This window comes from Paracoccus sp. (in: a-proteobacteria), from assembly GCF_030604785.1.
Lineage (GTDB): Bacteria > Pseudomonadota > Alphaproteobacteria > Rhodobacterales > Rhodobacteraceae > Paracoccus.
In genome coordinates this window covers 1-55,139 of sequence record NZ_JAUVVF010000015.1, presented here as the reverse complement: position 1 = coordinate 55,139, position 55,139 = coordinate 1, and the positions used below count along the sequence as shown (strand labels likewise).

At 68.8% G+C, this 55,139-nt stretch carries 53 protein-coding genes, 1 tRNA gene and 1 pseudogene (1 of these 55 running past the window's edge); 34 read left to right on the top strand and 21 right to left on the bottom strand.

The annotated features are described in order from the left end of the window. Positions 1-1,960, bottom strand: partial view of an ATP-dependent helicase HrpB gene (gene hrpB, locus QAR72_RS07015; protein ID WP_304616643.1) — the 5' portion only. 512 nt of this gene lie to the left of the window's left edge; the window shows 1,960 of its 2,472 coding nt (coding positions 1-1,960); it begins with the start codon at positions 1,958-1,960; its stop codon lies off the left edge, out of view. 198 nt (positions 1,961-2,158) lie between these two features. Between hrpB and QAR72_RS07010 the strand changes: the two genes are divergently transcribed. The 3 genes from QAR72_RS07010 (at position 2,159) to QAR72_RS07000 (ending at position 5,804) form a co-directional block, all read left to right on the top strand. After that, on the top strand, positions 2,159-3,307 hold the full coding sequence (locus tag QAR72_RS07010; protein WP_304616642.1) for a hypothetical protein: 1,149 nt from the start codon (positions 2,159-2,161) through the stop codon (positions 3,305-3,307). 95 nt (positions 3,308-3,402) lie between these two features. Then, complete coding sequence (locus QAR72_RS07005; RefSeq protein WP_304616641.1) at positions 3,403-4,770, top strand: YcjX family protein; 1,368 nt, start codon at positions 3,403-3,405, stop codon at positions 4,768-4,770. Then, positions 4,767-5,804: a YcjF family protein gene (locus tag QAR72_RS07000; protein ID WP_331497648.1), complete on the top strand. Its 1,038-nt coding sequence runs from the start codon at positions 4,767-4,769 to the stop codon at positions 5,802-5,804. The genes QAR72_RS07005 and QAR72_RS07000 overlap by 4 nt, the downstream gene beginning before the upstream one ends. Positions 5,805-5,933: 129 nt before the next feature. On the opposite strand, the gene QAR72_RS06995 is transcribed toward QAR72_RS07000, so the two are convergent. Continuing rightward, entirely contained in the window at positions 5,934-7,415 is a 1,482-nt protein-coding gene (locus QAR72_RS06995) for a 2-isopropylmalate synthase (protein WP_442953564.1), read from the bottom strand. A 136-nt stretch (positions 7,416-7,551) separates the two neighbouring features. On the opposite strand from QAR72_RS06995, the gene QAR72_RS06990 reads away from it, so the two are divergent. The 4 genes from QAR72_RS06990 (at position 7,552) to QAR72_RS06975 (ending at position 12,513) form a co-directional block, all read left to right on the top strand. Continuing rightward, the gene (locus QAR72_RS06990; RefSeq protein WP_304616640.1) at positions 7,552-9,210 is read left to right on the top strand and encodes an NAD+ synthase; all 1,659 of its coding nucleotides are present in this window, start codon (positions 7,552-7,554) and stop codon (positions 9,208-9,210) included. Positions 9,211-9,517: 307 nt separating this feature from the next. After that, positions 9,518-10,480 (top strand): L,D-transpeptidase, encoded by a 963-nt coding sequence (locus QAR72_RS06985; RefSeq protein WP_331497647.1) that lies wholly within the window; start codon positions 9,518-9,520, stop codon positions 10,478-10,480. Positions 10,481-10,628: 148 nt separating this feature from the next. Continuing rightward, positions 10,629-11,552, top strand: coding sequence for a hypothetical protein (locus QAR72_RS06980; RefSeq protein WP_304616639.1), 924 nt, complete (start codon positions 10,629-10,631; stop codon positions 11,550-11,552). A 13-nt stretch (positions 11,553-11,565) separates the two neighbouring features. Then, entirely contained in the window at positions 11,566-12,513 is a 948-nt protein-coding gene (locus QAR72_RS06975; protein WP_304616638.1) for a lytic transglycosylase domain-containing protein, read from the top strand. A gap of 6 nt (positions 12,514-12,519) precedes the next feature. Here the strand turns inward: QAR72_RS06975 and QAR72_RS06970 are convergent, their stop codons facing one another. Beyond that, on the bottom strand, positions 12,520-14,712 hold the full coding sequence (locus QAR72_RS06970; RefSeq protein WP_304616655.1) for a primosomal protein N': 2,193 nt from the start codon (positions 14,710-14,712) through the stop codon (positions 12,520-12,522). Positions 14,713-14,827: 115 nt separating this feature from the next. Between QAR72_RS06970 and fsa the strand changes: the two genes are divergently transcribed. The 5 genes from fsa to QAR72_RS06945 all read left to right on the top strand — a co-directional run bounded on the left by fsa (position 14,828) and on the right by QAR72_RS06945 (position 18,647). Further along, positions 14,828-15,481 carry a fructose-6-phosphate aldolase gene (gene fsa / locus QAR72_RS06965; RefSeq protein WP_304616637.1) on the top strand — a complete coding sequence of 218 codons (654 nt, stop codon included), beginning with the start codon at positions 14,828-14,830 and terminating at the stop codon, positions 15,479-15,481. 17 nt (positions 15,482-15,498) lie between these two features. Further along, positions 15,499-16,194 (top strand): DUF484 family protein, encoded by a 696-nt coding sequence (locus QAR72_RS06960; RefSeq protein WP_304616636.1) that lies wholly within the window; start codon positions 15,499-15,501, stop codon positions 16,192-16,194. Then, positions 16,191-17,129 (top strand): tyrosine recombinase XerC, encoded by a 939-nt coding sequence (locus tag QAR72_RS06955; RefSeq protein ID WP_304616635.1) that lies wholly within the window; start codon positions 16,191-16,193, stop codon positions 17,127-17,129. The genes QAR72_RS06960 and QAR72_RS06955 overlap by 4 nt, the downstream gene beginning before the upstream one ends. 73 nt (positions 17,130-17,202) lie before the next feature. Next, positions 17,203-17,778, top strand: a complete 576-nt coding sequence (gene msrA / locus QAR72_RS06950) for a peptide-methionine (S)-S-oxide reductase MsrA (RefSeq protein ID WP_304616634.1) — start codon at positions 17,203-17,205, stop codon at positions 17,776-17,778. Continuing rightward, entirely contained in the window at positions 17,778-18,647 is an 870-nt protein-coding gene (locus QAR72_RS06945; protein WP_304616633.1) for a 50S ribosomal protein L11 methyltransferase, read from the top strand. The genes msrA and QAR72_RS06945 overlap by 1 nt, the downstream gene beginning before the upstream one ends. Positions 18,648-18,719: 72 nt before the next feature. On the opposite strand, the gene QAR72_RS15625 is transcribed toward QAR72_RS06945, so the two are convergent. Together QAR72_RS15625 and QAR72_RS06935 are read right to left on the bottom strand one after the other, a co-directional pair. Next, positions 18,720-19,049: a DUF1127 domain-containing protein gene (locus QAR72_RS15625; RefSeq protein WP_331497646.1), complete on the bottom strand. Its 330-nt coding sequence runs from the start codon at positions 19,047-19,049 to the stop codon at positions 18,720-18,722. A gap of 40 nt (positions 19,050-19,089) precedes the next feature. After that, complete coding sequence (locus QAR72_RS06935) at positions 19,090-19,815, bottom strand: 16S rRNA (uracil(1498)-N(3))-methyltransferase (protein WP_304616632.1); 726 nt, start codon at positions 19,813-19,815, stop codon at positions 19,090-19,092. A gap of 14 nt (positions 19,816-19,829) precedes the next feature. On the opposite strand from QAR72_RS06935, the gene ubiA reads away from it, so the two are divergent. The 3 genes from ubiA to QAR72_RS06920 all read left to right on the top strand — a co-directional run bounded on the left by ubiA (position 19,830) and on the right by QAR72_RS06920 (position 23,301). Next, on the top strand, positions 19,830-20,768 hold the full coding sequence (gene ubiA, locus QAR72_RS06930) for a 4-hydroxybenzoate octaprenyltransferase (RefSeq protein ID WP_304616631.1): 939 nt from the start codon (positions 19,830-19,832) through the stop codon (positions 20,766-20,768). A 62-nt stretch (positions 20,769-20,830) separates the two neighbouring features. Beyond that, on the top strand, positions 20,831-22,975 hold the full coding sequence (locus tag QAR72_RS06925) for an OmpA family protein (protein ID WP_304616630.1): 2,145 nt from the start codon (positions 20,831-20,833) through the stop codon (positions 22,973-22,975). Then, entirely contained in the window at positions 22,972-23,301 is a 330-nt protein-coding gene (locus QAR72_RS06920; RefSeq protein ID WP_304616629.1) for a hypothetical protein, read from the top strand. Before QAR72_RS06925 ends, QAR72_RS06920 begins: the two co-directional genes overlap by 4 nt. A gap of 133 nt (positions 23,302-23,434) precedes the next feature. On the opposite strand, the gene QAR72_RS06915 is transcribed toward QAR72_RS06920, so the two are convergent. The 3 genes from QAR72_RS06915 to smpB form a co-directional block, all read right to left on the bottom strand. Beyond that, positions 23,435-24,616 carry an amino acid aminotransferase gene (locus QAR72_RS06915; RefSeq protein WP_304616628.1) on the bottom strand — a complete coding sequence of 394 codons (1,182 nt, stop codon included), beginning with the start codon at positions 24,614-24,616 and terminating at the stop codon, positions 23,435-23,437. Then, the gene (gene sseA / locus QAR72_RS06910; RefSeq protein WP_304616627.1) at positions 24,616-25,470 is read right to left on the bottom strand and encodes a 3-mercaptopyruvate sulfurtransferase; all 855 of its coding nucleotides are present in this window, start codon (positions 25,468-25,470) and stop codon (positions 24,616-24,618) included. The genes QAR72_RS06915 and sseA overlap by 1 nt, the downstream gene beginning before the upstream one ends. A 61-nt stretch (positions 25,471-25,531) precedes the next feature. Then, positions 25,532-26,005 (bottom strand): SsrA-binding protein SmpB, encoded by a 474-nt coding sequence (gene smpB / locus QAR72_RS06905; protein WP_219828831.1) that lies wholly within the window; start codon positions 26,003-26,005, stop codon positions 25,532-25,534. A gap of 102 nt (positions 26,006-26,107) precedes the next feature. On the opposite strand from smpB, the gene QAR72_RS06900 reads away from it, so the two are divergent. From QAR72_RS06900 to QAR72_RS06885, 4 genes are all read left to right on the top strand, one after another. Then, on the top strand, positions 26,108-27,754 hold the full coding sequence (locus tag QAR72_RS06900) for a thiamine pyrophosphate-binding protein (protein WP_304616626.1): 1,647 nt from the start codon (positions 26,108-26,110) through the stop codon (positions 27,752-27,754). Further along, positions 27,751-28,731, top strand: a complete 981-nt coding sequence (locus QAR72_RS06895) for a P1 family peptidase (RefSeq protein WP_304616625.1) — start codon at positions 27,751-27,753, stop codon at positions 28,729-28,731. The genes QAR72_RS06900 and QAR72_RS06895 overlap by 4 nt, the downstream gene beginning before the upstream one ends. A gap of 170 nt (positions 28,732-28,901) precedes the next feature. Then, entirely contained in the window at positions 28,902-30,374 is a 1,473-nt protein-coding gene (locus QAR72_RS06890) for an NAD-dependent succinate-semialdehyde dehydrogenase (protein ID WP_304616624.1), read from the top strand. A gap of 116 nt (positions 30,375-30,490) precedes the next feature. Next, positions 30,491-30,751: a GlsB/YeaQ/YmgE family stress response membrane protein gene (locus tag QAR72_RS06885; RefSeq protein ID WP_304616623.1), complete on the top strand. Its 261-nt coding sequence runs from the start codon at positions 30,491-30,493 to the stop codon at positions 30,749-30,751. A gap of 63 nt (positions 30,752-30,814) precedes the next feature. Here the strand turns inward: QAR72_RS06885 and QAR72_RS06880 are convergent, their stop codons facing one another. After that, positions 30,815-31,570, bottom strand: coding sequence for a DUF1013 domain-containing protein (locus QAR72_RS06880; RefSeq protein ID WP_304616622.1), 756 nt, complete (start codon positions 31,568-31,570; stop codon positions 30,815-30,817). Between the two features lie 187 nt (positions 31,571-31,757). On the opposite strand from QAR72_RS06880, the gene QAR72_RS06875 reads away from it, so the two are divergent. Continuing rightward, entirely contained in the window at positions 31,758-32,405 is a 648-nt protein-coding gene (locus QAR72_RS06875) for a ribonuclease T2 (protein ID WP_304616621.1), read from the top strand. A 114-nt stretch (positions 32,406-32,519) separates the two neighbouring features. Here the strand turns inward: QAR72_RS06875 and QAR72_RS06870 are convergent, their stop codons facing one another. Both QAR72_RS06870 and QAR72_RS06865 read right to left on the bottom strand, forming a co-directional pair. Then, positions 32,520-33,512 carry an NAD(P)H-quinone oxidoreductase gene (locus QAR72_RS06870; RefSeq protein ID WP_304616620.1) on the bottom strand — a complete coding sequence of 331 codons (993 nt, stop codon included), beginning with the start codon at positions 33,510-33,512 and terminating at the stop codon, positions 32,520-32,522. 9 nt (positions 33,513-33,521) lie between these two features. Then, a complete protein-coding gene (locus tag QAR72_RS06865) occupies positions 33,522-34,175 on the bottom strand; it encodes a COQ9 family protein (RefSeq protein ID WP_304616619.1) in 654 nt (217 codons plus the stop codon). 96 nt (positions 34,176-34,271) lie between these two features. Between QAR72_RS06865 and rpsU the strand changes: the two genes are divergently transcribed. Next, positions 34,272-34,478, top strand: a complete 207-nt coding sequence (gene rpsU, locus QAR72_RS06860; RefSeq protein ID WP_081994671.1) for a 30S ribosomal protein S21 — start codon at positions 34,272-34,274, stop codon at positions 34,476-34,478. Between the two features lie 85 nt (positions 34,479-34,563). On the opposite strand, the gene QAR72_RS06855 is transcribed toward rpsU, so the two are convergent. Then, entirely contained in the window at positions 34,564-35,025 is a 462-nt protein-coding gene (locus QAR72_RS06855; RefSeq protein WP_219828823.1) for an Lrp/AsnC family transcriptional regulator, read from the bottom strand. A 130-nt stretch (positions 35,026-35,155) separates the two neighbouring features. Here QAR72_RS06855 and ald point away from each other — a divergent pair, with 130 nt between their 5' ends. After that, positions 35,156-36,274 carry an alanine dehydrogenase gene (ald, locus tag QAR72_RS06850; RefSeq protein ID WP_304616618.1) on the top strand — a complete coding sequence of 373 codons (1,119 nt, stop codon included), beginning with the start codon at positions 35,156-35,158 and terminating at the stop codon, positions 36,272-36,274. 56 nt (positions 36,275-36,330) lie between these two features. Here ald and mscL read toward each other — a convergent pair whose 3' ends face one another. The 4 genes from mscL to QAR72_RS06830 all read right to left on the bottom strand — a co-directional run bounded on the left by mscL (position 36,331) and on the right by QAR72_RS06830 (position 39,165). Further along, the gene (mscL, locus tag QAR72_RS06845; protein WP_304616653.1) at positions 36,331-36,774 is read right to left on the bottom strand and encodes a large conductance mechanosensitive channel protein MscL; all 444 of its coding nucleotides are present in this window, start codon (positions 36,772-36,774) and stop codon (positions 36,331-36,333) included. 67 nt (positions 36,775-36,841) lie between these two features. Continuing rightward, on the bottom strand, positions 36,842-37,984 hold the full coding sequence (locus tag QAR72_RS06840) for a CaiB/BaiF CoA transferase family protein (protein ID WP_304616617.1): 1,143 nt from the start codon (positions 37,982-37,984) through the stop codon (positions 36,842-36,844). Continuing rightward, positions 37,981-38,619 (bottom strand): DsbA family protein, encoded by a 639-nt coding sequence (locus QAR72_RS06835; RefSeq protein WP_304616616.1) that lies wholly within the window; start codon positions 38,617-38,619, stop codon positions 37,981-37,983. The genes QAR72_RS06840 and QAR72_RS06835 overlap by 4 nt, the downstream gene beginning before the upstream one ends. A gap of 3 nt (positions 38,620-38,622) precedes the next feature. Beyond that, positions 38,623-39,165: a DUF721 domain-containing protein gene (locus QAR72_RS06830; protein ID WP_304616615.1), complete on the bottom strand. Its 543-nt coding sequence runs from the start codon at positions 39,163-39,165 to the stop codon at positions 38,623-38,625. Between the two features lie 85 nt (positions 39,166-39,250). On the opposite strand from QAR72_RS06830, the gene QAR72_RS06825 reads away from it, so the two are divergent. The 3 genes from QAR72_RS06825 to QAR72_RS06815 all read left to right on the top strand — a co-directional run bounded on the left by QAR72_RS06825 (position 39,251) and on the right by QAR72_RS06815 (position 42,435). Then, on the top strand, positions 39,251-40,276 hold the full coding sequence (locus QAR72_RS06825) for an A/G-specific adenine glycosylase (RefSeq protein ID WP_304616614.1): 1,026 nt from the start codon (positions 39,251-39,253) through the stop codon (positions 40,274-40,276). Between the two features lie 35 nt (positions 40,277-40,311). Then, positions 40,312-41,460: an alkane 1-monooxygenase gene (locus tag QAR72_RS06820; protein WP_304616613.1), complete on the top strand. Its 1,149-nt coding sequence runs from the start codon at positions 40,312-40,314 to the stop codon at positions 41,458-41,460. 180 nt (positions 41,461-41,640) lie between these two features. Further along, the gene (locus QAR72_RS06815; protein ID WP_304616612.1) at positions 41,641-42,435 is read left to right on the top strand and encodes a Crp/Fnr family transcriptional regulator; all 795 of its coding nucleotides are present in this window, start codon (positions 41,641-41,643) and stop codon (positions 42,433-42,435) included. 51 nt (positions 42,436-42,486) lie between these two features. Here the strand turns inward: QAR72_RS06815 and ilvC are convergent, their stop codons facing one another. Beyond that, positions 42,487-43,509 carry a ketol-acid reductoisomerase gene (gene ilvC / locus QAR72_RS06810; RefSeq protein WP_304616611.1) on the bottom strand — a complete coding sequence of 341 codons (1,023 nt, stop codon included), beginning with the start codon at positions 43,507-43,509 and terminating at the stop codon, positions 42,487-42,489. 128 nt (positions 43,510-43,637) lie between these two features. On the opposite strand from ilvC, the gene QAR72_RS06805 reads away from it, so the two are divergent. Continuing rightward, positions 43,638-44,093: an Lrp/AsnC family transcriptional regulator gene (locus tag QAR72_RS06805; protein ID WP_304616652.1), complete on the top strand. Its 456-nt coding sequence runs from the start codon at positions 43,638-43,640 to the stop codon at positions 44,091-44,093. Beyond that, complete coding sequence (locus QAR72_RS06800) at positions 44,090-44,548, top strand: Lrp/AsnC family transcriptional regulator (protein ID WP_304616610.1); 459 nt, start codon at positions 44,090-44,092, stop codon at positions 44,546-44,548. The genes QAR72_RS06805 and QAR72_RS06800 overlap by 4 nt, the downstream gene beginning before the upstream one ends. 12 nt (positions 44,549-44,560) lie before the next feature. On the opposite strand, the gene QAR72_RS06795 is transcribed toward QAR72_RS06800, so the two are convergent. The 3 genes from QAR72_RS06795 to mnmD form a co-directional block, all read right to left on the bottom strand. Further along, positions 44,561-44,752: a hypothetical protein gene (locus tag QAR72_RS06795; protein ID WP_304616609.1), complete on the bottom strand. Its 192-nt coding sequence runs from the start codon at positions 44,750-44,752 to the stop codon at positions 44,561-44,563. 70 nt (positions 44,753-44,822) lie between these two features. Further along, positions 44,823-45,128, bottom strand: coding sequence for an HNH endonuclease (locus QAR72_RS06790; protein ID WP_304616608.1), 306 nt, complete (start codon positions 45,126-45,128; stop codon positions 44,823-44,825). A gap of 129 nt (positions 45,129-45,257) precedes the next feature. Continuing rightward, positions 45,258-45,938 (bottom strand): tRNA (5-methylaminomethyl-2-thiouridine)(34)-methyltransferase MnmD, encoded by a 681-nt coding sequence (gene mnmD, locus QAR72_RS06785; protein WP_304616607.1) that lies wholly within the window; start codon positions 45,936-45,938, stop codon positions 45,258-45,260. 29 nt (positions 45,939-45,967) lie between these two features. On the opposite strand from mnmD, the gene QAR72_RS06780 reads away from it, so the two are divergent. The 3 genes from QAR72_RS06780 (at position 45,968) to katG (ending at position 50,652) form a co-directional block, all read left to right on the top strand. Then, positions 45,968-47,011: an NAD(P)/FAD-dependent oxidoreductase gene (locus QAR72_RS06780; RefSeq protein WP_304616606.1), complete on the top strand. Its 1,044-nt coding sequence runs from the start codon at positions 45,968-45,970 to the stop codon at positions 47,009-47,011. Between the two features lie 57 nt (positions 47,012-47,068). Then, entirely contained in the window at positions 47,069-48,343 is a 1,275-nt protein-coding gene (locus QAR72_RS15620; RefSeq protein ID WP_331497645.1) for a DUF4202 family protein, read from the top strand. Between the two features lie 137 nt (positions 48,344-48,480). Beyond that, positions 48,481-50,652: a catalase/peroxidase HPI gene (katG, locus tag QAR72_RS06765; protein WP_304616650.1), complete on the top strand. Its 2,172-nt coding sequence runs from the start codon at positions 48,481-48,483 to the stop codon at positions 50,650-50,652. 210 nt (positions 50,653-50,862) lie between these two features. On the opposite strand, the gene QAR72_RS06760 is transcribed toward katG, so the two are convergent. Next, positions 50,863-50,947: transfer RNA gene (locus tag QAR72_RS06760), tRNA-Leu, on the bottom strand. 205 nt (positions 50,948-51,152) lie between these two features. On the opposite strand from QAR72_RS06760, the gene QAR72_RS06755 reads away from it, so the two are divergent. The 4 genes and pseudogenes from QAR72_RS06755 to QAR72_RS06740 form a co-directional block, all read left to right on the top strand. Continuing rightward, complete coding sequence (locus QAR72_RS06755) at positions 51,153-52,142, top strand: complex I NDUFA9 subunit family protein (protein ID WP_304616605.1); 990 nt, start codon at positions 51,153-51,155, stop codon at positions 52,140-52,142. A gap of 3 nt (positions 52,143-52,145) precedes the next feature. Next, positions 52,146-52,949: an undecaprenyl-diphosphate phosphatase gene (locus QAR72_RS06750; RefSeq protein ID WP_304616604.1), complete on the top strand. Its 804-nt coding sequence runs from the start codon at positions 52,146-52,148 to the stop codon at positions 52,947-52,949. A gap of 151 nt (positions 52,950-53,100) precedes the next feature. Then, positions 53,101-54,585, top strand: coding sequence for an NAD(P)-dependent oxidoreductase (locus tag QAR72_RS06745; RefSeq protein WP_304616603.1), 1,485 nt, complete (start codon positions 53,101-53,103; stop codon positions 54,583-54,585). Positions 54,586-54,693: 108 nt separating this feature from the next. Then, a pseudogene (locus QAR72_RS06740) lies at positions 54,694-55,139 on the top strand (hypothetical protein); the annotation flags it as partial.

The window sequence follows — 55,139 nt, the reverse complement described above, 5'->3', positions numbered from 1 at the left end:
CGGCGGCGGGCGACCAGCGCAGCCCGTCCAGCCGCAATCCTTCCAGCGCGGCCTGCGCCACGGCAGCCTCGCCAGCCTCGGGCCACGGCCTGTCCGACAGGACCAGCGCGCCCAGCCGCTCCTGCCGCCGTGCCTCCACCCGCCCTTCCCGGCGTGACCATCGACAGAACTCAACCCGCGCGATCCGCTCGCCATGCAGCGCGCGCAACCCCTCCTCGTCCAGCCGTGCGGCCAGCCGCACCCGCGCCTCGCGCTGATCGCCGTCCAGATCCAGCGCCACGATGAACCGCGCCGATCCCATCTCGTCGGCCAAGGGCAGGACCGCGCCCTTGCCCCCCGACAGGACATGGCGCGGCTCGTCACCCGGCCGCCGCTGCCCGATCCGGTCGGGATAGGCCAACGAGGCCATCTCGCCCGCCCCCCAGCTGCCTTTGCCTTGGTCCAAATATCCCGGGGGGTCCGGGGGGCTGGCCCCCCGGCCGTTGCGGGACGCAACGAGCCGCCGCAGCCGCGTGGCCTCCTGCCGCAGCCGCGCGATCGCGCCGCGGTTCACCTCATGGGGATGGCGCGCGGCAAACCCGTCGGGATCGCGCATCGCCTCCAGCCGCAGCGCCAGATCGACCGGGGCGCCGCGCAGCGGATCGCGGTCCGACAGAAGCGCTGCGATGGGCGCGGCCTCCTCCCCCGCCACGACCAGCATATGCGCCAGCCGTGGATGCAGCGGCAGGCGCAACAGCGCCCGGCCATGCGGGGTGATCCGGCCCGTGCGGTCCAGCGCCCCCAGCCCTTCCAGCAGGCCCCGCGCCTCGGCCAGCGCCCCCTCGGGCGGCGGCGTCAGAAAGGCCAGATCGGCCGGCTCGGCTCCCCAGGCCGCCAGTTCCAGCGCCAGAGACGCCAGATCGGCGACCTGGATCTCGGGCGGGGCAAAGGCGGGAAAGCCCCCCTCCTCGGCCCGCGCCCAGAGCCTGTAGCAGATGCCCGGCGCGACCCGCCCCGCCCGGCCGCGACGCTGTTCGGCCTCGGCGCGACTGACGCGCTCGGTCACCAGACGCGACATGCCGCTGGCCGGATCGAACCGGGCCCGCCGCGCGCGCCCGGCATCGACCACGACACGCACCTGCGGGATCGTCAGCGATGTCTCTGCGATCGAGGTCGCCAGCACGATCCGCCGCACGGCACCCGGCGGGGCAAGCGCCGCCCGCTGCGCCTTGGCGTCCATCGCGCCGAACAGCGGCAGCACCTCGCAGCCCGAGGCGCCCAGCAGCCCCTGAACGCGGCGGATCTCGCCCTCGCCGGGCAGGAAGGCCAGGATCGTGCCGCCGGTATCGCGCGTCTCGGCCTCGGCGCGCAGGATCAGCCGTGTGGCCTCGTCCACCAGCCGCGCCCCTGCGGGCAGCGGGCGGTCCAGCCAGCGCGTCTCGACCGGAAAGGCCCGCCCTTCCGAGGTCACGACCGGCGCGTCATCCAGCAGCGCGGCCACCGGCCCGGCATCCAGCGTGGCCGACATGACCAGGATCGCCAGATCGTCGCGCAGCGCGCCCCGCGCCTCCCAGACCAGCGCAAGACCCAGATCGGCGTTCAGGCTGCGTTCGTGGAATTCGTCGAAGATGACGCAGCCGATCCCCTCCAGAGACGGGTCGGACTGGATCATCCGTGTCAGGATCCCCTCGGTCACGACCTCGATCCGCCTGCCCGGCACGGATTCGCCCCGGATGCGATAGCCCACCTGTCGGCCCAGAGGTTCGCCTAGGGTCTCGGCCATCCGCTCGGCGGCGGCGCGGGCGGCCAGGCGGCGCGGCTCCAACATCAGGATGCGGCCCGCGACCTGCCCCATCAGCGCCAGAGGCACCCGCGTCGTCTTGCCCGCGCCCGGCGGGGCCACCAGCACGGCGCGGCCATGGCGGGCCAGCGCGTCCAGCAGGGCGGGAAGGGCGTCGTCGATGGGCAGGGCGTCATTCATGCCCGCCTGATAGCCGCAAGAGGCCGCATCGCACAATCGCAACCCCGATTGACAGGGCCGTGACCGGGGCGCAGCGTATTCGAGTATTTTGTGCCAGGTCTCGCGATGGAATTTCTTTTGCTGCTTTTCCCCCTCGGGTTCCTCGCCTTGATGGAAACCGCATCAGGGACCCATCATGAACCGGAACCGGAACCTGAGATGCCCGAACCCGGAACGCCCGAATGGTGGGCCACGGGCGAGGTCGTCACGCTGGCAGATGACGGCGCGCGGATCGATATCGACGACCCGCATTTTTCGGGCCGCATCCAGGGCGGGGCCGGCAATGACAGCATCAGCGTCGCCACCGATCCGGGCGGAGACCGCGATTTCCGCTTTCAGCCCCACCATTATGGGGTGGGTGCCGAGGATGACAGCGGAGAGACCGAGTTCTACGATCCCGAGACCGGTCTCATCGGCAACGGTCCGCTGACCTCGCCCGTGTTCCGCGGCCTGACCCAGATCGACGCCGGGGCGGGCGACGACACGATCATCGCCGCAGGGTCGGGCATGTGGATCGAAGGCGGCCCGGGCGCGGATTTTCTCGACCTGCGCGGCTTGCGCAATGCCTTTGTCCGGGTGGGCGATGGGGATGTGGTCCGGGGCAGCGACATCGATACCGGCCGCTACGGCGACAGGGTGCATGTCTTGGGCGACGGCGCGGTGACCTTCCAAGCGGGGACGGCCAATGCCTACGTGGAGGCGACCGGTGCGGCGACGCTGACCGGCGGGGCGGGCAACGACAGGCTCGCGGCGGGCGATGATGGCTCGGTGATCCGGGGCGGGACGGGCAATGATAGCCTCTACGGCAATTATGCCCCCCGGCCATGGATCGAGTTCGCCAACGACCTTGGCTTTGGCGACTTTGTCGGCAGCGGCAGCGGGAGCCTCGACGGGGGCGAGGGCAACGATTACATCCAGTTCGATCTGGCCGACACCGTGACGGGCGGTCCGGGCGCGGACACCCTGCTGGGCTTTCTGGACCCTGACGGCGTGATGGACTGGCTGGGCACGGGCCATGTGGCGGTCGTGACCGATTTCGACCCTGCCGAGGATCTGGTCAGGATCACCGTCCCGAGCCTTGACCCCGGCCACCCCACGGGCGGCATCAGCGTGGATGAGCAGGACGGCAACACGATCGTGATGAAGAATGGTCGGCCGTTCCTGCGGCTTGAGGGCGTGACCGGACTGTCCGGCGTGATCGAGAGGCCCGACTCAGGGGCCTCCGGCGAGATCCGCCTGGTCGATCTGGCGGGGAACCCCCAGCCCGGCCCGCTGTCGGGCCAGACCTTCTTGATCCGCGCGTTCTGAAACCGGCACGCATAGCCGCTACACAACCGCGCGGCGCGAACCTATCTTCCCCTGACGCGTTCAGCGGAACCAAAGACAAAATCAAAAGGGCAGGCATGGGCATCGGCAGCGACGTGATCGAGGGGCTGGGTCTGTCCGACCCGGTCATCCGGCTGGGCGTCACCGGCCTGTCGCGGGCGGGCAAGACCGTGTTCATCACCTCACTGGTGGCGAACCTTCTGGAGCGCGGCAGGATGCACGGGCTGCGCGCCGCCGCCGACGGGCGCCTGCGCGCCGTGTGGTTGCAGCCCCAGCCCGACGACACCATTCCACGCTTCGATTACGAACGCCATCTGGCCGCCCTGACCGGCCCCCGCCCGCACTGGCCGGACGGGACGCGCCATGTCAGCCAGCTGCGCCTGTCGATGCGGCTGGAGGGCGGCGGCTTCTTCGGCATGCGCGGGGCGCGCAACCTGCATCTGGACATCGTCGACTATCCCGGCGAATGGCTTCTGGACCTGCGCCTGATGGAGCGCGACTTCGCCCGTTGGTCCGACGAGGTTCTGGACCGCATGCCGGGCCGGCCCGGGGCCGACGATTTCGCCGCCGCGCTGGAGGCGCTGGACCCCGACGCCAAGATGACCGAGCCGGTGGCGCTGTCCTTGGCCGAGACCTATTCCGACCATCTGGCCCGCGCGCGGGCGGCGGGCTGGTCCGATTGCACGCCCGGCCGTTTCCTGATCCCGGGCGAACTGGCCGGATCGCCCGCCCTGACCTTCGCCCCCCTGCCCGCCCCCCTGCGCGACGGCCCCCTGGGACGAGAGTTCCGTCGTCGCTTCGACGCCTACAAGTCCCGCGTCATCAGGCCGTTCTTCCGCGAGCATTTCGCCCGGATCGACCGCCAGGTCGTGCTGGTCGACGTGCTGGGCGCGATCCATCGCGGCCCGACGGCGGTCGAGGACATGCGCCGCGCCATGGCCGATATCCTGACGGCCTTTCGGCCGGGGCGGGCCAGCTGGCTGGCGCAGCTGCTGGGATCGCGGCGGGTCGAACGCATCCTCTTTGCCGCGACTAAGGCCGACCACCTTCACCACATCCAGCATCCTGCGCTGACGGCGATCCTGACCGGCATGCTGCGCGAGGCGCGCGACCGCGCCGATTTCCAGGGCGCCCGGACCGAGGCGATCTCGATCGCCGCCCTGCGCGCCACGACCGAGGACATGATCCGCCAGAACGGCGAAGATCTGCCCGCCGTGCGCGGCTGGCTGCCCGACGGGCGGCAGGCGGCGCTTTATCCGGGCGAGTTGCCCACAGATCCCGGCCAGTTGCTGCATCCCGCACGGCAAGGCGCCGAGGCATGGCTTGACGGCGATTACGCCATCATGGATTTCGCACCCGCGCCCCTGACGCTGCGCGCCGGCGACGGGCCGCCGCATATCCGGCTGGACCGCGCCGCCGAATTCCTGATCGGAGACCGCCTGTGACCGAGGACAACCCCCGCCGCCGCGCCCCGGTCCTGATCACCCTGACCGAAGAGGGCGGCGACCGCCCCGGCCCTGCCGAGGCGCCGCCCATCGATCAGCCCGACCACGCCCTGCCCAGCCCGCGCGCGATGCAGATGGCGGTGCGAATCGCCGCCACGCGCCCCTCGCGGCTGACGCGGGTCTTTCTGGGGCTGGGGGCCTCGCTTCTGGTCTTCCTGCTGTCGGTCGCGGCGCTGGATTTCATTGCCCGGATGCTGGCCGTCTATCCACTGCTGGGCTGGGTCGCGACGGCGCTGTTCGCAGGCTTCACGCTGGCTGCGATCGGGATGGCGCTCCGCGAATGGTGGGGCTGGCGCCGGTTCCGCCGGATCGACGCGATCCAGCGGCAGGCCGCCGCCGCCCTGGCCGAGGCCGATTTCGCCGCCGCCCGTCGCACGACCGACGCTCTTGTCGCGCTTTACGCGACACGCCCCGAGCTGGAATGGCACCGCCAGCGTCTGGCCGAGAGGCGCGGCGACAGTTTCGATGCCGCCGCCCTGCTGGGTCTGGCTGAGGCCGAACTGCTGTGCCCCCTTGACCAGCAGGCCCGGCGCGAGATCGAGGCCGCCGCCCGCACCGTCGCCGCCACGACCGCGCTGGTCCCGCTGGCGCTGGCCGATGTCGCGGCGGCCCTGGCGGCGAACATGCGGATGATCCGGCGCATGGCGCAGATCTATGGCGGGCGCGCGGGAACGGTGGGAGGCTGGCGGCTGGCGCGCACCGTGGTCACGCATCTGATCGCCACGGGCGCGGTGGCGGCGGGCGACGACCTGATCCAGACCGTCGCGGGGGGCGGCGTGCTGGCCAAGCTGTCGCGCCGCTTCGGCGAAGGGCTGGTGAACGGCGCCCTGACCGCCCGCGTGGGCATCGCCGCGATGGAGGTCTGCCGCCCCCTGCCCTTCATGACGCAGCCGCGCCCCAAGGTCGGGAACCTGCTCAGCCGGGGCCTGCGGGGCCTGTTCGGCCATGACGAGGACGCAGCGCGCGGGACCTGACCTAGCCTGAATGCCGCCGCCTTTCCGAAGGGTTGCGCGATCACCGTGGCGTCACCCGTGCGACACTGATCCACCGCTTTCCGGGCAGCGAAGCCTGTTATTCGCCGGCCCCGGACGAATAGACCGCGATCAGGGCTGCGCGCCGCCCTCGGCGGGCATGTCGGGCGCCTCGGCGCCGGGTTCGGCGGCATCCTCAGCCTCCACCTCAGCCTCCACCTCAGCCTCCGCCTCGATCAGGCGATTGTCCTGCCACCGGCCCGAGGCGACCTGCCCCGTCGCATAGCGCATGACGCCCTGACCCTGACGCTTGCCTGCCTCGAAATTGCCCTCGTAGCGATCGCCATTGGCATAGGTCGCGACGCCCTCGCCGTGGATCTCGCCGGCCAGCCAGCCGCCCTCGTAGATGAAGCCGTCGGGCGTGGTCAGCCGGCCCTGCCCCTCGCGCAGGCCGTTGACGAAGCCGCCGGTATAGACCGTGCCGTCGGGATAGGTGGCCTGCCCCTCGCCATGGCGCTGACCATCCACCCAGGCGCCGGAATAGACATAGCCGTCGGGGTAGGACATCCGCCCCTGCCCGTGATTGCGCGCATTGCGGAAGCTGCCCTCATAGACCATGCCGTCGGCATAGACCGCACGCCCCTCGCCCTGGATCACGCCCTCGGCCCAGCCGCCCTCATAGGTCGAGCCATCGGGATAGGTGATCTTGCCCGTGCCATGGGGGCGGTCGGCGCGCATCTGGCCGATATAGACCGAGCCGTCAGGATAGGTGATCTGGCCGCGCCCTTCCATCCGGCCCTCGGACCAGCTGCCGACATAGACGAAGCCGTCCGTGCCGGTGAAGGTGCCGCGCCCGTGGCGGCGGTCGTTCACGAATTCGCCGTCATAGACATCGCCGTTGGCATAGGTCGCGATGCCCGGCCCGTGGCGGCGCCCGGCCTGAAGCTGGCCCTCGTAGCGGTCGCCATTGGCCTGGACCAGAATGCCGTTGCCCGACATCTGGCCCGCCGACCAGATCCCTTCATAGGTCAGCCCGTCGGCCATGACCAACGTGCCGCGCCCCGCGCGCTGCCCGGCCAGCATCCCGCCCTCGTAGGTGGCGCCGTCGGGATAGGTGATGCGGCCCTGGCCCTCCTTGACCCCGGCCTTCCAGTCGCCCTCGTAGCGATATCCGTTCGGCTGGGTCAGCACCCCGCGCCCTTCATGCAGGCCGCCGACAAAGGCGCCCTCATAGACCGAGCCGTTGGCATAGCGTGCGACGCCCTGGCCCGTCATCTCGCCGGCGACCCAGTCGCCCTCATAGGTGCCGCCATCGGCATAGGTGATGATGCCGCGCCCCTCGGGCTTGCCGCGCACGAATTGGCCTTCATAGACCGAGCCGTTGGGAAACTCCGCCCGGCCCTGGCCCATGATCTGGCCCTCGACCCAGTCGCCCTCGTAGCGATAGCCGTTCGGCAGCGTATAGACGCCGTGCCCGTGCTGAAGCCCGTTGCGGAAGGTGCCCTCGTAGACGCCGCCATCGTCGTATTGGCGCGTGATGACCTGCGCCGAGGCGCCCGCGCCCATCGCCGCCAGCGCCAGCGCCGCCATCATCGCCCGAACTGCCGCCTTCATGCCCTTGCCCCTGGCTTGTGCCCTTGTCACGTTTTGTCACAGCTTTACCGCAGCGGGCAGGCAGAGGCAAAGCCCGTCTTTCCCTCGGCCCGCCGATCCTCTATCCCCAGAGGGTGACGCGACAGGGGACCACACCATGAGCGACCGCTTCCGCCTGACCATCGGCCAGTTGAACGCCACCGTCGGCGACCTGCCCGGCAACGCCGCCCGCGCCCGCGAGGCATGGGAACAGGCGCGGCAGGCGGGGTCCGACATGCTGGCCCTGCCCGAGATGTTCATCACCGGCTACCAGACGCAGGATCTGGTGCTGAAACCCGCCTTCACCGCGCAGGCGATCCGCGCGATCATCGAACTGGGCCAGTCCCTGACCGGGGGCCCCGCCATCGGCATCGGTGGTCCCTGGGCGGAAGACGGGCGGCTTTACAACGCGTGGTGGGTGTTCCGGGACGGCGCGCTGGTGGCGCGCGTCATGAAGCATCACCTGCCCTACAAGCAGCTTTTCGACGAATTGCGCCTGTTCGACAGCGGTCCGATCAGCGGTCCCTATCCCGTCGGCGCGGCCCGCATCGGCAGCCCGATCTGCGAGGACAGCTGGTACCCCGACGTGGCCGAGACCCTGGCCGAGACAGGGGCCGAGATCCTCGTCGTGCCGAATGGCAGCCCCTATCACCGCGACAAGCTGGACCTGCGCATGGGCCACATGGTCGGCCGGGTGGTCGAAACCGGCCTGCCGCTGGTCTATGTGAACATGGTCGGCGGCCAGGACGACCAGCTTTACGACGGCGCGAGCTTCGTGCTGAACCCGGGCGGGCACAAGGTCGTGCAGCTTCCCGCCTTTGAAGAAGCGGTGGTCCATGTCGATTTCACGCGGCAGGCCGACGGCTGGCGCGCCGAGCCAGGACCGATGGCCCCCCAGCCCGATGCCTGGGAACAGGATTATCAGGCGATGATGCTGGGCCTGCGCGATTACCTGCGCAAGTCGGGCTTTCGCAAGGTGCTGCTGGGCATGTCGGGCGGCATCGACAGCGCGCTGGTCGCCACCATCGCCTGCGATGCGATCGGGCCGGACAATGTGCGCTGCGTCATGCTGCCCTCGGAATACACCTCGCAGACCAGCCTCGACGACGCGGCCGATTGCGCGGGGCGGCTGGGCGCGCGGCTGGATACGGTCCGCATCGACGGCGCGCGCGACGCGGTGGGCGATGCGCTGGCCCATCTGATGGAGGGGACCAGCCCCGACATCACCGAGGAAAACATCCAGTCCCGCCTGCGCGGCGTGATGCTGATGGCGATCTCGAACAAGTTCAACGAGATGCTGCTGACCACCGGCAACAAGTCCGAGGTCGCGGTCGGCTATGCGACGATCTACGGCGACATGGCGGGGGGCTACAACCCGATCAAGGATCTCTACAAGACCCGGGTGTTTCAGACCTGCCGCTGGCGCAACGCGAACCACCGCCCCTGGATGATGGGCCCCGAGGGCGAGGTGATCCCGCCCCGCATCATCTCGAAACCGCCCTCGGCCGAGCTGCGCCCCGACCAGAAGGACGAGGATTCGCTGCCCCCCTACGAGGTGCTTGACGCGATCCTCGACGGGCTGGTCGAACGCGACCTGTCGCTGGCCGACCTGATCGCGCAGGGCTTCGACGAGGATACTGTCCGCAAGGTCGAGACGCTGCTCTATCACAGCGAATGGAAACGCTATCAGGCGGCGCCGGGGCCGCGCATCTCGACCCGCGCCTTCTGGCTGGACCGGCGCTATCCGCTGGTCAACCGCTGGCGCGACAGGCCCTGAGGCAAGACCGGACGGAACAGAGGCCGGCCGGACCGCGTTGCAGGCAGGTGCGACAGGTGGTTTGCGTACACGCCAAGTTGTTCCACAAGGCCGAAATTTGATTTGCTGACGCGCCACGGCAACATGCATCTGGACTTATTGCGCCGCTGCGGCGGCTAAAGTCCGCTCATGTCTTGACCCAGAAAGGCGAACAGGCACAAGCAACACAATTCGAATCGCGTCCCCTCCGGGCGCGGTCCGTCACAAGACACTGCCCCAGGCCGCGCGCCCCTGCCGCGACCGCGCCTGCGAAGGACAAGGATACGCGATGATGCGCCTCGCTTCTCTCTTCACGGCCCTGGCCCTCGGGCTGGCCGCCTGTGCCCCGCAACCCGAAACGCCCGCCCCCGCGCCGACCCGCTCGGCCGAGGTGCCCGCGATCTATCAGGCGCGTCAGGATCGCGGCCCCGACGGGGAGATCATCGACATTCCCGCCGTGCGCGCGGCCTATCTGACCGACCGCAACCGCCGACAGCTGGTGCCGTTCAACGGCCCCGAATCGGCGGGCACGATCGTCGTCGATCCCTATGCGCGGGTCCTCTATCACGTTCAGCCGGGCGGTCAGGCGATGCGCTACGGCGTGGCCGTGGGCCGCGCGGGCAAGGGCTTCGAGGGCAGCGCGACCATCGCGCGCAAGGCGGCGTGGCCGGCATGGCGCCCGACCGACAACATGATCCGCACCGAGCCCGAGCTTTACAGCCAGTTCGCGGGCGGTCTGACCGGCGGGATGCACAACCCGCTCGGGTCGAGGGCGCTGTATCTGTATCAGGGCAGCCGTGACACCTATTACCGCATTCACGGCACGATGGACCCCTCGTCCATCGGCAAGGCGACCTCGGCCGGCTGCATCCGCCTGTTCAACCAGGACATCATCGACCTGTTCGAGCAGGTTCCGAACGGCACCCGCGTGACCGTCCGGTCGCAGGCCGACAGCCTGCGCTACGAAGGCCCGATGGTCGAGACGCCCGAAGGCTATGTCGTTCCCGCGAACGAGCTGCAGACCGCGCTGGCGACCCCGATGGGTGCTGCGGCTCCGGCCTCGGCGGCGCCTGCCGCGACGCCGGCTGCGGCCGCGCCCCTGGCCGCGGCTCCGCAGAGCTTCCCGCCGATGGACCCCTATGCCCAGATCGCGGCCGATCCCTTCGCGCAGCCCTCGCCGCTGCTGGTCTCCGACCCCTTCGCGACGGCCGATGCGACCTTCGTCTCGCCGGTGGAAAGCGCCGTTCCGTAAGGCAGTTTTCCTGCCGCCCGGGCAGGGTCGAGACATTGCATGGCCCCGCCCGATGGCGGGGCCTTTTCAATTGCAAATTCCGCATTCTATGCGCAATCTCGGCTCGTCGGCCGCTGCCGCAGAAACCGCCGCCCTGAACGAGTGCGCCATGCCCAACAATACCAGCCTCGAAGAGGAAACCCTCGGACCCGAGCATCTGGAACTGGCCCGGCAAAGCCGCGCTCCGGCGATCTCGGAACTGGCGGATGACGCGGTGCACGCCTTGCTGGATGCGTTGCGCGGTGCCGTGCAATCCTTCGGCAAGGTCGAGGACGGGATGCAGGGCGCGTCAGTCACGCTGCTGCGCGCCGCGATCCGGCGGGTCGAGGCCGAACGGCGCAAGCGCGGCCTCAAGGCGCGTCCCGCCGTTCCGGCGGCCGTGGCGCCCGCAAGTCTGGCCCCGGCGGCCAAGCCGCGCAAGCCCGCCACGATCGCACGCAAGCCTGCCGGCCGCAAATCGGCCGAGGCGCGCAAGACCGATCTGCGCACCGAACCCCACCGTCTGCCGCGCGGCAAGAAATCGGGCCCGCGCGCATTGTTGCCACTGACCACCGATAACGATCATCTGCATGTAACAAGGGACAGGACCATGCCGACGAAGGACAGCGAAAAGGCCGTGAAGGACGCCGAGCGCAAGGCGGCCAAGGAGGCCGCGAAGCAGGCCGAGAAAGAGGCCGCCAAGGCCGAGCGGCAGGCCGCGAAAGAGGCCGAACGCGAAGCCCGCCGCGCCGCCCGCAAGGCCGAGAAGCAGGCCCAGAAGGACGCCGAGAAAGCCGAGCGCAAGGCCGAACGCAAGGCGGCGGCCAAGGCCGCCAAGGCGGATGCGCCGGAAAAGGTCAAGGCGTCCAAGCCCGCCAAGGCCGAGGGCGCCAAGGCCAAGGCCGCTGGCAAGGCCGAGGCCAAGCCTGCAACCAAGGCGACGGGCAAGACCGCCGCCAAGAGCACGGCGAAACCGGCCGCCAAGACCGCCTCGAAATCTGGGTCGGCCAAGTCGGCCTCGGCCAAGGGCTCCAAGGCCCCCAAATCCGAGTAAGGCACGTGCTGCCATGATGCGCGCCCTGCGGCCCCGGCTGCCCGTGGTTGCGGCCCTGCTGCTGCTTTGGCAGGGCTTGGCCGCGCCCCTGACGGCGGCGCCGGCCGTGGACGCGCATCTGGGGCTTGGCCCGGTGGCCCGGGTCGAGGACCGGCGCTGCACCGATGACGGTCGCGACTGCATCCGCATCACGCATTACGCCTCCGATGTCTGCACCCTGATCGAACGCAACGCTGCGGAACAGGGGCTGGACCCGAATTACCTGGCCCGGCTGCTGTGGAAGGAAAGCCGCTTCGACCCGGCGGCGATCAGCCCGGCGGGCGCGCTTGGCATCGCGCAATTCATGCCGGGGACGGCGCGGCTCTACCGGCTGGACGATCCGTTCAATCCCGCCGAGGCGATCCGCAAATCGGCCTGGTATCTGGCGCGCCTGACCGAGCAGTTCGGCAACAAGGGACTTGCCGCCGTCGCCTATAACGGCGGCGAGGCGCGGGCGGCGCGCTTTGTCGCCCGCCAATCCGGCCTGCCCTTCGAGACGCTGGATTACGTCGAATCGATCACCGGCCATTCCGCCCATCGCTGGCGCGACAACCCGCCCGCGGCCTCGGAGCTACGGCTGGCGCTGGATGCCGATGTGCCCTTTCACACCGCCTGCCAGCGGATGGCCGAGACGCGCAAGCTGCGCGAATTCGACACCCAGCCGCGCACCTATCCCTGGGGTGTGATCCTGGCCAGCCACCCGCAGCGGTCGGGCGCGGCCCAGCAGGTCGCGCGGCTGAACCGGACGCTGCGTCCGATCCTCGATGAAGGCAAGCGCGTGGGTTACGTCAGGAAGCGCATGCAGGGCATGCCGCAGCCGGTCTACACCGCGCAGGTCGGGTTCGAGGGCCGGGCCGAGGCCGTCAGCTTCTGCACCCGCTTCCAGCGTCTGGGCGGGCGCTGCATCGTCCTGCCGAACTGAGGCCGGCTAGAGAAAGCTCTGCGGGTCGATATCGACCGACAGGCGCAGGTTCGGCGGCAGCTTCACGCCGTCCAGCCAATCCGCGATGGCCGCCTGCACCGGCGCCTGACGCGGCGCGCGGATCAGCATCCGCATGCGGTGACGCCCCCTGACGCGCGCGATCGGCGCCGGGGCCGGCCCCCAGAGCTCGGCCCCGATCTCGGCCAGCGGTGCGGCCCGCCCCGCCAGCGCGCGCGCGAAATCGGTGACGATGGCCGGGTCGGGATGGGACAGGATCACCCCGGCCAGCCGACCGAAAGGCGGCATGGCGGCGGCCTGCCGCGCCTCGGCCTCGGCGTTCCAGAAGCCCTCGTCCTCGCCCGACAGGATCGCGCGGATCACCGGATGGTCGGGCTGATGGGTCTGAAGCAGCGCCAGCCCCGGCGCGACACCCGCCTGCCGGCCCGCCCGGCCCGCGACCTGTCGCATCAACTGGAAACTGCGCTCCGCCGCGCGCAGATCGGCGCCCTGCAGGCCCAGATCGGCGTCGATCACACCGACCAGCGTCAGTTTGGGAAAGTTGTGCCCCTTGGCAACGATCTGCGTGCCGATGATGATGTCGGCGCCCCCCTCGGCGATCCGGGCGATGGTCTCCTTCAGCGCGCGGGCCGAATGGAACAGGTCCGATGACAGGATCTCGGCGCGGGCCTGTGGGAAACGGGCGGCGACCTCTTCGGCGATGCGCTCGACGCCGGGGCCGACGGGGGCCAGCTTGCCCTCGACCTTGCACGAGGGGCAGGCCGTCGGGATGGGCCGCGTCTCACCGCATTGATGGCAGACGAGGCGGTTCTGGAAGCGATGCTCGACCATGCGCGCGTCGCATTGGTGGCAGCCGATCTGCTCGCCGCAGGCGCGGCAGACGGTGACGGGCGCAAAGCCGCGGCGATTGAGGAACAGCAGCGATTGTTCCCCCCGCGCCAGCCGCGCCTCGACCGCGCGGGCCAGCGTGGGCGAGATCCAGCGCCCGGCCTCCATCGCCTCGGCGCGCAGGTCGATGGCGCGCATCTCGGGCAGGTCCGCCGTGCCGTAGCGCGAGCGCAGGTCAAGCCTGCGATACTTGCCCGAACCCGCGTTGACCCAGCTTTCCAGAGAGGGCGTGGCCGAGGCCAAGACCACCTGCGCGCCGTTGATCGAGGCGCGCAGCACCGCCATGTCGCGGGCGCTGTAGAAGACGACATCCTCCTGCTTGTAGCTGCCGTCATGTTCCTCATCGACGACGATCAGGCCCAGATCGGCAAAGGGCAGGAACAGCGCGGACCGCGCGCCGACGACCAGCCCGACCTCGCCCCGGCCCGCCATGTGCCACAACCGGCGGCGTTCGGTGCGGGTGATGCCGCTGTGCCATTCGCCGGGTCGCGCGCCGAAACGTGCCTCGACCCGGTCGAGGAATTCGGCCGACAGCGCGATCTCGGGCAGAAGGACCAGCGCCTGACGGCCCGCGCGCAGGGCTTCGGCGACGGCTTCCAGATAGACCTCGGTCTTGCCCGATCCCGTCACCCCACGCAGCAGCGTCGTGCCGTAGCCGCCCGCCCGGATAGCGGCGCGCAAGGCGTCGGCTGCGGCCTGCTGGTCGGCGTCAAGGGGCTTGCCGGGCAGCGCCGGGTCAAGGCGGGGATAGGGCGTGTCGCGCGGGGCCTCGATCTCGGCCAGCGCGCCCTGGGCGACCAGTCCCTTGACGACCGAGACGCCCACCCCCGCCAGCCCGGCCAGTTCGGATGCCGCAAAGCTGGCGCCGCCGTGATCGGCCATGACCTGCATCACGCGCGCCCGCGCCTCGGTCTGGCGCGCGACCGGCTGGTCGCCCGGAACGATCACGCGCCGCGCGGCGGGCGGCTGATCCAGATCGGGCGCGCGGGTCGCCATGCGCAGCATCAGGGGCGGCGGGGTCAGCGTGTAATCCGCCGCCCGGGTCAGGAATTCGCGGAACCGCGCATCGAAGGGCGCCGCATCCAGCACCCGCGCGACCGGGCGCAGCTTGGCCAGATCGAAATCGCCGACCCCCTCGCCCCAGACCAGCCCCAGCACCCGGCGCGGCCCCAGAGGCACCAGCACAAGCTGACCCAGCCGCACGCCGCCCTCGGGGGCAAGGTAGTCCAGCACGCCCACCGGCTCGACCGTCAGGACGGCGATGCGGGCGCGGGGCGGAAAGAACGGGAACATCTGATCCATCGCCCGCGATAAAGACGGCGCATCGCGCGGCTTGCAAGGGGGCGCCCCTTCCTGCGGCCCGGTTTCTGCGCTATCACCCTGCCGAACCGCACGAGAGGAGACGGGCATGAAATTCTTCGTCGACACTGCCGATATCGCCGCCATCCGCGAATTGCACGAACTGGGCATGGTGGATGGCGTGACCACCAACCCCTCGCTGATCCTCAAGTCGGGCCGCGACATCGCGGAAGTCACCCGCGAGATCTGCGAACTGGTCCCCGGCCCGATCTCGGCCGAGGTCGTCGCCGCGGATGCCGAGGGCATGATCCGCGAGGGCAAGCATCTGGCGCAGATCGCCAGCAACATCGTAGTGAAGGTGCCGCTGACCTGGGACGGGCTGAAAGCCTGCCGCGCACTGTCGGATGACGGGCACATGGTCAACGTCACGCTGTGCTTCAGCCCGGCACAGGCGATCTTGGCCGCCAAGGCCGGCGCGACCTTCATCAGCCCCTTCATCGGGCGTCTGGACGACATCCACCTGGACGGTATGGACCTGATCGCGGACATCCGCGAGATCTACGACAATTACGGCTTCGAGACCGAGATCCTGGCCGCGTCGATCCGCAGCGTGAACCACATCGTCGAGGCCGCCAAGATCGGCGCCGACGTGATCACCGCGCCCCCCTCGGTCATCAAGTCGATGGCCAACCATGTCTTGACCGACAAGGGGCTTGAGCAGTTCAATGCCGACTGGGCCAAGACCGGCCAGAAGATCGTCTGAACCGCAAAGGGGCGCGCATGAGCACCGAAACATCGGCGGGGCTTTCGTCCGAACTCCGCGACCGGCTTCTGGCCGATCCGGGGGCGATCCTCGACGACCGCGAGGTGATGCGCGCCCTTCTGGGCGCCGAGCGCGCGCAGCAGGGCGAGAATGTCATCGACATCCGCGCCCGCGCCATGCAGGCGCTGGAGGACCGGCTGGACAGGCTGGAGACCACCCATGACGGCGTGATCGCGGCGGCGTTCGAGAACCAGAACGGCGTGGCGATCATCCATCGCGCGGTGATCGGCCTGCTTGAAACCGTCGATCTGGACGATCTGGTCGGCTGCCTGCAATCCGACATCGCCCCCATCCTGCGGATCGAGACCTTGCGCCTGCTGATCGAGGCCGAGCCGCCGATGACCCGCCTGCCCGAGGATGTCTACATCGCGCCTCCGGGCGCGGTGGACCGGATCGTCGCGGCGGGCCGTCGCGCCCCGCGCGGCGACGATATCGTGCTGCGCGCGGCCTCGCCCATCACCCAGCCCATCCACGGCCGCGCGGTCGCCTCCGAGGCGCTTCTGCCGCTGGATCTGGGCGCGCGCCGCCCGCGTGCGCTGCTGCTGATGGGCAGCGCGGATGCGGGACGCTTCTCGCCCGCGCATGGCACCGACCTCTTGCGGTTCTTCGGGCAGGTGCTGCGGCTGGTCCTGCTGGCCCGCCTGAGGGCATGACCGAGGGCGCACCCCTTTTGGCGCTGGCGCCCGCCACGGCGGATGCGCTGTCCCGCTGGCTGGTGACGGAGGCCGCGACCCGCGACCGTTCGCCCCACACCATCACCGCCTATCAGGGCGACGTAATCGCCTTCCTGCACTTTCTTGGCCGCCATTGGGGCGAGGCCGCCGCGCCCGCCCATCTGGCCGCGCTGACGCAATCGGACATGCGCGCCTTTGCGGCATCCGAACGCGGACGGGGCTTTGGCGCGCGGTCTCTGGCGCGCAGGCAATCGGCAGTGCGCAGCTTCCTGCGCTGGATGTCGGACCGCGAGGGCTATGACCTGTCGGCGGCGCTGTCCGCGCGCAGCCCGAAATTTCGCCGATCCCTGCCGCGGCCGCTGACGCCCGAACAGGCGCGCGAGACGCTGGCGCAGGTCTCGGCCGACCATCCGACCCCCTGGATCGCGGCGCGCGACGTGGCGGTGCTGACGCTGCTCTGGGGGTGCGGGCTGCGCATCAGCGAGGCGATGGCGCTGGACGGCCGCGACTGGCCCTTTGGCGAGACGCTGCTGATCCGCGGCAAGGGCAAGCGCGAAAGGCAGGTGCCGGTGCTACCGGTGGCGCGCGAGGCGGTGGCCGATTACCTGCGTCAATGCCCTTGGACCATGGCGCCCGATCAGGCGCTGTTCCGGGGCGCGCGCGGGGGGCGGCTGGATGGCGGGCAGGTGGCCGAGCGGATGCGCCGCGCCCGCGCGGCCCTGGGCCTGCCCTCGACCGCGACGCCCCATGCGCTGCGTCATTCCTTTGCCACGCATCTCTTGAATGCGGGGGGCGATCTGCGCACGATCCAGGAATTGCTGGGCCATGCCAGCCTGTCGACCACGCAGGTCTATACCGGGGTCGACGACGCCCGGCTGATGGCCGCCTTCCGCGCCGCCCATCCGCGGGGCTGAGGCCCGACCGCTTGAACCCGATGCCCGCCACACGCGTTTCCCGACCCGAAAAGCCCAGACGAAAGGGACCACCATGACCGACCACGCCATCTTTCACCGCCCTCTGGGCGCCGCCGCGCCGCAGGGCCACGATCAGGCGATCTTCGGAATGGGCTGCTACTGGGGCGTCGAGCGCCTGTTCTGGAAACAGAACGGCATCTGGTTGACCGAGGTGGGTTTCGCGGGCGGCATGGTCCAGAACCCGACCTATGATCAGGTCAAGCGCGGCGATACCGGCCATGCCGAGGTCGTGCGGGTCATCTATGACAGCTCGCTGATCAGCTATGACCACCTGCTTCAGCTGTTCTGGGAAAACCACGACCCGACGCAGGGCAACCGGCAGGGCAACGATATCGGCAGCCAGTATCGCAGCCTGATCACGGTGTTCAACGACAGCCAGCGCGCCGCCGCCGAGGCGTCCAGGATCGATTACGGCAACCGGCTGGCCGTGCAGGGACATGGCGCGATCACGACCGAGATCGTCGGCGCCGCCCCCTTCTGGCCCGCGCACGAGGCGCATCAGCAATATCTGCACAAGAACCCCGATGGTTATTGCGGGCTGAAGGGCACCGGGGTAGAGGCCAGCATGCCCAATCCGGACCCGATCTGATGCCCACCTATACCGCGCTGACCCACCTGCCCGGCCGCGAGGCCGCCGAAGCCCTGGCCGAGGCCTGCGAGGATCTGACCCCCGAACCCGTCGGCACAGGCATCTTCGAGATCGAGGATGGCAGCCAGCTGTGGGAGGTTGGCGCCTATTTCACCGAAAGCCCCGACGAGATCGCGCTGGCCCTGCTGGCTGCGGCGCATGGGGCGCAGCCCTTCACCATCTCGGAGCTGCCCGAGGTGGACTGGGTCGCCCATGTGCGGCGCGAACTGACCCCGGTGCGCGCGGGGCGCTTCTATGTCCATGGCAGCCACGATGCCGACAGCGTCCCCGAAGGCGTCGAGGCCCTGTGCATCGAGGCCGCGATGGCCTTCGGCACCGGGCATCACAATACGACCAAGGGCTGTCTCGAGGCGCTGGACCGGCTGGCGGTCGAGGGGTTCGAGGCCACGCGCATCGCCGATATCGGCTGCGGCACGGCGGTTCTGGCGATGGGGGCGGCCAGGCTGTGGCCGGTGACGGTTCTGGCCAGCGACATCGACCCGGTGGCGGTGGATGTGGCGGCGGCGAATGTCATCGCGAATGGCCTGCTTGGCCGCGTCGAATGCCTCGAGGCCGCGGGTTTCGACCACCCGATCCTGCATCAAGCCGCGCCCTATGATCTGGTTCTGGCCAATATCCTCAAGCAGCCGCTGATCGATCTGGCCCCCGACATGGCCCGCCATGTCACGCCGGGCGGGCGGATCGTCATGTCGGGCATCCTGACGACCCAGGCCGACGAGGTCGCCGCTGCCTACGAGGGGGCGGGCTTCGTGCAGCCGGACCGCCGCGATCTGGGAGATTGGACCACGCTGGTGATGACGCGCGGGTGAGACGCGCCCTCCGGACATGAAAAAACCCCCGCTGCCGTGGCTTCGGGGGTTCGTTCGTCAGGCGCGTGGGGTTCAGAAACCGCGCGCAATCCGCTCGATGTCAGCGCGGCACAGACCGATATCGTCCAGCTCGCGGTCCGACAGGCGGTTCAGTTCGCGGCGGGTCACGCGGGCTTCGCGCCAGCCAGCCACCAGCGAAGTGATGCGCGCGACAATCCCCGCACCTCCGACAGCCGTATTGGCGCGGTTCGCTTCGATCATCGACATCTTGTCACCTGTTTTCAGATTGCCCTGTCTGCGGGCAGTTTTCGGATAAGACGCAGATAATCCGGGCAGAGCGGAAAGAGTAGGCGCGAAACAGGCATCCCCGCCATGCACTTTCTGCATGTGCAAACGCAGCATGGCCTCGTCATTCCGCCAAGACGCGCGGCAATCCGCCCGATCAGGCGTCCAGCCAGTCGCCCAAGGCCGCCTGCCACAGCGCCAGCGCCGCCACCGCCGCCGTATCGGCGCGCAGGATTCGCGGGCCAAGGCTGACCGGCGTCACGAAAGGCAGCGAGGACAGGCGCTTGCGCTCGGCGGCGGAAAAGCCGCCTTCGGGGCCGATCAGGATGGCCCAGGGCCCGCGCGGCAACCCGGCCAAGGCTTGGGCGGCGCCCACCCGCGCCTCGTCCGCCCAGAGGATGCGGCGCGCCGAATCCCACCCGTCCAGCAGCCGCGACAGAGGCGCCAGATCGGTCAGTTCGGGAACGAAGGTGCCGCCGCATTGCTCGGCCGCCTCTACGGCATGGGCGTGCAGACGGTCCTGCCGGATGCGTTCGGAATTGGTGTGGTCGGTCTGCACGGGCAGGATGCGCGCGGCGCCCATCTCGGTCGCCTTCTCGACGATGAAGTCGGTGCGCGCCTTCTTGATCGGCGCGAAAAGCAGCCAAAGGTCAGGCGGATCGCGCTGCGGGCCGGTCTGTTCCAGCGCGGTGATGATGCCGCCGCGCTTGCCGGCCTCGTCCAGCCGCGCCGACCACGCGCCGTCGCGGCCGTTGAAGACGGTGATCGCCTCGCCCGCCCGCAGCCGCATGACGCCCGACAGGTAATGCGCCTGCGCCGCATCCAGCGGCACGGCTTGTCCCTCGGACAGAGGGTGATCTATGAACAGCCTGATCCTTGCCATGATGGGGCGACGCTATGCAAAACCGGGGCGAAAGACCAGATGTCGTGGCGGATGCCCCGCCGGGCAATTGGGTGGACCGCTATGCGCCGCCCGCGACGCGGCCCTGGCTGCGGCTGAGCCGCGCGGACCGGCCCATCGGGACATGGCTGCTGCTGATCCCCTGCTGGTGGGGGATCGGGCTGGCCATGATGGCCGATGCGCCGCGCTGGTTCGACCTGTGGATCGCGGTCGCCTGCGCGATCGGCGCCTTTGTCATGCGCGGGGCGGGCTGCACCTGGAACGACATCACCGACCGCCATATCGACGCGCAGGTGGCGCGCACACGGTCCCGGCCGCTGCCCTCGGGGCAGATCAGCCTGCGCGGGGCGCTGATCTGGCTGGTCGCGCAATGCCTTCTGGGGCTGGTGATCCTGCTGACGCTCGGCCCGGCGGCGATCTGGATGGGGGTCGCCTCGCTGGCCTTGGTGGCGATCTATCCCTTCGCCAAGCGCTTCACCTGGTGGCCGCAGATCTTTCTGGGGCTGGCCTTCAACTGGGGCGTGATGCTGGCCTATGCCGCGCATATGGGGCGGCTGGACGCGGCACCGGTCATCGCCTGGGTCGCGGCCATCGCCTGGACGGTGTTCTACGACACGATCTATGCCCATCAGGACGCCGAGGACGACGCCCTGATCGGCGTGAAATCCACCGCGCGGCTGTTCGGCGAGAAGAGCCCGCGCATCCTTGCGGGATTCGCCCTGGCCTCGATCGCGGTGATGGCCGTGGCGATCCTGTGGGAGGGTCGCAATCAGTTGATCGCACTGGCGGGTCTTGCCGGGTTCGGGCTACATTTGGCCTGGCAGCTGAACAAGTTCCAGCCCGATCAGGGGGATATCTGCCTGCGCCTCTTTCGGTCGAACCGCGATGCGGGGCTGATCCTTGCGCTGTTTCTTGCCGTGGCGGGGTTGGTCTGATTGCGCCAGCGAGCCGCGGCCGCTAGACGTTGCGCGTTTGCAACAGCGATCAGAATGCCCTCATGCCCAGCTTGCGCCGCCGCCTGACCACCTCGCTTGCCACCCTTGCCGTTCTGGGTGGCGCGGGCGGGCTGTGCTGGTATGGCGCACAGGCCGCCGCGACCTTCATCGAGACGCGCTCGGCCGCCGAGGTGGGCCAGACGCTCTCGCGCGCGGGGTTCGACTGGGTCGAGGTCGCGACCGACGGGCTGCTGGTCGAGTTGTCCGGCACCGCCCCGTCCGAACTGGACCGCTTCCGCGCCGCGACCGAGGCCGCCAGCGTCGTTGATCCCTCGCGTATCCGCGACGCCATGAGCGTGGCCGCCATCGAGGCGATGACCCCGCCCGATTTCAAGCTGGAGCTTCTGCGCGGCGATCAGGGCATCTCGCTCATCGGGCTGGTGCCGGCCGCGACCGACCGGACCGCGCTGACCCGCAGCCTGCGGCTGGAAACCGCAGCGCCCCAGATCACCGACCTGATGGAAAGCGCGGATTATCCGGTGCCGCCGGATTGGGACGAGGCGATGCGGCTGGGGCTGATGGCCGCGCAGGCCTTGGCCAATGCCAAGATCTCGGTCGCGCCGGGTCAGGTCCACGTGACCGCCCTGGCCGACAGCGAGGCCGAGCGGACCCGGCTGGAGGGGGTGCTGAGACGCTCGACCCCCCAGGGCGTCACCCTGACCACCGAGATTTCGGCCCCCCGCCCGGTGATAGCGCCCTTCCTGCTGCGTTTCGTGATGGATGAAAGCGGCCCGCATTTCGACAGCTGCGCCGCCGATGACGATGCCGCGCGCCAGCAGATCCTGGATGCCGCGCGCGAAGCGGGGATGACCGGCAACGCCACCTGCCCGCTTGGGCTGGGCGCACCCTCGGCCCAATGGGGCGAGGCTGCGGCGCTGTCCATCGCCGCGCTGGCGCGGCTTGGCGCGGGCAGCGTCACGCTGAGCGATGGCGACATCGCCCTGCGCGCCCCCGCCAGCGTCGAGCGGCCCCTGTTCGACGAGACCATCGCGGCCCTGCAGGGCGATCTGCCTGCGACCTTTGCCCTGATCGCCAGCCGCGATCAGGACGAAGCGGCCGGAGGCCAGGTCGAATTCCAGGCCACTCTGACCGAAGGCGGGACCCTGTCGATCCGCGGCGGCATCGCCGATACGCGGATGCGCGAGGCGGTGGACAGCTTCGCGCGCGCCCGGTTCGCGGTGGCGCAAAGCGCGCTGCGCAATGACGAGGCCGTGCCGAGCGGCTGGACCGTGCGCGTCATCGCCGCGCTCGAGGCGATGGATGTGCTGCAATCGGGCCAGGCGCGGGTGACGCCCGATCTGGTCCAGGTCGCGGGGATCTCGGGCGACAGCGAGGCGACGCGTCGGGCCTCGGGGATCCTGTCGCAGCGTCTGGGCGCGGGGGCGCGCTACGAATTGTCGATCCGCTACGACCGGCGGCTGGACGAGTCGCTCGGCCTGCCCGACGGCGATGAATGCGTGGCGCGGCTGAACCGCGTGATGCAGGAATCGGCCATCGGGTTCGAGCCGGCCCGTGCCTCGATCGCGGGCGATCCCGAGCCGACGCTGGCGCAGCTGGCCACGATCATGGCCGATTGCGCCGATTTCCAGATCGAGGCGGGCGGCCATACCGATTCCCAGGGATCCGAGGCGTTCAATGCCGACCTGTCGCGCGCGCGCGCGCAGGCGATCCTGACCGCAATGGCCGAGACCGGGATCGACGTCACGCACATGACCGCGCGCGGCTACGGCGAAAGCCAGCCCATCGCCACCAACGAGACCGAGGAAGGCCGCGAGGCCAATCGGCGGATCGAGTTCCGCCTGCTGTCGGCCCGCCCGGTCCAGAGGGCGCCCATGCCCGCGCCGGTCACGGTCTCGGGCGTGACGCAGGACGTGACCGAAACGCCGCCCGAGCCAGTAGAAATGGGGCCCGAGCGCCCGGCCGGTCCCGAAGCTCCGCGCCCGGTGATGGGGCCGCCCATGCCGCCGGCAGAGGGGTCGGGCCTGTCGGTCAGCACGCTCGGCGCCAGCGAGGAATTCCAGACTCTGGACGAACGCGAGGAAAACATTAGGGTGCCGGTCCTGACGCCGGATGAAGACACCCCCCGCCCCTCGCCCCGCCCCGCGGCCGTGCCGGGCGTGCCAGAGGACGAAGATAGCGACGCATGAACCGTTCGGAATTCGTAGCCGCCACCGCGATCATCCTGTTTGCGGCCTTTCTTCTGGGATGGTTCGCCTGCTGGCTTCTGGGGCGGCTGACGCGTCCGGGCCAGGCCGAGATCGGGGAATTGCACAAGCTGGCCGCCGCCTTGCAGGAGGCCGAGGGCCGGCGCGACGCGGCCGAGGCGTTGCTGGCCGAGCGCGAGGCCGCGATGGCGGGACGGCTGGCGGGAAGCGAGGCGGAATTGCGCGCGACGATGGAGGCGCTGCGCGATGCACAGGGCGAAGTCGAGGAATTGCGGGACTATATCGAACGGGCGCTGGCGCGGCGCTAGGATGGCCCGCCTGCGGCGGGCGGAGGAAGGGGGCCTTCAGCCCCCTCTTGGCCTGCGGCCAATTCACCCCCGAGGATATTTCGCCCAAGGCAAAGGGTGAGGGGGCGCGCCGCCAAGGCGCGCCCGGGGCCGGTCAGATGCCGGCGTCGATGATCGCGCGGGCGAGGACCGGGACGGTGTCGCGGTTCAGGCCCGCAATGTTCAGGCGCGAATCGCCCACCATGTAGATCGCCGCGTCGGTCTTGAGCTTGGCCACCTGTTCAGGGGTCGCGCCGAGGCGCGAGAACATGCCGCGGTGACGGGCGATGAAGTCGAAGCGGTCGGTGCCGGTCAGTTCGCGCAGCTCGGCGGCGAGCTGGTCGCGCAGGCCCAGCATCGTGTTGCGCACATCCTCGAGCTCGGCGGCCCAGTCGGCGCGGAGCGCGTCATCGGTCAGGATCGTGCTGACGATGCGCGCGCCGTGATCGGGGGGGAACGAGAAGTTCTGCCGGTTCAGGAAGGCCATCGCGCCCTGCGACAGATCGCGGGCCTCGATGTTCTGCGCCAGCGCCATCAGGATGCCGGTCCGTTCGCGGTAGATGCCGAAATTCTTCGAGCAGGAGGCCGCGACCAGCACCTCGGGCAGGCTGCGCGCGACCAGACGCGTGGGTTCGGCATCGGCATCCAGCCCGTCGCCGAAGCCCTGATAGGCGAGGTCGATCAGCGGGATGGCGCCGGTCCGGTCCAGGATCGCGATCACTTCGGACCATTGATCCAGCGTCAGGTTCGCGCCGGTCGGGTTGTGGCAGCAGCCATGCAGCAGCACGATGTCACCCTTGGCGGCGCGGGCGAGGTCGGTCTTCATCCCCTCGAAATCGACGCCACGGGTGGCGGCGTCGAAATAGCGGTATTCGCTGAAGGGCACGCCCATGAACTTCATGATCGACAGGTGGTTCGGCCAGGTCGGGTCCGAGACGTGGACATGCACGTCCGGGTTGGCCATCCGCGCCAGTTCCAGCGCCTGCCGGATCGCGCCCGTGCCGCCGACCGAGGCGACAGAGGCCAGCCGGTCCGCCGGCACCGCGCCGAGGATCATGCCCGCCAGCGCGTTGCGGTAATCGGCCTCGCCCGCCAGGCCGGTATAGGCCTTGGTGGTCTGGGTTTCCCAGATGCGCTGTTCGGCGGCCTTGACCGCGCGCATGACCGGGGTGACGCCCTGCGGGTCCTTGTACACGCCCACGCCGAGGTCGATCTTGCCCTGACGGGTATCGGCCTTGAATTCCTCGATCAGCATCAGGATCTTGTCGGGGGCTTGCGGTTTGAGGTTGGACAGCATCAGGCGTCTCCGGTTGCGATGGTCAGGTCGGGAAAGCTGCCCCATTCGGTCCAGCTTCCGTCGTAAAGCGCGTGGTTCTGGTGGCCGATCCGTTCCAGCGCCAGAAACAGGATCGCGGCGGTCACGCCGCTGCCGCAGGTCGTGATGACGGGCCGCGCCAGATCGACGCCCGCCTGCGCGAAGGCCTCGCGCAGGTCGTCCGGCGCCTTCAGCGTGCCGTCCTCGTTCAGAAGCCGGCCGAAGGGCAGGTTCAGCGATCCGGGAATGTGGCCCGCACGCAGGCCAGGCCGGGGTTCGGGCGCCTCGCCGCGAAAGCGTTCGGGGGCGCGGGCATCGACGATCTGCGGATCGCCCAGCTTGGCCGCGCGGGCGACCTGCGTCACGTCGCAGACCAGATCGGGCTGGCGGCGGGGCGTCAGATGGCGGTCGCGGATCGTGGCGGGCTGACTGTCCAGCACCCGCCCCTCGGCCCGCCATTTGCCCAGACCGCCATCCAGCACCGCGACGTCGCGGTAGCCCATCAGGCGAAAGGTCCACCAGGCCCGCGCCGCGCTGCGGACGGCGCTGTCGTCGTAGATCACGACCTGCTGGCCGTCGCCCACGCCAAGCGCGCGGACGCGGCTGGCGAATGTCTCGGGCGGCGGGGCCATATGCGGCAGGGCCGAGCGGGTGTCGCTGATGGCGTCGATGTCGAAGAAGCGCGCGCCGGGGATATGGGCGGCTGCGAATTCGGCGCGGGCATCGCGCCCCAAGGCGGGCATGTGCCAGCTGGCATCGAGGACGCGCAGCTGCGGATCGTCCAGCCGAGCCGCCAGCCAGTCGGTCGAGACCAGCACCCGTGGATCGTCCTGCATCGCAGCCCCCCTTTGCGCCGTGCCGCCCCGATCTACAGGGTGGCGGGCCGGGCCGCAATGGTCAGCCCTGCTTCAGCAGCCGCTGTTTCTGCCGGTTCCAGTCGCGTTTCGCGCTGGTTTCGCGCTTGTCGGCGACCTTCTTGCCCTTGGCGATGCCGATCTTCAGCTTCACCCGGCCCTTGTGGTTGAAATACATGACCAGCGGCACAAGGGTCATGCCCTCGCGCCCGATCGCCTGCCACAGCCGCGCCAGTTCCTTGCGCGAGACCAGCAGCTTGCGGCGCCGGCGTTCCTCGTGGCCGAAGACGCCGGCATGGGGCAAGGCGGCGATGTAGCCGTTGATCAGCCACAATTCGCCCCCCTCGACCGAGGCGTAGCTTTCCGCGATGTTGGACTGGCCGGTGCGCAGCGATTTCACCTCGGACCCGGTCAGCACGATGCCGACCTCGAGATCGCTCTCGATGAAATAGTCGAAGCGCGCGCGCCGGTTCTCGGCGATCACCTTGTAGTTCTTGCTGTCATCGGTCTTGGCCATGGGCCTTGCAGATAGGCGCGGGCGGGGCGGCTGTAAAGGGCGGCCGGTTGCGCCCGGCGCCGCGATGGGCCAGCCTGCGCCCGGAAAGCAAGGGGGTGGATGATGCGACATGGCGGACAGATCCTGGTCGATGCGCTGCGCGCGCATGGCGTGGGGCGGGTCTTTTCGGTGCCGGGGGAAAGCTTTCTGGCGGTGCTGGACGGGCTGCACGATGCGGGCATCCAGAATGTCGTCTGCCGCCACGAGGGCGGCGCGGCGATGATGGCCGAGGCCACGGGCAAGCTGACCGGGCGCCCCGGCATCTGCTTCGTCACGCGCGGCCCCGGCGCCACGAATGCCAGCGCGGGCGTCCATGTCGCCCAGCAGGATTCCACGCCGATGATCCTGTTCATCGGCCAGATCGCGCGCGAGGACCGCGACCGCGACGCCTTTCAGGAGGTGGATTACCGCCAGATGTTCGGCGGGCTGGCGAAATGGGTCGCCCAGATCGACCAGACCGACCGCATTCCCGAATACATCGCCCGCGCCTTCGATCTGGCGCAATCGGGCCGCCCCGGCCCCGTCGTTCTGGCCCTGCCCGAGGACATGCTGGCGGCCAGCGCCGCCATCCCCGACCTGCCCCCCGCGCCTCGCCCCGTCGCGGGCATCGCGTCCGCCCAGCTGGAGGCGATCCGCGATGCGCTGGCCGCGTCCGAGCGCCCCCTGGTCATTCCCGGCGGCGCGCTGTGGTCGCAGGACGATGCCGACAGGCTGGTCGCCTTTGCCGAAGGCTGGGGCCTGCCCGTCGCCGTGCCCTTCCGGCGGCAGGATTACATGGACAACCGCCATCCCAATTACGGGGGCGATCTGGGCGTCGGCATGAACACCCGCATGGGCGAGGCCCTGCGGCAGGCCGATTGCATCCTGTCGCTCGGCTCGCGGATGGGGGACACGCTGACGGGGGGCTATACGCTGATGCACCCCTCGGCGCAGGGGCGGCGCATCATCCATGTCAGCGCCGCGCCTGACGAGATCGGGCGCCTGTGGCGTGCCGATCCAGGCATCCCGGCCTGCCCGCGCGCCGCGCTTCAGGCGCTGGCGGAGAGCCCCGCCCCGCGCCGGTGGGACGACTGGACCGCCAGCCTGCGCGCCCATTACGAGGATTGGCAGACGCCCCGCCCCACGCCGGGCGAGGTCACGATGGAACAGGTCGTCTGCTGGCTGTCCGCGAACCTGCCCGAGGATGCGATCATCACCAACGGCGCGGGCAATTACGCGGCGTTTGTCCATCGCTATTTCCGCTTCAAGCGGGCGCGGACGCAGATCGCGCCGACCTCGGGGTCGATGGGCTATGGCCTGCCTGCCGGGATCGCGGCCTCGCTGGCCCATCCCGGGCGGGTCGTGGTGACGATGGCGGGCGACGGCTGCTTCCAGATGACCCTGAACGAGCTTTCGACCGCCGCCCAGCACGGCGCGACGCCCATCGTGATCGTGGCGAATAACGGCCGCTATGGCACGATCCGGATGCATCAGGAAAAAACCTATCCGGGCCGCGTCTCGGGGACGGATCTCGCCAATCCCGACTTTGCCGCGCTGGCCCGCGCCTATGGCGGACATGGCGAGCGCGTCACCCGGAACGAGGATTTCGCCGAAGCCTTCGGGCGGGCGCGCGATTCGGGGCGCTTCGCGGTGGTCGAACTGGCGCTGGACCCCGAGGCGCTGACCAGCTTCGCCACCCTGTCGGAAATCCGCGCCAAGGCGATGGGATGAGGCCCGGTCCCCGCAACCTGATCACGGACGTGGCCGGTCTGCGCGTCGGCCATGCCGATGATGCGCGCCTGAAATCAGGGGTGACGGTGCTGACCGCCGACGCGCCCTTCGCGGCCAGCGTCCATGTGATGGGCGGAGCGCCCGGCACGCGCGAGACCGACCTTCTGGCCCCCGACAAGCTGGTGCCGGGCGTGGATGCGCTGGTCCTGTCTGGCGGCTCGGCCTTTGGCCTTGCGGCCTGCGACGGCGTGATGGAGGCGCTACATCAGGCCGGGCGCGGCTTTGCGGTCGGCCCCGCGCGCGTGCCCATCGTGCCGGGCGCCATCGTCTTTGACCTGCTGAATGGCGGCGACAAGGATTGGCGGCAGAACCCCTATCCTGCGCTTGGGCAAGCCGCGTGGCAGAGGGCCGGCGCGGATTTCGCGCTTGGCAGCCACGGCGCGGGGATCGGGGCGATGACGGGCACCCTCAAGGGCGGGGTCGGTTCGGCCTCGGCGGTGCTCAGCACGGGGGCGACCATCGGCGCGCTGGTCGTGGTGAACGCGCTCGGCCAGGCGAATGTCGGGGATAGCCGCCATTTCTGGGCCGCCCCGTGGGAGATGGGCGACGAATTCGGCGGCCTCGGCCTGCCCGCGACCTTTCCCGCCGACCTCGAGCCGCCCCCGACAAAGCGGCTGGGCGAGGCGACGACCATCGCCATCGTCGCCACCGATGCGGCCTTGGACAAGGCGGCGCTGCAACGGCTGGCGGTCGCGTCCCATGACGGCATGGCGCGCGCGCTGGTGCCCAGCCACACGCCTTTGGACGGCGATCTGGTCTTTGCGGCCTCAACCGGGGCGCGGCCCCTGGCCGATCCGCTGGACAGCTTCGCGCTTGGCCATGCGGGGGCTGCGGTTCTGGCGCGGGCGATTGCGCGGGCGGTCTTTGCCGCGCGTCCGGCGCCCGGCGATCTGCAACCCTGCTGGCGGATGGCCTGACATGGAACGGGCGGCGCGGGGAAACGCGCCGCCCTCCAGAGAGATCGCCAAGAGGGACAGCCTGGCGATTGCCACTGGAACGCAGGCCGGGCCGTTTTGGTTCAACCCGCTTTGACAACCTGTCGGGCGCATGGTCATCATGCCCCCGCAAGAACCCCGATGAGGCAGCCATGACCGCGCAAGACACCGACCTGAAGGCCCTGCTGAAAGATCCCTCGCTGCTGGAAACGCGCGCCTTCGTGGCGGGCGAATGGGTCGATGCCGATGACGGCGCCACATTCGAGGTGACGAACCCCGCACGCGGAGACGTGATCGCCCGCGTCGCCGATCTGGGCCGGGCCGAGACCGCACGCGCTATCGCCGCCGCCGAGGCCGCGATGAAGGACTGGGCCGCCCGCCCCGCCAAGGAACGCGCACAGGTCATGCGAAAGTGGTTCGACCTGATGATGGCCAATCAGGACGATCTGGGCACTATCCTGACCGCCGAGATGGGCAAGCCCCTGGCCGAGGCCAAGGGCGAGATCGCCTATGGCGCCAGCTTCATCGAGTGGTTCGGCGAAGAGGCCAAGCGCATCTATGGCGAGACGATCCCCGGCCATATGCGCGACAAGCGCATCACCGTGATCCGCCAGCCGATCGGCGTGGTGGGCTCGATCACGCCCTGGAACTTCCCCAACGCCATGATCGCGCGCAAGGCCGCGCCCGCTTTGGCGGTGGGCTGCGGCTTCGTCGCACGCCCGGCGGCGGAAACGCCGCTATCGGCGCTGGCCATGGCGGTGCTGGGGGAACGCGCGGGCCTGCCCAAGGGCATCCTGTCGGTCGTCACCTCGTCGCGGGCCAGCGATATCGGCAAGGAATTCTGCGAGAACCCGACCGTGCGCAAGCTGACCTTCACCGGCTCGACCGAGGTCGGGCGCATCCTGCTGCGTCAGGCCGCCGATCAGGTGATGAAATGCTCGATGGAGCTGGGCGGCAACGCGCCCTTCATCGTCTTTGACGACGCCGATCTGGATGCTGCCGTCGAAGGGGCGATGGCCTCGAAATTCCGCAACAACGGCCAGACCTGCGTCTGCGCGAACCGCATCTATGTGCAGGCCGGGGTCTATGACGCCTTTGCGAAAAAGCTGGCCGCCGCCGTGGACAAGCTGCGCGTGGGCGACGGGCTTGAGGATGGCGTCACCACCGGCCCGCTGATCAACGAGGACGCCGTCGAGAAGGTCGAGGACCATATCCGCGACGTGCTGGATGGCGGCGGGGCAGTCGTCACCGGCGGCAAGCGGATCAAGGGCCTGTTCTTCGAGCCGACCGTGATGACGGGCGTGAAGGACGACATGAAGGTCTCGACCGAGGAAACCTTCGGCCCCCTTGCCCCCCTGTTCAAATTCGAGACCGAGGACGAGGTGATCGCCAAGGCCAATGACACGATCTTCGGCCTGGCCTCCTACTTCTACGCCCGCGATATCGGCCGCATCACCCGCGTGCAGGAGGCGCTGGAATACGGCATTGTCGGCGTGAACACGGGCATCATCTCGACCGAGGTCGCGCCTTTCGGCGGGGTCAAGCAATCGGGCCTTGGCCGCGAGGGCAGCCGCCACGGGGCCGAGGATTTCCTCGAGATGAAGTATATCTGCCTGTCGGTCTGACCGCCTGCCGGATCCGGTCCCGACCCTGCAAGGGAACGCATTGGCCCGTTGCGGCATTATCGCTGCGACGGGCCGTCGCAGGGACGCGCCCCACAACCTGACGAAGGGGCAAAGACATGGAAGGTTTCGGCTGGATCATGACGATCATCCTTGGTGCGCTGGCAGGCTGGATCGCCGAGCGCATCATGAAGGGAGACCATACGCTGCTGCTGAACATCGTTCTGGGCATCGTCGGCGCGCTGCTGGGCAACTGGCTGTTCCGCCTGCTGTTCGACGCCACGCTTGGTGGCATCATCGGCCAACTGATCGTCGCGGTGATCGGCGCGGTGATCCTGATCTGGCTGGTCCGCGCGATCAGCGGCCGCAGCCGCGCCTGACCGCGCATCGGGCAGAACGCAAAAGGCCGGGCAATCGCCCGGCCTTTTTTGATGTGAGGCGGCTCAGCGGCGGCCGTTATCATCCTCGTCATCTTCGTCATCGTCATTGTCGGGCAGATTGAAGAAGCTGTCGGCATCCAGTTCAGCCTCGGGCTTCTTCTCTTCGCGGGTCAGGCTGAAGTTCTCCAGACCGGCGATCGAGCTGGGCAGGCGCGGCTCGTCCGACATGGCCAGCGAGGTTTCGGTGCTGACCAGCATGCGGCGTTCGTCATCGGTCATCACGCCACCCTCGGCGGCCTTCTTCTTGGCAGCCTTCTGGACGGCGGCGTCCAGTTCGGTCTGGCGGCAGAGGCCAAGCGCGACCGGGTCGATCGGCTGCATGTTCTGGATGTTCCAGTGCGTGCGCTCGCGGATCGAGGTGATGGTGGGCTTCGTCGTGCCGACCAGCTTGGCGATCTGCGCATCCGCCAGTTCCGGGTGGAACTTGACCAGCCACAGGATCGCGTTCGGGCGGTCCTGACGCTTGGACAGGGGCGTGTAGCGCGGCCCGCGGCGCTTTTCCTCGCCTTCGGCGGCGGGGTTGTGCTTCAGCCGCAGCTTGTAGGCGGGGCTCGCCTCGCCGCGCTTGATCTCTTCGGGGTCAAGCTGGTTCGAGGCGACGGGGTCGTAACCCTTCACGCCCATCGCCACATCGCCATCGGCGATGCCCTGGACCTCAAGCTCGTGCAGACCGCAGAAATCGCCGATCTGCTTGAAGCTGAGCGTGGTGTTGTCCACCAGCCAGACGGCAGTGGCCTTGGCCATCAGCGGCTTGCTCATGTCAGTCTCCTTCGCATCGTGGTCCCTGACCATGGAGGGCTTGGGCCGGGAAATCGGCTTTCGGCGGGCGCCATTCCTCGGGTGTCGGGGGAATTGCCGGGGGATATAGCGTTTTCAGGCTGCGGGGAAAAGAGGATTCATGCGCAAAGCCGCTTGTCAGCCGCTTTTGCCGCGCTAGGCTCGCCTGATGCGTTCCGTTCTGACCCCCGCTTTGGCGCTGCTTGCCGCCCTGTGGATGCCCGTTGCCGCGCATTCCCGCGACGTGGCGGGCCGCTTCGACTATTACATCCTGGCGCTGTCATGGCAGCCCGCCTGGTGCAGCCGAACCGGCGATGCGCGCGGCGCAGCGGAATGTGCACCCGGCACCGGCCGGGGCTTCACGGTGCACGGGCTCTGGCCCCAGAACGAAGAGGGTTGGCCCGAATATTGCCGAAGCCGCCACCGCGACCCGTCTCGCCGCGAGACGGCTGCGATGGCTGATGTGATGGGCTCGGCCGGGCTGGCCTGGCATCAATGGCAGAAGCATGGCCGATGCAGCGACCTGCCTGCCGCCGGCTATTTCGATGCCACGCGCCAGGCGGCCGGCAGCATCGCGATCCCCGAGATCCTCGAGCGGCTGCCGCGCGATGTGAGCCTGCCGCCGCTTGTGATCGAGCAGGCAATCCTGGAGGCGAACCCGATGCTGGAGGCAGACGGCGTGACGGTGATCTGCCGCGACGGCGCGCTGACCGAGCTGTGCATCTGCCTGACCCGCGATCTGGAGCCGCGCCGCTGCGCGCCCGATGTGCGGCGCGATTGCGGACGAGCGCGCATCGTGATGGAGGCGCCGCGCTGAAGCCGCGCCTGCGCCTGCGGTCACCGCCCCTTGCGTCCCGCGACGGCCGGGGGCGCTTCGCCCCCCGGACCCCCCGAGGATATTTGCACCAAGGCAAAGAGGCGCGTGGCGCGATCAGGTGTCGTCGGCGATCCTGAGGACGATCTTGCCGATATGCTCGCTGCTTTCCATCCGGCGATGCGCCCCGGCGGCCTGATCCAGCGCGAATTCGCTGTCGATCGTGACGCTGACCGCGCCCTGCCCGATCATCGGCCAGAGCTGCTTGCGCAGAGCGTCGGCCAGTTCGGCCTTGGCCACGTCGGATTGCGGGCGCAGGGTCGAGCCGGTCACGGTCAGACGGTTCACCATGATCTGGGCGAAGTTCAGTTCGACCTTGGGGCCTTCGAGGAAGGCGATCATGACCAGCCGCCCGTCCTGGGCCAGGGCCTTGATGTTGCGCGGGATGTAGCTGCCGCCCACCATGTCGAGGATCAGGTTCGCCCCGCCCGCATCGCGCAGGATGCGGGTGAAATCCTCGCTGCGGTAGTTGATGGCGGTCGCGCCGAGGGCGCGGATGGCATCGCATTTCGCCTCGCTGCCGGCGGTGGCGAAGACGCGGGCGCCAAGCGCGCGGGCCACCTGGATCGCCATCATGCCGATGCCGGACGAGCCGCCATGGACGAGGAAGCGTTCGCCCCCGGTCAGGCGGCCGCGCTGGACCACGTTCGACCAGATGGTGAAGGCGGTTTCGGGCAGGCAGGCGGCCTCTCGCGCGGTCATGCCGTGGGGGATGCGCAGCGCGTGGTCGGCGTGGCAGACCGCGTATTCGGCATAGCCGCCGCCGGGCAGCAAGGCGCAGACCTGTTCGCCCTTGCGCCAGCGGGTCACGCCCGCGCCCATGCCGACGATCTCTCCGGCGCATTCGAGGCCGGGCAGGTCCGAGGCGCCCGGCGGCGGGTCATAGGCCCCCGCGCGTTGCAGCACGTCGGGGCGGTTCACCCCGGCATAGGCCAGCCGGATCAGGATCTGGTCGTGGCAGGGCACGGGTACGGGGCGCGTGGTCGGGCGCAGCTGGTCGGCGGCGCCGGGGGCGGCGATCTCGACCGCCTTCATCGTGTCGGGGATCATCGCGGGCCCTCAGTGGCCGTGACCGGGCAGAGCGCGCGGCCGGGGCGCGCGCACCCAGCCGAAGGCCGCCTTGGCCAGCCGGTCGGCGCCGGGAAGCTTGCGGATCTGCGCCTTGACCGATTCGAAGCGCATCACGCCGTCGATCCGACGGTCGATGAAGGCGCGCGTCTCGGCATGGCCTTCGGATTCGTCGCCCAGCCAGTAGAGCACGCTGGCCGAGATCACGCCCGACAGGATCGCCCGCTTGGAATACCAGTTCAGGTCGTCCGAGGGATCGCCGAGCCCGGTCCAGATCACGTCGGCGCTTTCCCAGACCAGACGCGCGGCCAGCGCGCTGTTCTGCGGCAGGGCGAGAACCGTCGCGCCCGCGCGCACCAGTTCCGGGTCCGAGAGTTCCAGCCGACGCCATACGGCCTGGGCCACGCGGTCGCGGAACCGGCCCTCGGGCGGGTTCAGCGACAGCGCACGCCGAAGCGCGCCGTCGCCGCGCCGGTGATAGGCCGCCGCCAGATCGGCGCCGCCGCGCGGCAGATGCACCGCGACCAGCGCCGGGTCCATGCCGATATCGCGCGCCCCTGCCGCGATGGCGTCGCGGTTCATCCCCTCGAAGGGCACGTGGATCAGCGCCGCGTCGATCAGCGCATCCCGGTCGGTCTGTGTCATGGCCTGCCTCGTCTCTGGACAAATGCCCCCGCCGGTGATAACGGGGCGCTTCCTGCAATTCGATCAACTCTAACCTAGGAAGGTGGTGACAACCACATGCAGGTCAATGTTCGCGACAACAACGTCGAACAGGCGCTCCGCGCCCTGAAGAAGAAACTTCAGCGCGAAGGTGTCTTCCGCGAAATGAAGCTCAAGCAGCATTTCGAGAAGCCGTCGGTCAAGAAAGCCCGTGAAAAGGCCGAGGCCGTTCGCCGCGCCCGCAAGCTGGCCCGTAAAAAGGCACAGCGCGAAGGCGCACTGTAAGACGACGCGATCTTGTGTAATCCGAAAACCCCCGCGACGCCGTGTCGCGGGGGTTTTCTTTTGCCGTCAGCCGCTTGACCGGCCGTCAGACCGGGATCGCCGTTGTGCGGAACACGGTGCGCAGCGCGAAGCTGGAATGCATCTGCGCGACGCCCGGCAGGCGCGCCAGATGCTGGCGGTGGATGCGCGCGAAATCGTCGGTATCCTCGACCACGATCTTGAGCAGGTAATCCGCCGTCCCCGCCATCAGGTGGCATTCCAACACGTCGGGGATCTGGGCGACGCCGCGCTCGAACGCCTCGAGCACCTCGTCGGCCTGCCCCGACAGGGTGATTTCCACGAAGACGGTCGTCTGGCGGCGCAGGGCGCGGGCATCCAGCAGCGCCACATAGGCCGAGATCACGCCCGATTCCTCCAGCCGCTGGACCCGGCGGTGACAGGCCGAGGGCGACAGATGCACCCGCAGCGCCAGCTCGGCATTGCTGATTCGCCCCTCTTTCTGAAGCAGGGACAGGATTCGGCGGTCTATTGCGTCCAGTTCGGCCATGGGCGCAGTTTCTTCGATCAACCGGCGCTTTGCCAGAAGGATCTTGCACCGCCTTGGCAGGGCGCGGCGCATCTTCGCAGCACCTTGCGCGTTCATGCTGGCACCATGGCGGAAAATAGGGAGGAAAATCATGAAGATCGGTTGTCCGAAGGAAATCAAGCCGCAGGAATTCCGCGTGGGCCTGACCCCCGCCGCCGCCGCCGAGGCCGTGGCGCGCGGCCATCAGGTGCTGGTCGAGACCGGCGCGGGGCTGGGCGCGGGTTTCGAGGATGAGGATTACACCAAGGCGGGTGCACAGATCGCGCCCGACGCGGCGACGGTCTTCGCCGAGGCGGATCTGGTCATCAAGGTCAAGGAACCGCAGGCGGCCGAGCGGGCGATGCTGCGCAAGGGGCAGATCCTGTTCACCTATCTGCATCTGGCCCCCGACGAGCCGCAGACCCGTGACCTGCTGAAAAGCGGCGTCACCGCCATCGCCTACGAGACCGTGACCGATGCGCGCGGGGGGCTGCCCCTGCTGGCGCCCATGTCCGAGGTGGCGGGGCGTCTGGCGCCTCAGGTCGGGTCATGGGCGCTGCAGAAGGCCAATGGCGGGCGCGGCGTGCTGCTGGGCGGGGTGCCGGGGGTCCGGCCTGCCAATGTGGTGATCATCGGCGGCGGGGTCGTGGGCGCGGCGGCGGCACGGGTCGCGGTGGGGATGGGCGCGAATGTCACGGTCATGGACCGGTCGGTGCCGCGCCTGTCCTATCTGGACGACATTTTCATGGGCAAGCTGACCACCCAGTTCGCCAGTGGTCCGGCGACGGCCGAGGCGATCACCCGCGCCGACATGGTCATCGGCGCCGTGCTGATCCCCGGGGCAGCGGCGCCGAAGCTGATCAGCCGTGAACAGCTTGCGACCATGCCGCAGGGCGCGGTCCTGGTGGATGTGGCCATCGACCAGGGCGGCTGCTTCGAGACGTCGCGCGCCACCACCCATCAGGACCCGATCTACGAGGTCGACGGCATCATCCATTACTGCGTGGCCAACATGCCCGGCGCGGTGGCCCGCACCTCGACCCAGGCGCTTGGAAATTTGACGATGCCGCATCTTCTGGCGCTGGCCGACAAGGGCTGGCGGCAGGCGGTGACGGACGATCCGCATCTTCGGGCGGGCCTTTCCACGCATGAGGGGCAGCTGACCTCGATCCCTGTGGGCGAAGCACTTGGCATCGACGCCGTCACGCCCGAGGCGCTGCTGGGCCTGTAGCGCCGGGCACAGGCGCCGGGGCCGGCACGCCGGCCGGCCCCGGCGCGGTCGCGCGTTCAGATGCGGGTGGCGCGGTCGGCCAGCAGGTCGCGGATCTGGGCAAGCAATTCCTCCTGGCTGGGACCGGCGGGGGCGGGCGCGGGGGCTTCCTCTTTCCTGATCGCCGCCGTCTGGATGCGGTTCACCGCCTTGACCAGCAGGAACACCGCCCAGGCGATGATCAGGAAATTCAGCACCGCCATCAGGAAGGCGCCATAGGCAAAGACCGCCGCGCCGGAATTGCGCGCGGCCTCCAGGCTGGCGCCATCGGGGACGTTGCCCGACAGGACGACATACTGATTGGTGAAGTCGATGCCGCCCGTCAGCAGCCCCAGAATCGGGTTGATCAGGTCCCCGACAAGCGAGTTGACGATGGCGGTGAAGGCCGCGCCGATGATGATGCCGACGGCCAGGTCGATGACATTGCCGCGCGCGATGAAGGTGCGGAATTCCTTGAACATGATGGTCTGCCCCATTTACCCGCGGCGTCCCGCCGCAGGCTCAGGGTGAATCAGAAAACGCGCAAGATCAATCGCCGCCGCCGCCCGGCGCCGAGCCGCCCGGATCGTCCTGCCCGAGCGCGGGCGAGGCGCGGCCCAGATCCAGCGCCGCGTCCGAGAACGTGATCGGCAGGCGGACGCCCGGCACGCCCTCGGGGTCGATCCTCAGGCCGCGCGCGATCACCTGGGGATCGGCGAAGACATCGGCCATGTCGTTGATCGGCCCGGCGGGAACGCCCTCGGCCTCCAGCGCGGCCAGCAGATCGTCGCGCCGCCAGCCCCGCGTGACGGCGGTCAGGCTGGCGGTCAGCGCCTCGCGATGGGTGATCCGCAGAGCATTGGTCGCGTAATCGGGCGCCCCGGCCAAGGCGGGCAGGCCGAGGACCGCGCAGAGCCTGCGGAACTGCGCGTCATTGCCGGTGGCGATGATGATCCAGCCATCGGCGCAGTCGAAGACCGCATAGGGCACAAGGTTGGGATGCGCGTTGCCCATCCGGCCGGGCGGCGTGCCGCTGGCCAGATAGTTCATCGCCTGATTGGCCATGACCGAGACGGCCACATCCATCAGCGCCATGTCGATCTGCTGCCCGCGCCCGGTCCGCCCCCGCTGGTGCAGCGCCGCCAGAATGCCGGTCGCGGCATAGACGCCCGTGAACAGGTCCGTGACGGCCACGCCGACCTTTTGCGGCTGGGTCGAGGGATCGCCCGTCACGCTCATCAGGCCGGACATGCCTTGGATGATGTAGTCGTAGCCCGCCCGGTGCGCATAGGGGCCGGTCTGGCCGAAGCCGGTCACGCTGCAATAGATCAGGCGCGGGTTCAGCGCCGACAATGCGGGATAATCCAGCCCGTATTTCGCCAGCCCCCCGACCTTGAAATTCTCGATCACCACATCGGCGTCGCGCACCAGATCGCGGACGCGGGCCTGACCCTCGGGCGTGCGGAAATCGGCGACGACCGAGGCCTTGCCCCGGTTCGCGGCATGGAAATAGGCCGCGCTGCGCTGCCCCTTGTGGTCGATGAAGGGCGGCCCCCAACGGCGCGTATCGTCGCCTTCGGGGGCTTCCACCTTGATCACCTCGGCCCCCAGATCGGCCAGGATCTGACCGGCCCAGGGCCCGGCGAGGATCCGCGCCAGTTCGACGACGCGGATACCGGCCAGAGGCGTCATTCGGCGGGCGCTTCTTCGGCCGCCTCGTCCAGCTTGGCCTGGATCAGCGAACGCATGCTGTCCCAGGACTGGTTCGGCACCTTCTCGCCGCCGATGATGAAGGTCGGCGTCGCCTCGATCCCGTCGGCGGTGGCATTGGCCTGGAAGGTCGCCACAAGCTGCTCGACCTTGGCGGTGTCGTCCCAGCAGGCGGTCATCTGGTCGTCGCTGAGCCCCGCCTTGAGGCCGATGCGGCGCAGGCCGGCCGCGATCTCGTCGCCCGAGCCGCCCTGCGCCCAGGATGCCTGATCCTCGAACAACATGTGCGAGATCGCGTAATAGCGGTCATCGCCGCCGCAGCGCGCCAGAATGCCCGCCCAGAGGCCGACCTGATCGAAATAGACATCGCGCTGCACGAAGCGGACCTGGCCGGTATCGATGAACTCGGCCTTCAGTTCGGGAAAGACGTTGTTGTGGAAGTTCGCGCAATGCCCGCAGGTGAAGCTGGCATATTCGATCACGGTCAGCGGCGCGTCCTCGGCGCCAAGCGCGATGTCGGGCAGGGTATCGGGCTGGGCGTCCTGGGCCAGAGCGGGCGCCGCAAGGGCCAGGGTGATCGCGGTGGCGGCAGGGGCCACGAGATGGCGAAGGAACATGAATTATCCTTTCAGGGTCTTGGTCTTGTTGCGGCCCGAGACATTCAGCGCCAGTCGCGCCATCGCCTCGGCCAGGGTCGGATCGGTGAACTGGGCGGCGATCCCCGCGGCCTCGGCCTGCATTGCCGGGTCGGGCGGGGGGGCGGCCTTGGGCCGGTGGGCAAAGCTGGCCTGCCCCTCGGCAAAGCCCTGCGCGGCGGTCTGGGTCAGCGTGACGCGCTGGATCGCGTTGTAGCCGTAGCAGGCATTCACCTTGTCGCGCAGCTCGGGCAGGCGCATCTCGACCATGGGCGCCATGGGGCCCGTGGTCAGCAGCGTCAGCGTGGCGCCGAAGCTGCCGCGGCCGTGGCTGATGCGGACGGGTCGCGTCACGGCGGCCAGATCGGCGCCGACGATCTCGGGCCAGTGGGTCAACAGGCGCGACACGGCGAAACCGCGCCCTTCGGCCGCCTTCTGCACCCGCGCGGCCAGCAGACTGGCGGCGGGGCGGAAGCCCTTGCCGCGACGTCCTGTCGGTCCGGTCGGATAAGGCGGGGTCTGGGACATCGTTGCCTTGGCTGCTATCACGTGGCCGAACTTAGCCAGCCCGTCGTCCGGATGAAAGCGCGCCCTATGCCCCAAGGCCACATAATTGCGTGACAGCAAGGTGATCGCCCCGGACCTGCTGGCCTGGTATGACCGCCATGCCCGCGTCCTGCCCTGGCGCCAGCCGCCCGGAGGCGGCCCGACCGACCCCTACCCCGTCTGGCTGTCCGAGGTGATGCTGCAACAGACGACGGTGGCGGCGGTGCGCGACTATTTCCGCCGTTTCACCACGCTCTGGCCGGACGTGAAGGCGCTGGCTGCGGCGGATGACGCGGCGGTCATGGCCGAATGGGCGGGGCTTGGCTATTACGCAAGGGCGCGCAACCTGCTGGCCTGCGCGCGGCAGGTGGCGGCAGCGGGCGGCTTTCCGACGACCCGCGAAGGGCTGCAGGCCCTGCCGGGCATCGGCGCCTATACCTCGGCCGCAATCGCCGCCATCGCCTATCAGCACCCCGAGACGGTCGTGGACGGCAATGTCGAACGTGTGGTGGCCCGGCTTTTCGCCGTCCAGCAGCCCCTGCCCGAGGCCAAGGCGCACCTGACTGCCCTGGCCGCGACCATGACCCCGCAGGAACGACCCGGCGATTACGCGCAGGCGATGATGGACCTGGGCGCGACGATCTGCACCCCGCGCAGCCCGGCCTGCGGGATCTGCCCGCTGATGGCCGTCTGTGACGCCCGCGCGCAGGGGATCGCGGCCGAATTGCCGCGCAAGGCCGCCAAGACGCCCAAGCCCGAGCGGACCGGCCTGGTCTGGATCGCGCGGCAGGGCGATTCGGCCCTGCTGGAGCATCGCCCCGCCAAGGGGCTTCTGGGCGGGACGCTGGCCTTCCCCTCGGCCGGGTGGGACGGGCGCGACCTGCCGCCGCCCGGCCCGGCGGAATGGCGCGATCTGGGCACGGTGCGGCATGTCTTCACGCATTTCTCGCTGGATCTGACCGTCCATCTGGGCGATCTGGCCGGTAACCCCACGCGCGGAGAGCTGGTGCCGCTGCGACAGATCGACCGCGCGGCGCTGCCCGGCCTGATGCGCAAGGTCTGGGATATGGCGCTTCCCGCGATCCGGGTCTAGCATCGCGGCGCCTGCAACCCATCAGGGATGTTCCGATGACCGCAAGCCCGTCCCCCCGCCCGGGCCGCCTGCCCGCCGCCGCGCCCTTCTGGCTGTCGATCGTGATGATCCCGCTTGTCGTCGTCGCCGCGACGCAGGGCGGGCTGTGGTGGCTGCTGCTGCCCGGCTATGCCTGGTATGTGACGACCGCGCTGGACGGCGTTCTGGGCCTGAACGAGGAAAACCCCGACCCCGAGACCACGACCGACCGCCTTTTCTGGCATCGCGCCATCACGATCATCTGGTTCCCGCTGCAATTCGCCGCGATCTTCGGGTCGATCTGGTATGTCCAGACGACCGGCCATCTGTCGGGAGGCGAAAAGCTGGGCCTGTTCTTCGGAATCGGCGTCCTGTCGGGCAGCATCGGCATCGTCTACGCGCATGAACTGCTGCACCAGAAGACGCCGCTGGAACGCTGGCTGGGCGACCTGCTGCTGGCCTCAGTGCTGTATTCGCATTTCCGCACCGAGCATCTTCTGGTTCATCATTCCTGGGTCTCGACCCCCCGCGACGCGGTCTCGGCGCGCTACAATGAGGGGTTCTACCGCTTCTTCTGGCGGGTGCTGACCGAGGGGCCGCGCAGCGCATGGCAGGCCGAGACGCGTTTTCTGGCCCGCGCCGGGCGCAGCCGATGGGACCGGCGCAACCCCTTCTGGCGCTACGCGGCGCTGCAATCGGGGATGCTGGCCCTTGCACTGGCGCTTGGCGGCTGGGCGGGGCTGGGATTGTTCGCCTTTCAGGCCTTCATCGCGGTCTGGCAGCTTGAACTGACCAATTACGTCGAGCATTACGGCCTGACCCGCAAGCATCTGGGCGAGGGCCGATACGAGCCCGTGCGCCCCCGCCACAGCTGGAATGCCAGCCATACCGCGACGAACTGGCTGCTGATCAACCTGCAGCGGCATTCGGATCATCACTACAAGCCCGACCGCCGCTTTCCCCTGCTGCAGACCTATTCCGAGGACGAGGCCCCGCAATTGCCGTTGGGCTATCCCGCGATGACCTTCGTGGCGATGGTGCCGCCGCTCTGGCGGCGCCGGATGAACCCTCGCGTTCGCGCATGGCGCAAACGCTTCTATCCCGAGATCGAGGACTGGACGCCCTACAACAGCGGAACGCTTCCCATGCCGCGCAATGCTTTGTGACGGCAGGAAATCGACCGCCAGTGTCGCGGAGCCGACATTCCGTCCGTCGAGCTCTGCTATACGAAAGATGCAATCAACGGCGCCGTGCGGTTGTACATGGTTCCATTTTAGCGCCTTGATTGTTCTTATCTTAGGCACTTGTCCCTTGCATCGACATGCCCGCTGCCCCTCTACTGCCTGGTGAAGCAGGCATTGGATGATATCGTGCAGGGAAGCCTCGTGCGCGCGACGACAGCGGAACAGGACGGGCTCGACGCGGCCGCTGGCATCGATCCCACCGGGCCGGGGCTGCATCTTGCGGCCAGCCTGGCGCGGATCATGCGCAACCATCCAGCGGCCCTGCTGGCCGGGATCGACGTGCCCTCGCTGCACAGCTTCCTTTCGCGCTGCGAGATCACGCGCCATGCCACTCCGCGCCAGATCATCACGCAGGGCGACAATCTGGATCATGCCTATCTGGTGATCGCCGGCGCGGTCGAGATTTCCGTGATGGATGAAAGCGGGAACTTCCTGCTGGCCCATCTGGCCCAGGCGGGCGAGGTCGTGGGCGAGGTCGAGCTGCTCAGCCGCCGCCCCTGCGTCGCCAGCGCCACCGCGCGCAGAGGATCGACCCTCGCGCGGTTCGGCTCCGACCTGCTGCGCGCCCATGTGCCGGCCGAGAGGTTGCTGCAGAACCTGTCCGGCGTGCTGCACGACCGCCTTGGCCGAGACAACAGCCTGCATCTGACCGCGCTGTTCTATTCGTCCGAGGATCGCATCCGCAGCCACCTTCTGCGCTTCACCACGGCCGAATCGCCCCGCACCGATATCAGCCAATCCGATCTGGCCACGTTCAGCGGCTGTTCGCGCCAGACGGTGAACCGGACGCTGGCACAATTGCGCGACGAGGGTATCCTTCGGCTGGCGCGCGGCAGCATCACGGTGCTGGACCGCAACCGCCTGCGGCAGTTCCGCGCGCTGACAGACAAGGCCTGAACGCAAAATGCCGGGGAAAGCCCCCGGCATTCGCATCTGGTTCGGCTCGGCTCAGTTGCGGGCCTTGTCCACCATCTTGCCCTTGCTGATCCAGGGCATCATCTCGCGCAGCTTGGCGCCGACCTGTTCGATCTGGTGCTCGTCATTGGCGCGGCGCGAGGCTTTCAGCGTGGGCTGGCCCACGGCGTTTTCCAGCATGAAGTCCCGGACGAACTTGCCCTGCTGGATGTCGGTCAGCACGGCCTTCATGCGGGCCTTGGTCTCTTCATAGGGCAGGATGCGCGGGCCGGTGACATATTGGCCGTATTCCGCCGTGTTCGAGATCGAGTAATCCATGTTGGCGATGCCGCCCTCGTAGATCAGGTCCACGATCAGCTTCACCTCGTGCAGGCACTCGAAATAGGCCATCTCGGGGGCATAGCCCGCCTCGACCAGCGTCTCGAAGCCGCAGCGGATCAGCTCGACCAGGCCGCCGCAGAGGACCGCCTGCTCACCGAACAGGTCGGTCTCGCATTCCTCGCGGAAGTTGGTCTCGATGATGCCCGAGCGGCCGCCGCCGATGGCCGAGCAATAGGACAGGCCGATATCCATCGCCTTGCCCGAAGCGTCCTGATGCACCGCGACCAGGCAGGGCACGCCGCCGCCCTTGGTGTATTCGCCGCGCACCGTGTGGCCGGGGCCCTTGGGCGCCATCATGATGACGTCGACGCCGGGTTTCGGCTGGATCAGGCCGAAATGCACGTTCAGGCCGTGGGCAAAGGCGATCGCCGCGCCGTCGCGCAGGTTGTCATGGACGTATTTCTTGTAGGTCTCGGCCTGCAGCTCGTCGGGCATGGTGAACATGATCACGTCGCACCAGGCGGCGGCTTCGGCGATGCCCATGACCTTGAGGCCCTCGGCCTCGGCCTTCTTGGCCGAGGGGCTGCCCTCGCGCAGGGCGACGACAAGGTTCTTGGCGCCGCTGTCGCGCAGGTTCAGGGCATGGGCGTGGCCCTGGCTGCCATAGCCGAGGATCGCGACCTTCTTGTCCTTGATCAGGTTCACGTCGCAATCGCGGTCGTAGTAAACGCGCATGGGATCATCCTTCCTATCTGCTGCCGCCTTTCTAGCGCGGGCAATGAAAAAGGGTTCATGCAATCCGCGCGCTTTTCGTCGGCTTGGCGAAATGATCATGCCGTGATATGCGCTAGCTGATGAGTTTCATGCCCGATGCCACCGATCGCCGCATACTGCGACAGCTTCTGGCCGATCCGATCGCGCCGAACGCGGTTCTGGCCGAACGCGCTGGCGTGACCACGGCCAGCCTGTGGCGCCGGATCGAGCGGATGCGTGAGGCGAGTGTCCTGAAGGGCGTGCAGGCGCGGATCGACTGGCGCGCGATGGGCTGGGCCGTCGAGGTGTCGCTGCGCTTCACGCTGGACAAGACGAACCCGCGCGCCTTTGACGAATTCCTCGCTGCCCTGCGCGAGGTGCCCGAGGTGATCGAGATCCAGTCCTTTCTGGGCAGCGTGGACTGGCGCGCCTCGGTCATCGCGCGGGACATGGCGCATTGGCAGCAGGTCTATCGCGACCGGATCCTGACCCTGCCCCACATTGCCGAACTGGACGCGCTGATGCTGGTCGCCACGATCAAGGACAGTGAGGAATTGTCGCTGTGACCGATCTGGATGCGACCGATCTGGCGCTGCTGCGCCTTCTGGCCGAGGATGCGACCCGCAGCGCCGCCGATCTGGGCCGCGCCGTGGGGATCGGGCAGCCTGCGGCCTGGCGGCGCGTCAAGCGGTTGACCGATCAGGGCGTGATCGCGGGGCGGCGCGTCGTGCTGGACCCGGCGGCGCTCGGCTTCGGGGTCACGGTCTTCCTGGGCATCAAGCTGGCGGCGAAGGGCCGCACCAGCCTCGAGGATTTCGAGCGCGCCGTGACCGCCATCCCCGAGGTGCAGCTGGTCCAGCATGTTCTGGGCCAGTTCGATTACCGCCTGCGGATCACCGCACGCGACATCAGCGATTTCGAACGGATCCTGCGGCGGCGCATCATGACCCTGCCCGGCGTCGGGCAGGTCGAGGCCAATGTCATGCTGTCCGAGGAACGCCGCCCCGGCCCCTTGGGCTGAGGCGGTCGCGGATCAGGACATCACCCGCCGTTCCATGCCGCAGCCGGACTTGCCGGCGGGGATCACGGCGGGCTTTCCGTCCTCGGCGGGCTGCGGCGCCTGGATCACGACGGGGGCGGGGGTGGGCGTCCCGGTGCCTTGGGCCAGTGCGGCGGGGGCGGCCAGCACGGCAAGGGCGATGGCGGTCAGGATCGGGCGGGTCATGGTCGTCTCCTTTTCCGGTTGAGACCACAGAATGCACCCGAATCGCCTTTCGGCCAAAGGACAAGATGCCTCAGCGCGCGCGGCCCAAGAATCCGGGCGGGCGTTTGGCCACCCATGCCCAGAATCGCGCCAGTTCCGGATGAGCACGCAGCGCCTCGACGCTGTTGTAATGGCGGGCAAGTTCGGTCTCGCGCAGGGTCTTGTGGATGGTCTTGTGGCAGATGTGGTGCAGAAGCACGGTCGGACCGCCCTTGCCGCCGCGCAGCTTGGGGATCAGGTGATGGCGGCTCTGCGGCACGTGGGGCGGGATCGGACGCAGACAGAGCGGGCAGAGGGGATCGCCCCGTTCGTCAACTTCGTCATCGGTCGTGGACATGGCGCGATGAGAGCAGAGGACGCGCGTCCGATCAAGCCGCAGGACCTTGCCGGGGGCGGTGGCGCGGCCACGCCGCCCCATCGAGGGGCGCCGCAGCCGCCGGGGCTGCGCCCCGATCAGGCGCCGGCCTCAGGCTGGGCGGATCAGGCGGCCGATGCTCATGTGCCGCTTGCGGCCAAAGCCGGGCCGGCGCTGGACCTCGAAACCGGCAAGCGTCAGCGCGCGCCGGACATGGCCCGCCGCCGTATAGGTCGCGAAGCTGCCGCCCGGCGCGGTGTGGCGCCCGACCTGCTCCATCACCTCGTCGGACCACATCTCTGGATTGCGGGCGGGCGAGAAGCCGTCGAGGAACCACGCATCCGCGCTGTCCTGCCAGCCGGGCAGCGTCTGGCGCGCATCGCCAATCACCAGCGTCAGATCGACCGGACCCACCGCGACCCGCGCCTGCCCCCAGCCCTGCCGCAGCGCGTCAGCCAAGGGCGCCAGTTCCGGGAAAGCGGCATGGGCGCGTTCCATCTGCGCGATGCTCATCGGATAGGCCTCGAAGCTGGTCATGCGGACCGGGACCGGGCTCAGCGCGGCAAGGGCGAGGCAGTTCAGCCCGGTGCCGAAGCCCAGTTCCGCGACATGGAAGCCGGGACGCAACCGCGCCGGCAGGTCATTGCCGTCCAGAAACACATGCCGCGTCTCGGCCAGACCGCCGGCCAGGCTGAAATAGGGATCGTCAAAGCGCGTCGAGACCGGCACGCCGCCCTCGCGCCATTCCAGCGACGGCTCGTCTTCCTGCGGCTGATCCTGTATCGGCACCATGAGAGGCTGCTAAGCGAAGGAGCGTCGGCTTGACAAGTCCCCCCTCTGTCACCGTGATCGGCGCGGGCGTGTTCGGGCTGGCCTCGGCCTTTGCGATGGCGCGGCGCGGCGCGCGCGTTACCGTGATCGAGGAACGGTGCGTTGGTGCGGGCTCATCTGGCGGGCATGTCGGCGCGCTGGCCCCCCATGCGCCCGAGAACTGGAACGAGAAGAAGGCCCTGCAACTGGACAGCCTGCTGGCGGCGCAGGCCTTCTGGGCGGATGTCGCCGCGATTTCGGGCCGCGATCCGGGCTATGCCCGGCTGGGCCGCCTGCAACCCGTCCCCGACGCGGCCGCGGCCGACAGGCTGGCTGCCCGCATCGAGGCGGCACGGCTGCGCTGGCCCGCGGATTGCGGCATGTCCCTGACCGACCGTCCCGAAAGCGCGCTGGTCCCCGACAGCCCGTCGGGCCTGTGGCTGCATGATGCGCTTACGGCGCGGCTGTCGCCCCGCGCGGCCTGTGCGGCCCTGGCGGGGGCGCTGGACGCGCTTGGCGCGCGGATCGAGGAAGGGCGCCGCGCCGATCCCGACAGCATAGACGGACCGGCGCTGTGGGCCTGCGGCACGCCCGGGCTCTTGCGGCTGAACGTGGATCTGGGGCGCAAGGTCGGACAGGGGGTCAAGGGTCAGTCGGCGCTGCTGGCATTCGCCGCGCCGGACAGCCCGCAGGTCTTTGCCGACGGGCTGCATATCGTGCCTCATGCGGACGGCACGACCGCGATCGGCTCGACCTCGGAGAACAGCTACGACTACGACCGCCCCGACGATCAGGTGCTGGCGCTGGTCGAGCGCGCCCGCGCGATCTGTCCCGCCCTCGGCGACGCGCCGGTGATCGACACATGGGCCGGGCTGCGCCCGCGCGCGCAGAGCCGGGCGCCGGTTCTGGCGCCGTGGCCGGGTCGGCCCGGCCATCTGATCGCCAATGGCGGCTTCAAGATCGGCTTCGGCATGGCGCCCCTGATCGCGGATCTGGCCGCGCGCGCGCTGCTGGACGGGGCCGCCGACCTGCCCGCGCTGTTCGCGCTGCCCTGAGTTGCCTTGCCACGGATCGCGGCCCTTGCCAGACTGACCCAAAGCCCGGAGCGCCACATGAAGACCAAGCTGGAAACCGTTCTCGCCGCCATCGACGCCGCCAACGCGCAGGACCCGAATCTCGATGACGGCACCCCGGCCGAACTGCTTTACGGCCAGCGCATGACGGCCGAGCAGGAGCGGCTTTTCCCGCAGGCTTCGGACGTGCTGCGGATCGCCTGCCGCGGCCAGCATATCGAACGCTGGACCCTGCCCCGCGGCGCCTATCCCGAAGGCCGCCCCGGCTATCTGCAATGGCGCCAGGAACAGGGCCGCCGCCATGCCGAGCGGGTCGCGGGGCTGATGCAGGACGCAGGCTATGACGAGGCCGAGATCGCTCAGGCGCGCAAGCTGCTGATGAAGCAGGGCCTCAAGCGCGACCCCGAGGTGCAGGCGCTCGAGGACGTGATCTGCTTCACCTTCATCCGCTGGTATCTGGGCGATTTCGCCCCCACCCAGCCCGACCACAAGCTGCCGCGGATCATCGAAAAGACCGCCCGCAAGATGTCGCCCGAGGCCCGTGCCCGCGCGCTGGCGGAATTCGACATTCCCGACGCCTTCGCCCCCTATTTCGCCGATGACACGGCGCAGGCCCGGATCGACGCGGCGGTGATTGTCTCGCATGGCCAGCCCGGCGATCCCGGCCCCCAGCAGCAGGCCATCGAGGATCTGGCCGCCCGCGTCGCGGCCCATCTGCCCGGCGTCACGGTGCGCGGCGCGACCCTGGCCATGCCCGGCGCGCTGGCCCGGGCGGCCACATCGAACAGCCTCATCTATCCGATGTTCATGGCCGAGGGGTGGTTCACCGGGATCGAACTGCCGCGCCGCCTGACCGAGGCCGGCGCACCGGGCGCCCATATCACCCGCCCCTTCGGCGCCAATCCGGGCCTTGACGCGCTGATCGTCGCCCGCGCGCATCAGGCGGCCGCCGAACGCGGCTGGCGCCCCAACGAGACGACGCTGCTGCTGACCGCGCATGGCTCGCAACGCTCGCAGGCCAGCTACACGATCACGACCGCGCTGGCGGAACGGATCGCGCCGCATTTCGCCCGCGTCGTCACCGGCTTCGTCGAGCAGGAGCCCTTCATCGCGGACGCAGCGCGCGGCCTGAGCCGGGCGGTCAGCCTGCCCTTCTTCGCCCTGCGCGCCGAACATGTGCTGGAGGACCTGCCCGACGCGCTGGACGAGGCGGGCTTCGACGGCCCGCGCCTCGACCCGATCGGGCTGGATGACGAGGCTCCGCGCATGATCGCGACCTCGATCCGTGCCGAACTGGACCGGCAGACGGCCTGAGCGATCCATAAGAAAGCCTGATCGCATCTGTCAGAATATCGGATTTGGCCTTATCCGACCATGATGCTATAGGCATGCCAAGTCTTCCGCGCGCAGCCCGCGCGGATGCAATCCTACAGCAACTTCAGGAGGACATGATGGACGGCAACGACATCCCCTCGGGCAAATGCCCCGTGATGCATGGCGGGCTGACTGCCAGCGGCAGCTCGGTCACCTCGTGGTGGCCCAATGCGCTCAACCTCGACATCCTGCACCAGCATGACGGCAAGACGAACCCGCTCAAGGGCTTCAACTACCGCGAGGAAGTCCGCAAGCTGGATTTCGAGGCCGTCAAGGCCGATGTCCGCGCGCTGATGACCGACAGCCAGGAATGGTGGCCGGCCGATTGGGGCCATTATGGCGGCCTGATGATCCGGCTGGCCTGGCACTCGGCGGGCTCCTACCGTCTGGCCGATGGCCGGGGCGGCGGCGCGACCGGCAATATCCGCTTTGCGCCGCTGAATTCGTGGCCGGACAACGCCAATCTCGACAAGGCCCGGCGCCTGCTGTGGCCGATCAAGAAGAAATACGGCAACCGCCTCAGCTGGGCCGACCTGATCCTGCTCTCCGGCACCATCGCCTATGAATCGATGGGCCTGAAGACCTTCGGTTTCTCGTTCGGACGCGAGGACATCTGGCACCCCGAAAAGGACGTCTATTGGGGCGCCGAAAAGGAATGGCTGGCGCCGTCCGACGAACGCTATGGCGACGTGGCCGATCCCTCGACCATGGAAAACCCGCTGGCCGCCGTGCAGATGGGCCTGATCTACGTGAACCCCGAAGGCGTGAACGGCAAGCCCGATCCGCTGAAGACGGCCGCGCAGGTCCGAGAGACCTTCGCCCGCATGGCCATGAATGACGAGGAAACCGCCGCGCTGACCGCCGGTGGCCACACGGTCGGCAAGGCCCACGGCAATGGCCGCGCCGAAAACCTCGGCCCAAGCCCCGAAGGCGCCGAACTGCACGAAGGCGGGCTTGGCTGGATGAACCACCACACCCGCAGCGTGGGCCGCGACACCGTGACCTCGGGGATCGAGGGTGCCTGGACCACCAACCCGACCAAGTGGGACAACGGCTATTTCGACCTTCTCTTCGGTTATGAATGGGAACTCCGGAAATCGCCCGCCGGCGCGTGGCAGTGGATGCCCATCGGCATCCGCGAAGAGGACATGCCCGTCGATGTCGAGGATCCCTCGATCCGCACCATGCCGATCATGACCGATGCCGACATGGCCATGAAGATGGACCCGACCTACCGGGCCATCTGCGAACGCTTCCGCAACGATCACGCCTATTTCTCGGATTGCTTCGCCCGCGCCTGGTTCAAGCTGACCCACCGCGATCTGGGCCCGAATGTCCGCTATATCGGCCCCGACGCCCCGACCGAGGAACTGATCTGGCAGGATCCGGTCCCCGCCGGCCGCACCGATTACGACGTGGCGACGGTCAAGGCCCGCATCGCGGCCAGCGGTCTCTCGCTGTCCGAGATGGTCTCGACCGCATGGGACAGCGCCCGCACCTTCCGCCAGTCCGACCTCCGCGGCGGCGCGAACGGGGCCCGCATCCGCCTCGCCCCCCAGAAAGACTGGGAGGGCAACGAGCCCGCCCGCCTGCAAAAGGTCCTGTCGGTGCTCGAGCCGATCGCAGCCGAAACCGGCGCCTCGCTGGCCGACGTGATCGTCCTGGCGGGCAATCTGGGCGTCGAGCAGGCGGCTCAGGCCGCGGGCGTCGCGCTGGAGCTGCCCTTCACCCCGGGCCGCGGCGACGCGACCGAGGCCCAGACCGACGCGGCCTCCTTCGCCTCTCTCGAACCGCTCACCGACGGCTTCCGCAACTGGTCGAAACAGGACTACGTCGTCTCGCCCGAGGAAATGTTGCTCGACCGCGCCCAGCTTCTGGGCCTGACCGCGCATGAAATGACCTGCCTGATCGGCGGGATGCGCGCGATGGGCACGAATCACGGCGGCAGCAAGCACGGGGTCTTCACCGACCGCGAAGGCGCGCTGACGACGGATTTCTTCGACAACCTGACGAACATGGCGTGGAAATGGGTGCCGCGCGCGGACGGGCTTTACGAACTGCGCGACCGCAAGACCGGCGAGGTCAAGTGGACGGCCACCCGCGTCGATCTGGTCTTCGGCTCGAACTCGATCCTGCGCGCCTATGCCGAACTCTATGCGCAAGACGATAACCGCGAGAAGTTCGTCCATGACTTCGCGGCCGTCTGGACCAAGGTGCTGAACGCCGACCGCTTCGAACTGGCGGCCTGATCACCCCCGACCGACCAGCCAAGGGCCGCTCGACCGGGCGGCCCTTTCGCATGCCCGGCCCTTTGCCTTGGGCGAAATATCCTCGGGGGGAGTCGCGGAACGCGACGGGGGGCAGACAGCCCCCCCTGCCCGGCCCGACACGATGCTCAACCCACCGAATTCAGACGAAAAAAACAAAAACGCCGCAGCAATGAAGCTGCGGCGTTTTTATGGTGCCCAGGAGAGGACTCGAACCTCCACGCCTTGCGGCACACGGACCTGAACCGTGCGCGTCTACCAATTCCGCCACCTGGGCAGGTGGTGTGAGCGGCTGATTAAAGACAGTCTCGGGGAGCGTCAATGGGGGTCGTGAAAGTTTTTTGAATCTTCTTTCGACAAGCCCGGTCCGGCCCGCCCGGGCTGCGGCGAAGACCGGCCTGCGGCGTCAGGCTGGCTTGCCGCAACGGCGCGGTTTCGTTATGCCTCGCCCAGACAGCGGCATGATTGAAGGAGCAGGCTCCATGGCGAAACTGGTCACGATCTTCGGTGGATCGGGCTTTGTCGGCCGACAGGTCGCCCAGCAGATGGCCCGTGACGGCTGGCGCGTCCGCGTTGCGGTCCGCCGCCCCGACGAGGCGCTGTTCACCCGCGCCTATGGCGTCGTGGGCCAGGTGGTCCCGGTCCTCTGCAACATCCGCGACGAGGCCTCGGTCCGCGCTGCGCTCAGCGGCGCCGATGCCGCGGTGAACTGCGTCAACATCCTGCACCCGCAGGGCAAGAGCAACTTCACGACCGTCTTCGAGACCGGCGCCGAGATCGTCGCGCGCCTCTCGGCCGAGATGGGCGTGGCGCGGCTCGTGCATCTGTCGGGCCTGGGCATCGATCCCGAATCGAAAAGCCGCTATGTCGCCGCGAAATCGCGGGGCGAGGCCGCCGTTCTGGCCGCGCGTCCCGACGCGGTCGTGCTGCGCCCCTCGGTGATCTTCGGGCCCGACGACAAGTTCTACAACCGCCTTGCCCCGATGACGCGGCGCGGGCCCTTCATGCCCCTGATGGCGGGCCAGGTAAGGATGCAGCCGGTCTATGTCGAGGACGTGGCCCTGGCCGCCGCCAAGGCCGCCAAGGGCGAGGCCGCGCCCGGCATCTATGAACTGGGCGGCCCCGACGTGCTGACCATGCGCCAGATCTCGGAACAGGTGCTGAAGTCGGTGGGCCGCAAGAAGGTGCTGCTGCCCGTCCCGAAAGGGATCGCGCGCATCGGCGCGACCATGCTGGACATCCTGCAGCTGCTGACCGGGGGGCTGTTCACGAACAACATCCTCAGCCGCGACCAGCTTCTGCTGCTGACGCGCGACAACGTGGTCAGCGGCGGACATCCGGGCTTTGCCGAGCTGGGCATCCAGCCGGTCTCGGCCGAGGCGGTGATCGACACCTATCTCTGGCCCTTCCGCCCGGCGGGCCAGTATCACGCGGCGAACCAGTCGGCCAAGAACCTGCGCGGCCAGCCTTAAGCCATGGAATCGAACACGATCGCTGCCGCGGTCCTCGGGGTTCTCGAGGGCCTGACCGAATTCATCCCGGTATCCTCCACAGGCCACATCCTGCTGGCCGGCCATTTCCTGGGCTTCGATTCACCGGGGCGCGCCTTCGAGGTGATCATCCAGCTTGGCGCCATCATGGCGATCCTGGGGGTCTATGCCTCGCGGATCGTGCAGATCCTGCGAGACGCCCCGACCGAGCCGGGCGCGCGCCGCTTCGTCGCCGCCGTGCTTGTCGCCTTCCTGCCGGCCGCCGTGATCGGCGTCTTCGCACATGGTTTCATCAAGACGGTGCTCTTCGAGACGCCCATGCTGATCGCGGTCATGCTGATCCTGGGCGGCTTCATCCTGTTGTGGGTGGACCGGCGCAGCGTCACGCCCGCCTATAGCCGGGCAGAGGATTTCCCGCTGCCCATGGCTCTGAAGATCGGCTTCATCCAGTGCCTTGCCATGATCCCCGGCGTCTCGCGTTCCGGCGCGACGATCGTCGGCGCGCTGCTTCTGGGCGCGGACAAGCGTTCCGCGGCCGAGTTCTCGTTCTTCCTGGCAATGCCCACGATGCTGGGCGCCTTCGTCTACGATCTCTACAAGAATCAGGACATCCTGCACGGCGACGCTCTTGGCAACATCATCATCGGCTTCATCTTCGCCTTCGCCGCGGCGATCATCGTGGTGCGCTGGTTGCTGGGCTATGTCTCGCACCATGGCTACGCCCTGTTTGCCTGGTGGCGCATCGCAGTCGGAAGCGTTGCATTACTTGCACTTACAGTAATTGGGTAAATTATACTGACCTTCAAACCGCAGCGCAGCATCCTTACCGGGTCGCGCTGCGGGGAAAAAGTCGCTTTTAGGTCAGCATAGCTGACTTTTCATTCAAATCGCCTTGGTTTATCTGGGCTGCACACGGTCTTTCACGGAAGGTTGCGCAGCCATGGCCACGCAGAAGATGCTCAAGTTCGTCTCGACCCCGCGCGAGATGCCCGAGAAACGCTCGGCTGCCGAACGCAGCGAGGACTTCCGCGAGATCTACCAGGAATTCGCCGCCCAGAAGGCCGCCGAACAGGCGGGCCGCTGCAGCCAGTGCGGCGTGCCCTATTGCCAGTCGCATTGCCCGCTGCACAACAACATCCCCGACTGGCTGCGCCTGACCGCCGAAGGCCGCCTGCGCGAGGCCTATGAGGTCAGCCAGTCCACCAACACCTTCCCCGAGATCTGCGGCCGCATCTGCCCGCAGGACCGCCTGTGCGAGGGGAACTGCGTGATCGAGCAATCGGGCCACGGCACCGTCACGATCGGCGCCATCGAGAAATACATCACCGACACGGCATGGGAGGAAGGCTGGGTCCAGCCCTCGGCCCCGGTGCAGGAACGCGCGGAATCGGTGGGGATCATCGGTGCCGGACCGGGGGGTCTGGCCGCTGCCGAAGCCCTGCGGCGCAAGGGCTTTCAGGTGACGGTCTATGACCGTTACGACCGCGCGGGCGGGCTGCTGACCTACGGCATTCCCGGCTTCAAGCTGGAAAAGGACGTGGTCATGCGCCGCAACAAGCTGCTTGAGGACAGCGGCGTCGAATTCGTGCTGAACTGCAATGTGGGCGAGGATATCAGCTTCGACGCGATCCGGGGCAAGCACGATGCCGTGCTGATCGCCACGGGCGTCTACAAGACCCGCGATCTGGATATCGACAACGCCAATGCCGGCGGGGTCGTGCGCGCCATCGATTACCTGACGGCCTCGAACAAGATCGATCTGGGCGACGAGGTTCCCGATTTCGAGGATGGCGAGCTGAACGCCAAGGGCAAGCGCGTCATCGTGATCGGCGGCGGCGACACGGCGATGGATTGCGTCCGCACCGCGATCCGGCAGGGCGCGCAATCGGTGAAATGCCTTTACCGCCGCGACCGGGCCAACATGCCGGGCAGCCAGCGCGAAGTGCAGAACGCCGAGGAAGAAGGCGTTGAATTCGTGTGGCTTTCCGCGCCCGGCGCCTTTACGGGCCATGTCACCGGCGTGGCCGCGACCGCGCAGGAGCGCGATGTGGATGGCCTGCCGCAGATCGCATCGGTGCGCATCCAGAAGATGCGCCTGGGCCAGGCCGACGTGACCGGCCGCCAGTCGCCCGAACTGATCGACGGCGCCGATTACGACGAGCCCGCCGATCTGGTCATCAAGGCGCTTGGCTTCGAGCCCGAGGACCTGCCCAAGCTGTGGGGCGTCGACGGTCTGGAAGTCACCCGTTGGGGAACGATCAAGGCGAATTTCCAGACGCACCATACCTCGATCCCCGGCGTCTTTGCGGTGGGCGACATCGTGCGCGGCGCGAGCCTGGTCGTCTGGGCGATCCGCGACGGCCGCGAGGCGGCGGATTCGATCGAGGGCTTCCTGACGGGCGAGGCCCGCATGGCTGCGGAATAGGCCGCACGGATCATGCAGAACAGGGTCACGGATCGTGCACAGAACGTACACCGGCAACGCACGCTGGCCGTTGCGCGGCCGGATGCGCCTGTCGGGCTTGCGTCAGGGATGCTGACGCTTCTGGCGGCGGCCGGCGCCTGGGCGCTGACCGCCCTGCCCGGCCTTGGCGCCAGCTTCACGCCTCCGGCCGGGTGCCGGCTGGAGGTGACGGTGCAGAATCGCGGCTGTTCGGTCAGCCAGTATTACCGCTGCGACGCCGATCCCGAAGGGTGGCAGCGCAGCGCGATCTTCGACCGCGAGGGGCTGCGCCACCTGTCCACCATCGACGCCGAGACGCGCTGGATCGAAAGCCAGAACCCGCGTTTCGGCATCATGGACCGGCTGGTCGAACAGGCCGAAAGCCATGCCAGCTTTTCGCGCCTGCTGGAAACCGGGCGCGACGATTTCGACTTCATGACCGAATCGAACACGGGCGAGCGTCTGCGCTTTCAGGGCCATGACGTGCTGACCGGCGAGACGGTCGAGATCGACGGCGTCACGCTGGAGCGCACGCG

Coding starts and splice junctions, on each gene's coding strand:
- QAR72_RS06855 (WP_219828823.1), bottom strand. CDS start 35,025: ATGGCCGAACTGGACGCAATAGACCGCCGAATCCTGTCCCTGCTTCAG.
- QAR72_RS06980 (WP_304616639.1), top strand. CDS start 10,629: ATGCCCAACAATACCAGCCTCGAAGAGGAAACCCTCGGACCCGAGCAT.
- QAR72_RS06755 (WP_304616605.1), top strand. CDS start 51,153: ATGGCGAAACTGGTCACGATCTTCGGTGGATCGGGCTTTGTCGGCCGA.
- QAR72_RS06900 (WP_304616626.1), top strand. CDS start 26,108: ATGCGACATGGCGGACAGATCCTGGTCGATGCGCTGCGCGCGCATGGC.
- QAR72_RS06745 (WP_304616603.1), top strand. CDS start 53,101: ATGGCCACGCAGAAGATGCTCAAGTTCGTCTCGACCCCGCGCGAGATG.
- QAR72_RS06920 (WP_304616629.1), top strand. CDS start 22,972: ATGAACCGTTCGGAATTCGTAGCCGCCACCGCGATCATCCTGTTTGCG.
- ald (WP_304616618.1), top strand. CDS start 35,156: ATGAAGATCGGTTGTCCGAAGGAAATCAAGCCGCAGGAATTCCGCGTG.
- QAR72_RS15625 (WP_331497646.1), bottom strand. CDS start 19,049: ATGCTGCGTTTGCACATGCAGAAAGTGCATGGCGGGGATGCCTGTTTC.
- QAR72_RS06890 (WP_304616624.1), top strand. CDS start 28,902: ATGACCGCGCAAGACACCGACCTGAAGGCCCTGCTGAAAGATCCCTCG.
- QAR72_RS06795 (WP_304616609.1), bottom strand. CDS start 44,752: ATGACCCGCCCGATCCTGACCGCCATCGCCCTTGCCGTGCTGGCCGCC.
- QAR72_RS06835 (WP_304616616.1), bottom strand. CDS start 38,619: ATGTTCCTTCGCCATCTCGTGGCCCCTGCCGCCACCGCGATCACCCTG.
- mnmD (WP_304616607.1), bottom strand. CDS start 45,938: ATGGTGCCGATACAGGATCAGCCGCAGGAAGACGAGCCGTCGCTGGAA.
- QAR72_RS06830 (WP_304616615.1), bottom strand. CDS start 39,165: ATGTCCCAGACCCCGCCTTATCCGACCGGACCGACAGGACGTCGCGGC.
- sseA (WP_304616627.1), bottom strand. CDS start 25,470: ATGCAGGACGATCCACGGGTGCTGGTCTCGACCGACTGGCTGGCGGCT.
- QAR72_RS06750 (WP_304616604.1), top strand. CDS start 52,146: ATGGAATCGAACACGATCGCTGCCGCGGTCCTCGGGGTTCTCGAGGGC.
- smpB (WP_219828831.1), bottom strand. CDS start 26,005: ATGGCCAAGACCGATGACAGCAAGAACTACAAGGTGATCGCCGAGAAC.
- QAR72_RS06880 (WP_304616622.1), bottom strand. CDS start 31,570: ATGAGCAAGCCGCTGATGGCCAAGGCCACTGCCGTCTGGCTGGTGGAC.
- QAR72_RS06970 (WP_304616655.1), bottom strand. CDS start 14,712: ATGTTCCCGTTCTTTCCGCCCCGCGCCCGCATCGCCGTCCTGACGGTC.
- QAR72_RS06990 (WP_304616640.1), top strand. CDS start 7,552: ATGAGCGACCGCTTCCGCCTGACCATCGGCCAGTTGAACGCCACCGTC.
- QAR72_RS06985 (WP_331497647.1), top strand. CDS start 9,518: ATGATGCGCCTCGCTTCTCTCTTCACGGCCCTGGCCCTCGGGCTGGCC.
- QAR72_RS15620 (WP_331497645.1), top strand. CDS start 47,069: ATGAAGACCAAGCTGGAAACCGTTCTCGCCGCCATCGACGCCGCCAAC.
- katG (WP_304616650.1), top strand. CDS start 48,481: ATGGACGGCAACGACATCCCCTCGGGCAAATGCCCCGTGATGCATGGC.
- QAR72_RS06820 (WP_304616613.1), top strand. CDS start 40,312: ATGACCGCAAGCCCGTCCCCCCGCCCGGGCCGCCTGCCCGCCGCCGCG.
- QAR72_RS07005 (WP_304616641.1), top strand. CDS start 3,403: ATGGGCATCGGCAGCGACGTGATCGAGGGGCTGGGTCTGTCCGACCCG.
- QAR72_RS06790 (WP_304616608.1), bottom strand. CDS start 45,128: ATGTCCACGACCGATGACGAAGTTGACGAACGGGGCGATCCCCTCTGC.
- QAR72_RS06995 (WP_442953564.1), bottom strand. CDS start 7,415: ATGAAGGCGGCAGTTCGGGCGATGATGGCGGCGCTGGCGCTGGCGGCG.
- QAR72_RS06915 (WP_304616628.1), bottom strand. CDS start 24,616: ATGCTGTCCAACCTCAAACCGCAAGCCCCCGACAAGATCCTGATGCTG.
- ilvC (WP_304616611.1), bottom strand. CDS start 43,509: ATGCGCGTTTACTACGACCGCGATTGCGACGTGAACCTGATCAAGGAC.
- QAR72_RS06865 (WP_304616619.1), bottom strand. CDS start 34,175: ATGACACAGACCGACCGGGATGCGCTGATCGACGCGGCGCTGATCCAC.
- QAR72_RS06960 (WP_304616636.1), top strand. CDS start 15,499: ATGAGCACCGAAACATCGGCGGGGCTTTCGTCCGAACTCCGCGACCGG.
- fsa (WP_304616637.1), top strand. CDS start 14,828: ATGAAATTCTTCGTCGACACTGCCGATATCGCCGCCATCCGCGAATTG.
- QAR72_RS06870 (WP_304616620.1), bottom strand. CDS start 33,512: ATGATCCCCGACACGATGAAGGCGGTCGAGATCGCCGCCCCCGGCGCC.
- QAR72_RS06955 (WP_304616635.1), top strand. CDS start 16,191: ATGACCGAGGGCGCACCCCTTTTGGCGCTGGCGCCCGCCACGGCGGAT.
- QAR72_RS06925 (WP_304616630.1), top strand. CDS start 20,831: ATGCCCAGCTTGCGCCGCCGCCTGACCACCTCGCTTGCCACCCTTGCC.
- QAR72_RS06935 (WP_304616632.1), bottom strand. CDS start 19,815: ATGGCAAGGATCAGGCTGTTCATAGATCACCCTCTGTCCGAGGGACAA.
- QAR72_RS07010 (WP_304616642.1), top strand. CDS start 2,159: ATGCCCGAACCCGGAACGCCCGAATGGTGGGCCACGGGCGAGGTCGTC.
- rpsU (WP_081994671.1), top strand. CDS start 34,272: ATGCAGGTCAATGTTCGCGACAACAACGTCGAACAGGCGCTCCGCGCC.
- ubiA (WP_304616631.1), top strand. CDS start 19,830: ATGCAAAACCGGGGCGAAAGACCAGATGTCGTGGCGGATGCCCCGCCG.
- QAR72_RS06805 (WP_304616652.1), top strand. CDS start 43,638: ATGCCCGATGCCACCGATCGCCGCATACTGCGACAGCTTCTGGCCGAT.
- QAR72_RS06840 (WP_304616617.1), bottom strand. CDS start 37,984: ATGACGCCTCTGGCCGGTATCCGCGTCGTCGAACTGGCGCGGATCCTC.
- QAR72_RS06875 (WP_304616621.1), top strand. CDS start 31,758: ATGCGTTCCGTTCTGACCCCCGCTTTGGCGCTGCTTGCCGCCCTGTGG.
- QAR72_RS06885 (WP_304616623.1), top strand. CDS start 30,491: ATGGAAGGTTTCGGCTGGATCATGACGATCATCCTTGGTGCGCTGGCA.
- mscL (WP_304616653.1), bottom strand. CDS start 36,774: ATGTTCAAGGAATTCCGCACCTTCATCGCGCGCGGCAATGTCATCGAC.
- QAR72_RS06975 (WP_304616638.1), top strand. CDS start 11,566: ATGATGCGCGCCCTGCGGCCCCGGCTGCCCGTGGTTGCGGCCCTGCTG.
- msrA (WP_304616634.1), top strand. CDS start 17,203: ATGACCGACCACGCCATCTTTCACCGCCCTCTGGGCGCCGCCGCGCCG.
- QAR72_RS06945 (WP_304616633.1), top strand. CDS start 17,778: ATGCCCACCTATACCGCGCTGACCCACCTGCCCGGCCGCGAGGCCGCC.
- QAR72_RS06895 (WP_304616625.1), top strand. CDS start 27,751: ATGAGGCCCGGTCCCCGCAACCTGATCACGGACGTGGCCGGTCTGCGC.